At 61.8% G+C, this 57671-nt stretch carries 46 protein-coding genes (1 of these 46 only partly in view); 25 read left to right on the top strand and 21 right to left on the bottom strand.

All coding sequences use genetic code 11. The features are described from left to right. The 9 genes from ACUSIJ_RS05555 to ACUSIJ_RS05515 form a co-directional block, all read left to right on the top strand. Positions 1–1502, top strand: partial view of an amino acid adenylation domain-containing protein gene (locus ACUSIJ_RS05555; protein ID WP_449307387.1) — the final stretch only. Its footprint begins 5923 nt before the window's first position; only the last 1502 of its 7425 coding nucleotides appear in the window; its start codon lies off the left edge, out of view; it ends in the stop codon at positions 1500–1502. Positions 1503–1547: 45 nt separating this feature from the next. Then, entirely contained in the window at positions 1548–3200 is a 1653-nt protein-coding gene (locus ACUSIJ_RS05550) for a cyclic peptide export ABC transporter (RefSeq protein WP_449307386.1), read from the top strand. 80 nt (positions 3201–3280) lie between these two features. Further along, positions 3281–7243: a serine hydrolase gene (locus ACUSIJ_RS05545; RefSeq protein ID WP_449307385.1), complete on the top strand. Its 3963-nt coding sequence runs from the start codon at positions 3281–3283 to the stop codon at positions 7241–7243. A gap of 40 nt (positions 7244–7283) precedes the next feature. After that, positions 7284–8315, top strand: coding sequence for an amino acid ABC transporter substrate-binding protein (locus ACUSIJ_RS05540; RefSeq protein WP_449307384.1), 1032 nt, complete (start codon positions 7284–7286; stop codon positions 8313–8315). 363 nt (positions 8316–8678) lie between these two features. After that, entirely contained in the window at positions 8679–9344 is a 666-nt protein-coding gene (locus tag ACUSIJ_RS05535) for a YcjF family protein (protein WP_449307383.1), read from the top strand. Between the two features lie 63 nt (positions 9345–9407). Continuing rightward, complete coding sequence (locus ACUSIJ_RS05530; protein ID WP_449307382.1) at positions 9408–9596, top strand: hypothetical protein; 189 nt, start codon at positions 9408–9410, stop codon at positions 9594–9596. Between the two features lie 210 nt (positions 9597–9806). Continuing rightward, positions 9807–11258, top strand: a complete 1452-nt coding sequence (locus tag ACUSIJ_RS05525; protein WP_449307381.1) for a prohibitin family protein — start codon at positions 9807–9809, stop codon at positions 11256–11258. Beyond that, positions 11255–12535, top strand: coding sequence for an outer membrane beta-barrel protein (locus ACUSIJ_RS05520; protein WP_449307380.1), 1281 nt, complete (start codon positions 11255–11257; stop codon positions 12533–12535). Before ACUSIJ_RS05525 ends, ACUSIJ_RS05520 begins: the two co-directional genes overlap by 4 nt. Before the next feature lie 19 nt (positions 12536–12554). Further along, a complete protein-coding gene (locus ACUSIJ_RS05515; protein ID WP_449307379.1) occupies positions 12555–16559 on the top strand; it encodes a non-ribosomal peptide synthetase in 4005 nt (1334 codons plus the stop codon). A gap of 73 nt (positions 16560–16632) precedes the next feature. On the opposite strand, the gene ACUSIJ_RS05510 is transcribed toward ACUSIJ_RS05515, so the two are convergent. From ACUSIJ_RS05510 to ACUSIJ_RS05445, 14 genes are all read right to left on the bottom strand, one after another. Continuing rightward, positions 16633–17370, bottom strand: a complete 738-nt coding sequence (locus tag ACUSIJ_RS05510) for a 4'-phosphopantetheinyl transferase family protein (protein ID WP_449307378.1) — start codon at positions 17368–17370, stop codon at positions 16633–16635. 252 nt (positions 17371–17622) lie between these two features. Further along, on the bottom strand, positions 17623–19185 hold the full coding sequence (locus ACUSIJ_RS05505; protein ID WP_449307377.1) for a class I adenylate-forming enzyme family protein: 1563 nt from the start codon (positions 19183–19185) through the stop codon (positions 17623–17625). Further along, positions 19178–20017, bottom strand: a complete 840-nt coding sequence (locus tag ACUSIJ_RS05500) for an amidohydrolase family protein (RefSeq protein WP_449307376.1) — start codon at positions 20015–20017, stop codon at positions 19178–19180. The genes ACUSIJ_RS05505 and ACUSIJ_RS05500 overlap by 8 nt, the downstream gene beginning before the upstream one ends. After that, entirely contained in the window at positions 20014–20784 is a 771-nt protein-coding gene (locus ACUSIJ_RS05495; protein ID WP_449307375.1) for an enoyl-CoA hydratase/isomerase family protein, read from the bottom strand. Before ACUSIJ_RS05495 ends, ACUSIJ_RS05500 begins: the two co-directional genes overlap by 4 nt. 10 nt (positions 20785–20794) lie before the next feature. After that, positions 20795–21940, bottom strand: a complete 1146-nt coding sequence (locus ACUSIJ_RS05490; RefSeq protein WP_449307374.1) for an acyl-CoA dehydrogenase family protein — start codon at positions 21938–21940, stop codon at positions 20795–20797. Next, on the bottom strand, positions 21937–22473 hold the full coding sequence (locus tag ACUSIJ_RS05485) for a MarR family winged helix-turn-helix transcriptional regulator (protein ID WP_449307373.1): 537 nt from the start codon (positions 22471–22473) through the stop codon (positions 21937–21939). Before ACUSIJ_RS05485 ends, ACUSIJ_RS05490 begins: the two co-directional genes overlap by 4 nt. Then, complete coding sequence (locus ACUSIJ_RS05480) at positions 22470–23234, bottom strand: citryl-CoA lyase (RefSeq protein ID WP_449307372.1); 765 nt, start codon at positions 23232–23234, stop codon at positions 22470–22472. Before ACUSIJ_RS05480 ends, ACUSIJ_RS05485 begins: the two co-directional genes overlap by 4 nt. A gap of 1 nt (position 23235) precedes the next feature. Next, the gene (locus ACUSIJ_RS05475) at positions 23236–23955 is read right to left on the bottom strand and encodes an ABC transporter ATP-binding protein (protein WP_449307371.1); all 720 of its coding nucleotides are present in this window, start codon (positions 23953–23955) and stop codon (positions 23236–23238) included. Next, positions 23955–24707 (bottom strand): ABC transporter ATP-binding protein, encoded by a 753-nt coding sequence (locus ACUSIJ_RS05470; protein WP_449307370.1) that lies wholly within the window; start codon positions 24705–24707, stop codon positions 23955–23957. The genes ACUSIJ_RS05475 and ACUSIJ_RS05470 overlap by 1 nt, the downstream gene beginning before the upstream one ends. Beyond that, complete coding sequence (locus ACUSIJ_RS05465; RefSeq protein ID WP_449307369.1) at positions 24704–25579, bottom strand: branched-chain amino acid ABC transporter permease; 876 nt, start codon at positions 25577–25579, stop codon at positions 24704–24706. The genes ACUSIJ_RS05470 and ACUSIJ_RS05465 overlap by 4 nt, the downstream gene beginning before the upstream one ends. 10 nt (positions 25580–25589) lie before the next feature. Next, positions 25590–26459, bottom strand: a complete 870-nt coding sequence (locus ACUSIJ_RS05460; protein WP_449307368.1) for a branched-chain amino acid ABC transporter permease — start codon at positions 26457–26459, stop codon at positions 25590–25592. Between the two features lie 27 nt (positions 26460–26486). Continuing rightward, a complete protein-coding gene (locus ACUSIJ_RS05455) occupies positions 26487–27599 on the bottom strand; it encodes an ABC transporter substrate-binding protein (protein WP_449307367.1) in 1113 nt (370 codons plus the stop codon). A 138-nt stretch (positions 27600–27737) separates the two neighbouring features. Continuing rightward, positions 27738–28640, bottom strand: a complete 903-nt coding sequence (locus ACUSIJ_RS05450; protein WP_449307366.1) for a LysR family transcriptional regulator — start codon at positions 28638–28640, stop codon at positions 27738–27740. Beyond that, the gene (locus ACUSIJ_RS05445; RefSeq protein WP_449307365.1) at positions 28637–29578 is read right to left on the bottom strand and encodes a LysR substrate-binding domain-containing protein; all 942 of its coding nucleotides are present in this window, start codon (positions 29576–29578) and stop codon (positions 28637–28639) included. Before ACUSIJ_RS05445 ends, ACUSIJ_RS05450 begins: the two co-directional genes overlap by 4 nt. A gap of 112 nt (positions 29579–29690) precedes the next feature. Between ACUSIJ_RS05445 and ACUSIJ_RS05440 the strand changes: the two genes are divergently transcribed. The 7 genes from ACUSIJ_RS05440 to ACUSIJ_RS05410 all read left to right on the top strand — a co-directional run bounded on the left by ACUSIJ_RS05440 (position 29691) and on the right by ACUSIJ_RS05410 (position 39387). Continuing rightward, positions 29691–30800, top strand: coding sequence for a mandelate racemase/muconate lactonizing enzyme family protein (locus ACUSIJ_RS05440; protein WP_449307364.1), 1110 nt, complete (start codon positions 29691–29693; stop codon positions 30798–30800). 175 nt (positions 30801–30975) lie between these two features. Further along, on the top strand, positions 30976–32394 hold the full coding sequence (locus ACUSIJ_RS05435) for an ABC transporter substrate-binding protein (protein ID WP_449307363.1): 1419 nt from the start codon (positions 30976–30978) through the stop codon (positions 32392–32394). Positions 32395–32534: 140 nt separating this feature from the next. Continuing rightward, positions 32535–33620: a hypothetical protein gene (locus ACUSIJ_RS05430; RefSeq protein WP_449307362.1), complete on the top strand. Its 1086-nt coding sequence runs from the start codon at positions 32535–32537 to the stop codon at positions 33618–33620. Positions 33621–33702: 82 nt separating this feature from the next. Continuing rightward, positions 33703–34620, top strand: a complete 918-nt coding sequence (locus ACUSIJ_RS05425; RefSeq protein ID WP_449307361.1) for an ABC transporter permease — start codon at positions 33703–33705, stop codon at positions 34618–34620. 7 nt (positions 34621–34627) lie between these two features. Further along, on the top strand, positions 34628–35563 hold the full coding sequence (locus tag ACUSIJ_RS05420; protein WP_449307360.1) for an ABC transporter permease: 936 nt from the start codon (positions 34628–34630) through the stop codon (positions 35561–35563). Continuing rightward, positions 35556–37193: an ABC transporter ATP-binding protein gene (locus ACUSIJ_RS05415; RefSeq protein ID WP_449307359.1), complete on the top strand. Its 1638-nt coding sequence runs from the start codon at positions 35556–35558 to the stop codon at positions 37191–37193. Before ACUSIJ_RS05420 ends, ACUSIJ_RS05415 begins: the two co-directional genes overlap by 8 nt. A gap of 64 nt (positions 37194–37257) precedes the next feature. Next, positions 37258–39387 carry a beta-galactosidase trimerization domain-containing protein gene (locus tag ACUSIJ_RS05410; protein ID WP_449307358.1) on the top strand — a complete coding sequence of 710 codons (2130 nt, stop codon included), beginning with the start codon at positions 37258–37260 and terminating at the stop codon, positions 39385–39387. Between the two features lie 133 nt (positions 39388–39520). Here ACUSIJ_RS05410 and ACUSIJ_RS05405 read toward each other — a convergent pair whose 3' ends face one another. The 4 genes from ACUSIJ_RS05405 to ACUSIJ_RS05390 all read right to left on the bottom strand — a co-directional run bounded on the left by ACUSIJ_RS05405 (position 39521) and on the right by ACUSIJ_RS05390 (position 43916). Beyond that, a complete protein-coding gene (locus ACUSIJ_RS05405; RefSeq protein ID WP_449307357.1) occupies positions 39521–41920 on the bottom strand; it encodes a xanthine dehydrogenase family protein molybdopterin-binding subunit in 2400 nt (799 codons plus the stop codon). After that, positions 41917–42414 (bottom strand): (2Fe-2S)-binding protein, encoded by a 498-nt coding sequence (locus tag ACUSIJ_RS05400; protein ID WP_449307356.1) that lies wholly within the window; start codon positions 42412–42414, stop codon positions 41917–41919. The genes ACUSIJ_RS05405 and ACUSIJ_RS05400 overlap by 4 nt, the downstream gene beginning before the upstream one ends. Before the next feature lie 11 nt (positions 42415–42425). Next, the gene (locus tag ACUSIJ_RS05395) at positions 42426–43289 is read right to left on the bottom strand and encodes an FAD binding domain-containing protein (RefSeq protein WP_449307355.1); all 864 of its coding nucleotides are present in this window, start codon (positions 43287–43289) and stop codon (positions 42426–42428) included. 66 nt (positions 43290–43355) lie between these two features. Further along, a complete protein-coding gene (locus tag ACUSIJ_RS05390; protein WP_449307354.1) occupies positions 43356–43916 on the bottom strand; it encodes a cupin domain-containing protein in 561 nt (186 codons plus the stop codon). Between the two features lie 331 nt (positions 43917–44247). On the opposite strand from ACUSIJ_RS05390, the gene ACUSIJ_RS05385 reads away from it, so the two are divergent. From ACUSIJ_RS05385 to ACUSIJ_RS05360, 6 genes are all read left to right on the top strand, one after another. After that, on the top strand, positions 44248–45264 hold the full coding sequence (locus ACUSIJ_RS05385; RefSeq protein ID WP_449307353.1) for an ABC transporter substrate-binding protein: 1017 nt from the start codon (positions 44248–44250) through the stop codon (positions 45262–45264). Positions 45265–45333: 69 nt separating this feature from the next. Further along, positions 45334–46134, top strand: coding sequence for an ABC transporter ATP-binding protein (locus ACUSIJ_RS05380; RefSeq protein ID WP_449307352.1), 801 nt, complete (start codon positions 45334–45336; stop codon positions 46132–46134). Continuing rightward, a complete protein-coding gene (locus tag ACUSIJ_RS05375; RefSeq protein ID WP_449307351.1) occupies positions 46131–46994 on the top strand; it encodes an ABC transporter permease in 864 nt (287 codons plus the stop codon). Before ACUSIJ_RS05380 ends, ACUSIJ_RS05375 begins: the two co-directional genes overlap by 4 nt. 116 nt (positions 46995–47110) lie before the next feature. Continuing rightward, positions 47111–48541 (top strand): aldehyde dehydrogenase family protein, encoded by a 1431-nt coding sequence (locus tag ACUSIJ_RS05370; protein WP_449307350.1) that lies wholly within the window; start codon positions 47111–47113, stop codon positions 48539–48541. Next, entirely contained in the window at positions 48538–49926 is a 1389-nt protein-coding gene (locus tag ACUSIJ_RS05365) for a gamma-glutamyltransferase (RefSeq protein ID WP_449307349.1), read from the top strand. Before ACUSIJ_RS05370 ends, ACUSIJ_RS05365 begins: the two co-directional genes overlap by 4 nt. A gap of 12 nt (positions 49927–49938) precedes the next feature. After that, positions 49939–50736, top strand: coding sequence for an aspartate dehydrogenase (locus tag ACUSIJ_RS05360; protein ID WP_449307348.1), 798 nt, complete (start codon positions 49939–49941; stop codon positions 50734–50736). A gap of 147 nt (positions 50737–50883) precedes the next feature. Here the strand turns inward: ACUSIJ_RS05360 and ACUSIJ_RS05355 are convergent, their stop codons facing one another. Next, on the bottom strand, positions 50884–52257 hold the full coding sequence (locus ACUSIJ_RS05355; RefSeq protein WP_449307347.1) for an aldehyde dehydrogenase family protein: 1374 nt from the start codon (positions 52255–52257) through the stop codon (positions 50884–50886). Between the two features lie 187 nt (positions 52258–52444). On the opposite strand from ACUSIJ_RS05355, the gene ACUSIJ_RS05350 reads away from it, so the two are divergent. Further along, complete coding sequence (locus ACUSIJ_RS05350; protein WP_449307346.1) at positions 52445–54124, top strand: thiamine pyrophosphate-binding protein; 1680 nt, start codon at positions 52445–52447, stop codon at positions 54122–54124. Between the two features lie 20 nt (positions 54125–54144). Beyond that, positions 54145–55143, top strand: a complete 999-nt coding sequence (locus ACUSIJ_RS05345) for an ABC transporter substrate-binding protein (protein ID WP_449307345.1) — start codon at positions 54145–54147, stop codon at positions 55141–55143. A 1-nt stretch (position 55144) separates the two neighbouring features. On the opposite strand, the gene ACUSIJ_RS05340 is transcribed toward ACUSIJ_RS05345, so the two are convergent. Continuing rightward, positions 55145–55786 carry a TetR/AcrR family transcriptional regulator gene (locus ACUSIJ_RS05340; protein WP_449307344.1) on the bottom strand — a complete coding sequence of 214 codons (642 nt, stop codon included), beginning with the start codon at positions 55784–55786 and terminating at the stop codon, positions 55145–55147. A gap of 183 nt (positions 55787–55969) precedes the next feature. Between ACUSIJ_RS05340 and ACUSIJ_RS05335 the strand changes: the two genes are divergently transcribed. Then, entirely contained in the window at positions 55970–56578 is a 609-nt protein-coding gene (locus tag ACUSIJ_RS05335) for an SRPBCC family protein (protein WP_449307343.1), read from the top strand. Between the two features lie 145 nt (positions 56579–56723). On the opposite strand, the gene ACUSIJ_RS05330 is transcribed toward ACUSIJ_RS05335, so the two are convergent. Next, the gene (locus ACUSIJ_RS05330; RefSeq protein ID WP_449307342.1) at positions 56724–57641 is read right to left on the bottom strand and encodes an SMP-30/gluconolactonase/LRE family protein; all 918 of its coding nucleotides are present in this window, start codon (positions 57639–57641) and stop codon (positions 56724–56726) included. Between the last annotated feature and the right edge of the window lie 30 nt (positions 57642–57671).

Here is a 57671-nt window from a genome sequence, read left to right as displayed (position 1 = left end):
TCCAGATCGTCTCGCGCCTGCGGCAGGCGGGCTGGAAGGCGGAAATCCGCGACGTCTTCCAGAACCCGACCGTCGCCGCGCTGGCACGGGTCGTCAAGCCGCTGCGCGTGCAGCTCGATCAGGGGCCGGTGACCGGCGACCTGCCGCTGACGCCGATCCAGCGCTGGTTCTTCGAAACGGCGACCGCGCGCCACCACTTCAATCAGGGCGCACTGCTGCGGGCACAACGGATCGACCCGGAGGCGGCGCAGGCCGCCCTCGCCGCCCTGTGGCGCCACCACGACGCATTGCGCTCGACCTTCACGGCGGACGCCGTGCCGTCCGTCTCCATCCGCAGCGCCGACGCCCCGCCGGTGCTGACGCAGATCACGCTGGAGGGCGACGAGGCGAGCCGCCGCAAGGCGCTGGAGGACGCCGCCGACAGACTGCACGCCGGCTTCTCGCTGGAGGAGACGCCGCTGCTGGCGGCGCTGCTCGCCCGGGGGCCAGATGGCGACGCGCTGCTGCTGGTGGCCCATCACCTCGTCGTGGACGCGGTCTCATGGGGCATTCTGCTGGAGGATTTCGAAACGGCCTATGCCACCGCCGCCCGGGGCGGAGAGATCAGACTGCCGCACAAGACGAGCTCCTACCGCGATCACGCGGCGGCCCTGCAGAAGATCCTCTCCCGCGTCGACTGGGCCAACCGCACGGCCTTCTGGCGCGGGCTCGAGGGCGTTCCGCCGCTGCTGCCCGGCCGGTCGGCGCCGGGGAGCCTGGCGCGCACCCTCCATGCGGAAGGCCACCTCAGCCGGCAGGAGACCGCCGACCTGCTGGAGACGGCCAACCGCGCCCATGCCACCAACGTGCAGGATCTGCTGCTTTCCGCGCTGGGACTCACCCTGAAGCGGCACTTCGACCGTGACCGGGTGCTCGTCACCGTGGAAGGGCACGGGCGCGAATATCCCTTCGCCGATCTGTTCGGAGAGGATCTGCCCGACGTCAGCCGCACCGTCGGATGGTTCACCGTCTTCCATCCGCTGGAGGTGCGCGTGGAGGCGGACGACATCGCCGCGACCATCCGCGCGGTCAAGGAGAGCGTCCGCCGCACCCCCGATCAGGGCTGGACCTACGGCCTCATCCGGCAGCGCGGCGAGTTGGCCGAGCCGCGCCCGCAGGTGAGCTTCAATTATCTCGGCGCGCTGGGCGGCGGCGAACGGGCGGGAACCTTCGCCGTCGACTGGACCATACCCGGCCGCCCCCTGTCCCCGGACACCGCGCGCCAGCACGCCGTCGACGTTCTCGCATCGGTGGAGGACGGCCTCCTGCGCATCGGGCTTGACGTCGACGAGGGGCCGTTCGATGCGGCCGGGGCGGAACGCTTCCTCGCCGGCTTCCTGTCCGCGATACGAACGGTTCTCGCGCATTGCCTGAGCCATGGCGGCGGCAAGGCCGCCACGGCGAGCTTTACCTATGGCGACTTCAGTCAGGACGATCTCGACCGGCTGCTGCTCGTGGAATAAGCGACGGCGCCCCGGCAACACCAGAAACAGCGCAAAGACCAGATCATGAAGGTACTGAGACTATTCCAGAAAGAAGCGGGCGTCGGCGGCGCGCGCTTCCTGCTGTTCGCCACGCTGTCCGGCCTGTCGAACGCGGGTATTCTCGCCATCATCAACCTGGCGGCGAGCCAAGCGGGGAACCAGGAAGAGAGCTTCATCAACCTGGTGCTTTTCGGCATCGTCATCTCGGTCTTCGTCTATACCCAGAAACATCTGATGATAGACGTCTGCACCAAGGTGGAGCAGCTCATCGACCGGATGCGCGTGCGCCTCATCGCCCGTGCCCGCCGCGCGGAGTTTCTGGAGCTCGAGGCGGTCGGAAGGGCCGAGATCTATTCGTGCCTGACACGCGAAACGCTGGTGCTCGCCCAGGCGGCGCCGAATCTGGTCATCGGCATCCAGTCGGCGATCCTCGTCGTCTTCACCATGCTCTACATGGCCATTCTGTCGCCGACGGCCTTTCTGCTGTCGGCCGCATGCACGGCCATCGGCGCGGGTATTCATATGACGCGCAACAAGCAGGTGAAGCGCGAGCTGCGCGAGGCCTTCGAGCAGGAGAACCGGCTCATCGAAAGCATGAGCGACATGCTGGAGGGCTTCAAGGAGGTCAAGATGAGCGACGCGCGCTCATTGGCGATCGCCCGCAAGATCGCCGCCTACTCGCACCGGGTGACGGAACTGCGCATCCGCACCCAGAGCTCCTACTCGTCCGACTTCGTGCTGTCGCAGGTGACGTTCTTCCTGCTCACCGGCGTCATGGTGTTCGTGGTGCCGATGGTCAGCGAGGCCTACACCAAGGTCGTGGTGATGACGACGACGGCGAGCCTGTTCATGATCGGGCCGGTCTCCAACGTCGTCGGATCGATCCCGATCTTCACCAACGCCAATGCGGCCGCCGAGAACATCATGCGCCTGCAGGACAAGCTCGGCTTCGTCAACGGCGGCCCCGCGACCGGCGTATCGGTGCTGAACGGCTTCCACACCGTCGAACTGCGCGACGCCATGTTCTCGCACAGCCCGGTCGGCAGCGACACGCCCTTCACCGTGGGGCCGATCAACCTCACCATCGAACGGGGCAAAACCGTCTTCGTGACGGGCGGGAACGGCTCGGGCAAGACGACCTTCGTGCGCATGCTGATCGGCCTCTATCCGACGCATCAGGGATCGATCCGGGTCGATAATACGATCATCGGCGACTACAATATTCAGGATTACCGCAATCTTTACTCGGTCATCTTCTCCGACAACCACCTTTTCTCCGAGCTCTACGGTCTGCCCACCCCGGATCCCGAGGAGGTCGCGGCGCTGTTCGACCTGCTGGAAATGGCCCACAAATCCCGGCTGGAGAGGAACCGGTTCACGACGACGAAACTTTCCGGCGGGCAACGGAAACGTCTGGCGCTCATCGCGACACTTCTGGAGGAAAGGCCCATTTGTGTCTTCGACGAATGGGCCGCCGATCAGGACCCCTACTTCCGCGAAAAATTTTACAGGGTCATTCTGCCGATGCTGAGAAAAAAAGGCATAACTGTCATCGCGATTACGCACGATGATGCGTACTTTGACGCCGCCGATCTGCATGTGCACATGGATGCCGGCCGGTTGAGCGTTGTCCGTCGCGGCGGCGCGGAGACCGAAGAGCTTCAAACGCAGGAATGATGTCCTGTCCGCCGCCGGTCCTCGGCTCCTGTCACGGATTTTCTCAATAAAGACAAATAATTAAATCGAGAGGCGACATCATGAAGCGTAGTTCCCGTCTCGGACCCATGATGCGGACCATCGCCGGACTGTCTCTGGGAGCGGCGATGTGCGCCCTGGCGGCGGGCCACGCGCGCGCCCGGGAGTGGTCCGAGCTGACGTCGGTTCTGCAGGGCGTGCTCGACGCGGTCGCGTCTCAGGACAACGCGACGGGGGTTTCGATCGCCGTCGACCGCAACGGCGGCGCCGACACCTGGATCGGCAGCAGGGGATACGCGGATCTGGCGCAGACCCGGCCGATCACCCCCGACACCCAGTTCCGCATCGGCAGCGCATCCAAGACGATCACCGGCTCCGTGCTCCTCAGCCTGGCCGACAAGGGCATGGTCAATCTCGACGCGCCGATCAACGACTACGTCGCCGACCTGAACATCCCGAACGGCGACGTCATCACGGTGCGCAACGCGCTGAGCATGACGAGCGGCCTGCCCGAATATCTGGTGTCTCCCTCGCTCCACCATCCCCACATCAACATTCTTCAGGAATGGGCCAATTTCCATGCGCCGAACGGCCCGCACGGGATGGCTGGCTATACGCCCGAGCAGCTTATCGAAGCCGTGGTCAACGGCATCAACAGCGGCGCCCAGCCGCCGGGCGCGGTCGGCGAGATGTCCTATTCCAACACCAATTTCGTCCTGCTCGGCATCATCGCCCAGAGGCTGACGGGCCAGGACCTGGAGACGCTGGCGCACGAGATCATCTTCGGCCCGGCCGGCATGACCGACAGCGCCCTGCCCACCGACAACCAGTTCACCTCCGCCGACTATGCGGAATCCTACCAGAATCTGGTGACGATGGCGCCCTATACGGTGCCGGCGGGCAGCGTCTTCAACATGACCTTCCTCGATCCGCAGGTTCCCTGGGCCGCGGGCGCGATGTTGTCCTCGCCCGCCGACGAACTCAGGTGGATACGCGAGCTGGCGACGAACGATCGCGGCATTCTCTCGGAAGAGATGCAGGCTCAACGGCTGGACTTCCAATACCCGGGATCGATCGGCAGCGTGCCGGCATCCTATGGCCTCGCCATCAGCGAGATGCCGAGCATGGGATCGGGAAGCCAGCTGATCGGCCACAGCGGCCTGATCGCCGGCTACACCACCTCCCTGTTCTACAACCCCGACATCGATTTTTCATACGCCATCAACCTTCTGGGCTACCAGACCCAGGCGGCTTACTGGTTTCCCTATTTCGGCGCGCAGGAATGGTACGCCGCCTATGGCTATCAGACCGGCGACTATACGCCCGTGCCGATCCTGTGGGCGCTCGACCGCAACGTCAGCCTCGCGGTCAGCGCCCAGGGCACGTGCAGTTTCGGCGGCACCTTCTCGGCCAACGCCGACGGCGGCGTGACCTGCGCCGGCGACAATGTGCGGACTTCTCCGCTCACCGTGCGCGGCAAGGCGCTGACCATCGAACCGTCGAACCGCACGATCGACGCCTTCTACGTCGACGTGGACACGTACTACAGCGAGGGTGCGACGGCCTCGCTGAGCGAAATCACGCTGCCCCGGCCCAGCCTGGCGACCTTTGGCAGCAACATCGCCGCCATCGCGCTTGAGGGCGATGCATCGCTCGATATCGCCCAGGGCGCGACGGTGGAGCTGTGGGGCGAGAATTCGTCCGCCGTGTCGATGACCGGCTCGGGCAACAGGGCGACCATCAGCGGCGCCGTCAACACTTACGGCAACCGGTCATACGCGCTGCTGGCGCAGGGCCAGGGCAACGGCGCCGTCGTAGCGGCCACGGGTTCGGTTCTCGGGTCGATGCGGCTCGAGGGGCAGGGCAACACCCTGGCCGTTCACGGGGCAGTGGCGGGTGGCGTCGAGCTCGCCGGACGGGACGGCGATGCCACGGTGACGGGCAATGTCGCCGCGCCGGCGGTGGTGATGATCCCCTCGGCGGTGCAGACGTACCAGCTCGGCGCCAACCCGCTCGTCGTCAACACGGCAACCGATCAGGCCGCCGTCGTCGAGGGGGCGTCGAACCGCTTCCGGATCGACACGACCGGAACGGTCGACGGCCGCGTCTCCATCCGCGGACAGGGCAACGCGCTGGACATTGCGGGCGGGCTGACGTCCGCCGACGCCTATCTGCGCGACTACATCGCCGGGCAGCTCGCCAGCGGCGTTCCGACGCCGTCCTTCTCCATTCCCGCTGCGACCGCCGTCGCCATCGACATGTCCGGCAACGGCAACCGGGCAACCGTCGAGGCCTCCGGCAAGGTGCTGGGCACCGCGCATGTCGAGGGAAGCGGCAACGTGTTCCAGATGAACGGCCGCATGGCGGGCCTGCTCTCGCTGGCCGGCACGGGCAACGGCGCCAGCGTGGGCGGCAGCCTCGTGGCGGACGTCTCCCGTTCGAGCTTCGCCCTGCTCGGGTCGGGCACGGGGAACACCCTGACGGTCGAGGGCTCCGGCCAGGTGTTGGGCAATGCATCCGTCGTCGGGGCGAACCGCATCCACGTGGATGGCCTCGTCGTCGGCGCGGTCGAGGTGGCCGACGGCGCCCGCCTCACCGGCAACGGCGTGGTGGACGGCACCGTGGGCGGCCAGGGCGGCACCGTCTCGCCCGGCAGCAGCGTCGGATCGCTCACCGTCGGCAACTACGTGGCGCGGGGCAATACGCTGCAGATCGAGTCCGATCCCTTCGGGCGAAGCGACCATCTCCTCGTCTCCCACGTTGCCGATCTCGATCACGGCAGCCTGCTGGTGCAGCCACCCGCCGGTGCGACCAGCCGCGTCGACACGGTCCTGACCGCAGGCACCGTCCAGGGGCGTTTCGGCTCGGTTTCCTTCTTGTCGCCCGGCCACCGGGCCGGCGTGGGAACGCGCTATTCGCCGACCGCGGTTCAGGTGGCGACGGTGAGCCCCTTCCAGCAGGACGCGGCCACGCAGCTCGGCGCCGACGACACCCTGCGGTCGCTGGATATTCTGGAACGGCGCGCGGCGCGGTTGAGGGGCGCCGGTGCGCGGGCCCTGACGCCGACGGCCGTTCCGGCCGCAGACGCGGGCCGAAGCGGCGCCGGCGCGGGTGACGACGTCACGCAGTGGCTGTCGTCGATCCGCGCCCCCGCCCCCTCGGCGGACACGGACGGAGCGCTGTGGGTCCAGGCTTACGGCGGCCACAGCCGCATCTACGCGAACGACGGCGTGCCCTCCATCCGGTCGACGGTCGGCGGCGTGATGGCGGGCGTCGACGGCGAGATCGCCGACAGCCTGCTGCTCGGCATCGCCGGCGGCTACAGTCACGGCACCTCCGATACCGGCGCAGCTTTCAGCCCGTCCTACCGGTCGGACGCCTTCTCCGTGGGGCTTTACGGCTCCTATGGCCTGGGCCGGACGCTGCTGAGCGGGTCGTTCTTCATCGGCCGCGGAGACGACAAGCTCACGCAGACCTACTGGATGGACCACGGCGGCGGCGCCATCGCCACCGCCTCCACGGCCAAGTTCAACGATTTGCGGACAGCCGGGCGCCTGGCGGCATCAACCGTTTTCGACCTCGGCCCGTTCAACCTCACGCCGCGGGCGGCGATCACGCTGCTCAACGTCAGTGTCGACGACTATACGGAGCAAAGCGCGTTCCCCGGCATGTATGCGCGCTGGCGCGTCAGCGACTATACGCTGCTGCGTCCGGAACTGACCGTCATCCTGCAGAAGCAGCACGAATTTTCCTCCGGCGGCGTCTTGCGCCGGCTGAGCGGCGAGGTGGAGGTCGGCATTGCGCGGGACGCCGTGCTGGACAAGGCACGGGCGACGGTGCTGATGCCGGAGTTCTCGCCGATCACCGTGCAGGGCTTCGATGCGGACGCCTGGGCGCTGATCGTCGGCGCGCGCCTCGGCATCGAAGCGACGGACCAGGTGAACCTTTTCGCTTCCTATGACGGCAGCTTCTCGTCCAAGAAGAGCAGCCAGTCAGTGCGCGGCGGATTGGAAGTCCGCTTCTGAAGCGCCCGCCGACTTGCAAGGGGAGCCAGGGGAACAAGACATGGATGACGACAGGGTGGACCGCGACACGGGAAACGGCGGACTCGCGGAGGCCGGCAGTAGCGGTTCGTCGCGCCCGCACCGGGCGTCACCGTCCACCGGATCGGCGCGGCGCGCCGGAAGGGATGGCGCGATGAGCCGGATCCGGCGCATTTTCCGCCCTGGACGGATGTTGCTTCTCGCCGCCGCGCTCGTGACGCCCGCGGCGCCCGGGCGGGCGGAAACGACCCTCGACAAGATCGAGCGGACGGGCACATTGGTGGCCGGCACCCGCGACGGCGTGCCCCCGTTCGCCTTCAGGGACGGGGAAGGGACTTTCAGAGGATTCTCGGTCGATATCCTTTCGGCAATCCACGAGGCCCTCGAGAAACGCCTGGGCAAGCCCATCTCCCTCGACCTGCGGGAAACCACCGCCGGAGACCGCTTCTCCCGCATTCAGAGCGGCGAGCTCGCCATCGTTTGCGACATCACGACACCGACCTGGGAGCGGGAAGACATCGTCGATTTCTCGGTGACGATATTCTTTAACGGAACCCGTATCCTGGTGGACAGAGGTCACTCGATGGGCGACATCGGCAGTCTGAAATCCCCCGTCGTCGGCGTCGTTGCCAGCAGCTCCACGATCAAGGGGCTCAAGAACAAGGTGCCGAGCGCGCAACTCGTCCCCTTCCCGAGCGTGCAGGATGCCTTTGTCGCTCTCGAGATGGGAAAAGTAGATGCCGTTGCCCATACTGACGTCATCTTGCGCAGCCTGCAGCGACATGCGTCGCGCCCCGGCCGATACTCACTTCTGCCGATCAATGACTATCTGAGCACGGAAGCGATTGCCTGCATCCTGCCCGAAAACGATTCTCACTGGCGCGACTTCACCAACCGCGTCATCACCGACCTGCTACAGGGCGTGGACGCCTACCGCGGTGATTATTACGAAATACACAGAAAATGGTTCGGAGCGGCAAGCGGAATTCATCTTCCACTCAGTAAGGATGCAATAAATCATTTCAAGAATGTCATCGAGTTTTATGGAGATTGAAACGATGGACATGGCTGATAGCAGGGACATCTATCCGATACATGGGCATTTCACACTTTTCTTGCGGTATCCGGGCCGGATCGTGTCCGGTCCGCAGTGCACCGCCAAGCCTGACGGAAAGCGCATAGCCGGTAAGATTATCGATTGACTTTAATAATAGTGACATGCTTTAGTAATATAGGATTTCAACGATGCTGACGAGATATGTTTGTGCTCGGTGTTTTGCCGCATGACCTATCTGCGACCCTGACTTGATGCCTGCCAGTGAGTTTCGCTTCTCCTGACCAAGCATGTGCGAATCGTGACGGGTGCTCTGGTTGTCCTGTCCGTCTGATCTCAAATTAAAAGCTATGAGGATCAATCATGACTTCTGAAGTGCAGCAAGACGGTGTCCAGCCGGCGGAAACCGTCGAAGTGTCCGCTCCGGCCCCGACCAAGGCGGAGAGGGCTGACAAGCTCGTGCGCTCCCACGCCCTGTGGGCTGCGGGCATGGGCCTGATCCCGGTTCCGGTGCTCGACGTGGCTGGCGTCGCGGGCATCCAGTACGCGCTCATCGGCGAACTGGCGAAGGTCTACGACCTGCCCTTCTCCAAGGAGCGCGTGCGCGCTCTGGCCGCCGCGGTGCTCGGCGGCGGACTGCCGGCGGTCGTCGCAAGCGGCGGCGTCTCCAGCATCGCCAAGGCGGTGCCCTTCGTCGGCACCATCCTGGGCGCGGCGGTGATGCCGGCCCTTTCGGCCGCCTCGACCATCGCCCTCGGACGCGTTTTCACGCAGCATTTCGAGGCCGGCGGCACGCTTCTCGATTTCGACGCGGACAAGATGCGCGCCTACTTCGTGGAAGAGTTCGAGAAGGCGCGCGAGGAGACCTCCAACCTCGTGGATGCGGCGGCCAATGTCGTGCGCGACCGCAAGGCCGAGGGCAAGGCTGAGGTTGCCGCCAGCAAGGCCGAGGCTGCGGCCAGCAAGAGCGAGGCTGCCGCCGGTCGCGGCAGCGCGGCTTCGGCAGCGGCACCTTCCGCGGCGCGTTGATCAAGAGGCGCGCGGCGATGTCAAATCGCCGCGCGCCCTTAACGGGTATGGTCAGGTTGCATCATGGCTATCGTTGTCTATCTGCTGCTGAGCATTCTGGTGGGCGTTCTGGGTATCGGCCTGCGGGGTGGGTTCTTCCTTTATTTCATTCTGTCCATTGCCCTCTCCCCCCTGGTCGGATTGCTGATTCTCCTGATTGTCGGCTCCAGCAGGGACGGCAGGCGGCCGGACATGAAGCTGCCCCACTACTGATCGCGGAGCACCGGAGGTTGATGCGACCTCGAAGTCGCCTGGAAAGCGCTTCTGCGCGAGGCGGCGGGCCGTTGTGGCCCGGAGACGAGTGACCGAACGGGGGCCCGCAAGCGCTTCGGGAGGGGAACGCGGCGGCTTGCGTCGTTGGCCGCGATAAGGCGGCCGTTGGCTTTTTACAGTGCTGAGATCGTATATCTGATGAATGACAGAATGGAGCCGCCTTCCCAGGCGGGTGGCGAGCGACCGCTAGGGGAGGAGGCGGAAAGCTTTTTTGACAGCCGGCCCCGTACTGTCTCCCGCTGGGCGCGGATGCGGCGGCGGATCGCGGGCGTATTGCTGATCGTCACCATATTCGTGGCCTTTCTCGCGCCCTATGTGTTCGTCAACGTTCCCGTCGGTTCGGCGGGGGTTCTCTGGCGGCGTTTCGGGGGCACCGAGCACCGGTTCATCATTCCCACCGGCATGACGATGAAATGGCCGTGGGATATCGTCTACATCTACAATCTGCGCCTGCAGGCCGAGCATGTGGATATCGTGGCGCTGACGTCCGATGCGCTGAACATTTCCATCGGCATCACCTATCGCTGGTTCGCCAACCCCGAGTCGCTGCCCCGATTGCACGACATGATCGGCCCGAACTATTCGGAGACCCTGCTTCTGCCGGAGATCAACGCATCGACGCGGCGCAGCTTCTCGCTGTATTCGGTCAGTGATTTCTACGGTTCGGCGCGCCAGGACGTCATGAGAAGCGTCTATGACGCTGTCATCGTTCCCGACGCCGACAATCACATCTGTCCGGCGCGGTTCGAGCACTCGCAACTCGTCTCGGAAACGCCCGATTGCCTGCTCTTCCTGAGCGACGTGCTCATCCGCGACGTGGCGCTGCCGCCGCGCATCGTGGCGGCGATCCAGAGCAAGATCGAGCAGAAGCAGCTCGTCCAGGAAATGGAGTATCGCGTCGAGCGCGAGCGGATCGAGGCCGAGCGAAAGCTCATCGAGGCCGAAGGCATACGCATGTTCCAGGAGACGGTGCAGACGGGCATCTCCGAGACCTATCTGAAATGGCGCGGCATAGAGGCGACGGTGCTGCTGGCGACCTCCCCCAACGCCAAGACCGTCGTCATCGGCGGCAACGGCGGCCTGCCGCTGATCCTCAACACCGGCGATGCGGCGGCGCCGGTCACGGCGCAGGCCGCTGCCGGCACCGGCGAGGCGGCGGGGAGCGCTTCCGCGTTCGATCACGCCAGCTCGGTCATAGGCTCGCTGGATATTTCCCGTCCGGACATCAACCTGAAGTCGATGGGCTCCTCGGGCTCGGCGAGCATGGCGAGCGGCGCCTGGTCGAGCGACATGCTCAACCGCAACCCGATGGCGTCCCGGTATCCGCTGAATTTCTTCGGCACGAACATGGACACGATGTCCGACACCGTCATGCCGCTGGCCACGCTGGGAGCCCAGACCGCGGAGCCCGCCGTTCCGGCCGGCAGCGCGTCGGCGCCCGATATGCAGCAGTATGCGGATACGCTTGGCAGGCCCCATCTTTCCCAGCTCATCAACAACCAGTTCGGATTGGGCGGCGCGGTCGACCTGCTTTCTTCCCTGCCCAACGCCTACAGGACCTGGTGGTCTTCGGAGAACGCGGCCGCGCGGAGCGCGCCATGACCGGCGGATGGTCGCGCCGCCACCGGATCGTTGCGACACAATTTCCCGCCTGTCTGATCATGTGCCTGTCCGCGCAGGCCGACGACCGGACCCCGCGCCAGGACGATCCGGCAGCCGGCCGGCCCCCTCCCCTCACCGAGCCGCTCGACGTGCCCACGGTCACGCCGGTGACCGGATTCAGATATCTCGACGGCGCATTGACGCTCAGCCCGCAGCTCTCGTTCCAGTCGCTGTTTTCGTCTAATGTCCTGGAGGGCCCTCACCCCTTCCAGGCCGATGTCGGTATCGTCCTGGCGCCGGCCATCGACATCAGCTACCTGAAGAACGGCTTCAGCACGTCCCTGGTCGCGTCGGGTCGATACACGAACTATGTTCTGAACGACTCCCAGGATAAGAAGGAATACTTGCTCAAATCATCCACCAAGCAGAAGCTCGGCGACGTCTGGTCGCTGGGCCTCGACGCGACGGTGCGCGAGAACATCGTCTCCAGCGCCGCCCTCGGCGCCATTCCGCAGAAGTTGAACGTGCTCGATGCGCAGGAATACAAGGGCACGATCAGCTACAGCGAAGGCGCGATCTTCGCCGATATCGCGCTGCGGCTCAAGGAGGGGCGGCAGCGCACCCGTGACGGCAGCACGCAGGAGACGACCACGCGCTACGCCCGCTCCGTGCTCGACCAGATCAACAAGATCGGGTACCGCTTCGACACCGACCGTTCCGTATACGCGCTGCTCGCCATGGACCGATCGGAGTATTCGATAAGCGACGCTTACGATCGCGACTCGTATGGCTATCTGGCCGGCATCGGCTTCTCCTACGCGCTGTCGGAAACTCTGCTGCTGAAGGGCCAGCTCGGCCACCTGTGGCAGGATTTCGCCGATCCCCGCTTCAAGATCGTCTCGACCCTGACCGGCTTCATGAACCTGAACTGGCGGATGGACGAAAGCTGGCGGGCGGAACTGTCCTGGAGCCGCGAGGCGTCGGAGCTTATCTACGAGGGAACCCCGGGCATCACGGTGGATACTTACGGACTGGCGCTCTACAAGCAATTGCTCAGCCATCTCCTGGTAGAGGCGCGCGCCGAATGGACCGTCCAGAAGGCTATCCAGCTTCCCGTGACCTACGACCTCCTGATGCTGTCGATCGGCGCCCAGCACACGTTGAGCCCGCACACCTCCGTCGAATATGGCTACCGGTACAAATGGCAGAACACCAGCGACAACTCCGAGAACTTCGTGGATCACGTCGTCGGGATGGGGCTTACCTACAAATTTTGACTCCGGAGCCGCAAGCAAGATGATCAGCCGCGACAATATCAAGGACATCTATCCCCTGACGGCTTTTCAGGAAGGTGTCGCCTTTCACGATCTCATGGAGCAGGAGGGGCCGGACGGGTCGCAACGCGCGTATTTCCAGCAGATGCGGTTCACCCTGCGCGGCCCGCTCGATGCCGATGCGTTCGAGCGGGCGTTCGCGCTGCTGGTCGAGCGCCATGACATCTTCCGGACCGTGTTCCGGCTGACCGGGGCGGAGCGGCCGCTGCAGATCGTGCTCAAGTCACGGCACTTCGCCTGCGAGCGCGCCACCCTTTCCGGCCTCGATGCCGGCGCGCGCCGGCGCGAAGTGGAACTCTATGCGGAAGGCGACCGCAACCGGCCGTTCGACCTGAGATCGGATCTGCTGCTGCGCGTCGCGCTGCTCAAGGAAGACGCCGATCTGACCCATGTCGTGTTTTCCTTCCATCACATCCTGATGGACGGGGCCTGCATCGGCATCCTGCAGCACGAATTGACCCTCGCCTACCAGGCCTTTGCGCGCGGACAGAGGCCCGACCTGCCGCCCCCGGCGCCATTCAGCGCCTTCGTCGAGCTGTCGGTGGCGCGGCGGGAGGCGGCGGGCCTCGGCTATTGGCAGCGCTATCTCGCGGGCTACGAAACAGCCCTGGGCCTGCCCGCGGCGCGGCCCCATGCCCTGCGGGGCCGACGCGACACGCGGACCCACACCGTCACCCTGCCGGCAGCGCTCACGCACGCTCTCGCGGCGCTCGCGCGGCGCGCCGGCGCGACATTCAACTCTCTCGTTCAGGGATTGTGGGGCCTCCTGCTCGCCCGCATGCAGGACCGTGATGACGTGGTGTTCGGCGCAATGGCCTCGACCCGCCCGCAGGACATGCCGGAGGCCGAGGCAATCCTCGGGCCGTGCATCGGCATGCTCCCGCTGCGGATCAGTCTCGAGGAAGGCGAAACGGCGATCGGTTTTCTACGTCGGTTGCAACGGGAGCGGATGGACTGGCTGGACAATGTCCACTGCGCGCTCGGCGACATCCAGACGGTCACGCCTTTGCGGCAGGGACTGATCAACCATTACTTCGTCTTCGAAAACTATGCGCTCGAGGAGCGCTTCAAGGGCGAAGCGCAGGAACTGGGCATGGGCGTCACGATCGGTGACATCAGCATGTACCAGACGAACAACTATGATTTCGGCGTCGTCTCCCTGCCCGGCGAGGCGCTGCGGATCGATTTCACCTACAACGCAGATGCCGTCGACCCCGATGGCGTCGCCCTGATCGGCCGCCTGCTGCGCTCGCTGGCGGAGCAGATCGTGGCGCATCCGGACCGGCCCCTGTCGGGCATCGGCCTGCTGGATGAGGCGGAGCTGGAGCGCGTCGTCGCCCTGGGACGCGGCAGAGAGGCGGAGCCTGCAACCCACTCCCCGGCGCCGTGGGCGAACGATCTGCGCGCCCTGCGCGCGGCGATCGTGGAACGATCCGGCACGGAGCCGGCCCTGCGCCTGGGCGCACGTCTCGTCTCCCATGCCGACCTGGAGCGCAGGGCGCGCCGTCTCGCCGCCCGTCTCGTGCATGCACCCGGGCCGCCAGACCGGACACCGGTTGCGCTGCATGCCGACGCCGGCGAGGAACTGATGACCGCGATGCTGGCGTGTCTGCTGGCCGGCGTTCCCTATGTGCCGCTCGACATCCAGAGCCCCGGCGCCCGCCTCGCTCACATCGTGAACGATAGCGGCGCGCGGCTGGTGCTGTCCCACGCACCCGAACGCCTTGCGGGCGTCGTGGCAGAGCATGTGCAGGTGCTCGACATCGCATCGGTTCTCGCTGCGGCAGCGGGAAGCGGCGAGCCGCCGCCTCTGCCGGCGATGCCGCCCGATCCAACGGCCTACATCATCTACACCTCCGGCACCACCGGCGTCCCGAAGGGCGTGCGCGTCGGCCATGCCGCACTGCTCGCCTATGTTTCATGGCTGCGGCGCCGGTTCGGTTCCGCCCGCCCGCTGCGCACCGCCCTGCTGACGTCCCCGTGTTTCGACCTCGGCTATACCGCCGTCTATGGGGCGCTGCTCGGCGGCGGCTGCCTCAGCCTGTTCGACGAGGACGAGCGGCGCAATCCGGAGCTGGTGCTCGATGCGCTGTCCGGCCACCGCTGGACGATGCTCAAACTGACCCCGTCCTATCTGTCGATGCTGCTGCAGATTCCGCAGGCGGAGGAACGCTTCCGCCGGCCAAACGACCTCCAGCTGCTGCTGCTGGGCGGCGAGGCGCAGAACTTCGGCGATCTGCGGCGCCTGCGCGGATGGCTGCCGGGGCTCGACATCGCCAACCATTACGGACCGACCGAAACCACCATCGGCTGCATCAGCGGATCGCTGAACGATCTGGCGGAAGCCGGCGCGGGGCCGCAGCGCATCGGGCGGCCGATCACGGGGGCGCACGCCTTCGTCTGCGATCGTCGTCTCAGGCCTCTGCCGGAAGGGGTCGTGGGGGAACTCGTCGTCGGCGGACTTGGGCTGGCGCAGGGTTACGTCAATCCCTCGCCCGCCGATGCGGACCGTTTCACGCAGCTGCCATGGTGCGCCGACCTGCCCGTCTACTGCACCGGAGACCGGGCCTGCTGGCTCGCCGATGGGCAACTGGCGTTTCTCGGTCGCTCGGACGACCAGGTGAAGGTGCGCGGATATCGCGTCTCACTCAAGGAAGTGGAGGCCGCCATCCGCGACCTGCCCGGTGTGCGCGACGCGGCGCTGGTGACCGACACGCGCACAGGCGCGGCGGAGCTGGTGGCCTATGTCATTCTCGACGAGGAGAAACCGGCAGGCCCGGCGCAACTGCGGGCGGCGCTCGCCACCCGCTTGCCGGACGCGATGGTGCCCGGCCGGTTCATCCCGGTGTCCCGATTCCCCATGACCGCCAATGGCAAGATCGACCGCAAGGCAATGGCCGAGCACTGGCTGACGGCTGCCGCCGGCAGCGTCTCCGATCCGGACGACGGGCGCCCCGGCAGTGCGCTGGAAGAAACCCTGCGCGGCATCTGGCAGGACGTCCTGTTTCTGGAGCGCGTGGGTCTCGACGACGATTTCTTCGCGCTCGGCGGACACAGCCTCAAGGCGATCCTCATCATCTCCAAGGCCAGGGCGAAACTGGAGAGAGCGAAGCTGGAGCGTCCGCTTTCCCTGCGCAGCCTGTTCGACCACCCGACGATACGCCGTCTCGCGGCCCATCTCGAAAACCCGGCGCCGGCGGACGGCGCGCCGGTGCTGCTGAACCTGCGCCAGGGCTCACCGGGCGCGCCGCTCGCCTTCTTCTTCCCGCCCGCGCTCGGCACCTCGACCGTCTATCGGGAATTGACGGAGCGGCTCGACTGTGACGTCACCTGTTACGGGCTTCAGTCGCCGGGGTTCGACGCGGACGTGCCGTTCCTGCCGAGTCTTGCGGCGAGCGCGGACTATTTCGCCGCCCTGATCGGGCCGATGGCGAGCGCGCATCCCCTGCGTCTCGTGGGCTGGTCGCTCGGCGCGCTGTTCGCTTTCGAGACGGCGCGGCTGCTGGAGGCACGCGGCCGCGAAGTCTCGCTCGTGCTGCTCGACCCGTCCCCCCTCGCGCCGCGGCCGGACGGGCGATCCGCGGACGGATGCGGGACGCCGGCGCCCGAGCTGCGCTTTGCCGAACTCAGGACCCTTCCCTATTGGGGCCGTGTGCTGTCCATCATGGAGCAACTGCCGCCCGACGATTTTGCGCGGATCGAGCGCCTCGCGGCCCATCACCGCAGGATCGCCCATGCCGGTGCCATCGACGCGCCGGTGACGGCGGCGATCGACTGCCTGGAGGCCAGGGACGCCGGAGGCGGCGCGGCGGGCCTGCGCGCGCTCACCGGCGGCCGGTTCACGCTGCACGAGGTTGGCGGCGACCACTATTCAATGTTCCATCCGCCACATGTCCACGCTGTGCTGTCCCTGCTGCGGCGCCTGCTGGACGCGGGGGAAAGCCACGACGGGCGCCTCTCCGCATGAAGCCGTCTCGCGGATGATCGCTTCCGGAATGGCCCCGGAGCCGTGACCACCGGTCCAACGGCTTGCTGTCGCATCAGGTATCTTCCAGATGCGATACCCGTTCATCGGTTTGACATTCGAGGAGCCTTCTGCCCCTGTGGCAGCGGAGATCGGCCCGCTCATCGCCGCGGGCGGCGGCGGCGACACCGAGAAGGTGAGTGCCGCCGACCGGCATGGACCACAAGTGCCAGTCCCCCCCGAGGGGCTTCTCGAGCCGCGTGATCGAGAGGGGATCGAAGCGCAACTCGATCGACCGCGGCGGCGCGATGAGCCCGAAGCCCGTCGCCTTGAGCAGACTTTCCTTGAGGGTCCACAGGGCAAAGAACCGCTCCACGCGCCGCGTGCTCTCCTTCATGGCGGCCAGTTCGCGCATTTCCGCCTCCGTGCAGAAAGCGCCAGCCAGTTCGTCAGTCGCTATCGCCGGACTGACGGTCTCGACATCGACGCCGATCTGGGGGACATCCGCGACGGCGACAGCAACGAGGCCCCGCGTATGGGAGAGGCTGAAGTGACGCGCCTTTCCGTCCGGCGCAAGGGCAAGCGGCTTGCCATGCTCCTGCCGAACAAAGCGCCATGCCGGGGGCGGAACCGGTTCCCGGTCGCTCAGCGCAAGTCTCGCCAAACCATGGGCGGCGATGAAGGCCGACCGGTCATGCGCGAAGCGGAAGCCTCCGGCGCGGAGAAGCTCGGTTTCATCCAGCACGGCAGTCAGCCGTGCCTCATCCTCCGGCGTCATATCGTGAAGCGCCAGAAGGTGCACGTCGATGGACAAGACGCCTCTCACCCGCCCTCGCTTCCTTCCGGGGAACCGCCGCGCCGCTCGCCGGCCTAGGCCATGGAGCGAATGCCGCGCCATCGGCCGGCGTTTTCCTTCTATCCCCAATCCGGACGAGCAGCAACCGGCCCATCAGAGCGCTTCATCATTTCGCGGAAACGATGAAATGCTATAACTATTTGATTTTGAAATAATTTGTGTCCATCAGATGATTCCATCTGATCGGAACGCGCTCTAGCGAAGTGCGGCTTACCTGGCGGAATAGGTTTGCCGCAGGGCGATCTTGTTCACCTTCCCTGTATTGAGCTTGGGAATTTCTGCCGGAAAGACATACTTCTTCGGCTTCTTGTAGCTCGCAATCTGTTGCCGGCAGTGCGCTTCCAGAGCATCGGCGCCGACTTCGGCATCTGCGGCCGGAACAATGGCTGCGACGACGATTTCGCCCCAGGTGGGGTCCGGTAGGCCAAACACCGCCACCTCGGCGACGGAAGGGTGGGAGGCAAGTGCCTCCTCGACCTCGCGGCAATAGATGTTCTCGCCGCCGGAGATAATCATGTCCTTCTTGCGGTCTACGAGGTAGAGAAAATCTTCCTCGTCGAGATATCCGATGTCGCCGGTATAGTACCAGCCTTCTCGAACGGCATCGACCGTGGCGGCCGAGTTGTTCCAGTAGCCGGACATGCGGGTGGCAGTTCGGGTCACGACCTCTCCAGGCTGGCCTTTCGGCATGTCGCGGCCGTCGGCATCGACGATCCTGATCTGAACGCCGTTGGGCGCCTGGCCAACGGACGAAAGCCAGCGCCTCTCTCTTTCCGTACCATCGGGGCGGTGCTGGAGCTTGCCCAGCGTGGTTCCACCCCCCTCCGTCATGCCGTAAAGCTGAACGAAGACATTGCCCAGCATTTCAAGCCCACGCTTCAGGGTTGGCAGAGGCATGGGAGCCGCCGAATAGTAGATCGTGCGGAGGCTGGAGAGATCGGTCGTCTCGATGAGCGGATTGAGCAGCGTGCGCTGGACCAGGGTCGGGGCCATATGCGCCAGCGTCACCTTTTCGCGCTCGATCGTCGTGATGACCTCCTCTTCATCGTACCTGGGATGCACGATGACTTTGGCGGCACGCAGCTGGGCGCCGAGCTGGACCCAGCGCGCGCCCACGTGAAAGAGCGGCATGGTGATCTGGACGACATCATCGGGAAGCAGGCCGACTTCGGTCGTCATCATCTCCGCCATCTGGATTTCAGCGAAGTGCGAGCGCATGACGCCCTTCGGCCGACCCGTCGTACCGCTGGTATAGATGATGTGAATGAGATCCTCGGGAACGATCCTCCACGGAGCAGGCTGACCAGCCGGCACGCCATCGATGACGGCATCAAAGGAAAGAGCCCAGGACGGAGCGTTTCCAATGCAGATGAAATGCCGGATGCTCGGCATGCCTTCGCGAATGGAGGCGATCAGTTCCGCATAGGCCTCGTCGAAGATCAGAATGGACGGCGTGCAATCGGCCAGGATCTGGGAGACTTCCGGCGCCGCGAGGCGATAGTTCACCGTAGCAGCTACGAACCCCGCAAGCTCGCAGGCGGAAAAGGCGACGATCTGCTGATAGCTGTTCATGCACATGACGGCGATGCGCGACTGATGCCGCAGCCCGAGATCGCGCAAGGCAGTCGCGAGACGCAGCGCGGTCGAATGATGCTCGGCAAAGGAGATGCTTTGCCCGCCGAATACGTAAGCCGTGTCCGTGGGGTGGCATCGGGCATTCCGCCGAATGATGTCGCCGAGCGCCAGGAACGAGGCAGGGGCAAGGTCATGCATCGGCAAGCCCCAGCAGTTTACGGGCGTTTCCGCCGAGGATTTTTCTCAGCGTATCGGGCTTCAAATCGGAGTTGAGAAATTCGGTCACGGGGAACGGACTGTTGAAGAGCTGCGGCTGCGAGTAGTAGTTCGTGCCCAGGAGCAGCCGATCCTCGCCCGCAACGGAGATGAAGCTCTCGATCAAATGACCGACCGACACCATGACGCCGGTGTCGAACATGATGTTCGGATGGCGCGATGCGATGTAGGGCATCCATTGCGAATGGTCGGGGGATGAAAACGCATCGAGCGCAACGAAGGTAGCGTCGGGATGGCGGTCGGCCAATCTTTCGAGCCGCCACGGGCTCTCCAGCTTCGAATCCGCGATAACGTGGATGAAGACGGGCTTGCCGTGATCCTGGAGCCTGCGGACGAACTCATCCATCATGGGGTGATCGAGAACAACCCCCATGAACCGATGATGCCACATCATCGCGTGCATGCCGAGTTCATCGATGCAGCGGTCTATTTCCTTCAGCGCATCCAGCCCTTCCAGAGGGTTGACGGTGCCGTAGCATGCCGCGATCCTGTCCGGCCTGACCTGCTGATAGCGGCGAATGTAATCGTTCACACGCCGCGTATCTTCGATGCCTCGCGCGACCGGATATCCGTTTCCGGGCATGACGGATGCCTGGTGGATGCCGAATTTGTCCATGAAGGCCAGGCGCTGCTCGACATCGGCCCTGAGCGCGCGCTCATCGTCGAGGAACCACTCGCCGCCCGTCGTCAGGAGGCCGCTGAGCGGACCCACGTGCTGATGAAGGTCATAAATGTCGTAGCTGGAATCGCTCATTTCCGTCTCCAGAATCGCTCGTAATCAGGTTTCCGCTTCTGTGCGAAAGCCGCTGTCCCCTCACGCCATTCCTCGCCGTCCATCAGACCGAGAATGCCGTCGATCGCGCTCCAGTCGTCAGGACGAAGGGCGGACTTGACGCCGGCGATCGCGGTCGGCGGAGCGTTGCGGACAATTCCTCCCGCCAGCCTGACTGCCTGTTCGACCAACGTCTCCTTGGGGGCCAGCAAGGTCACGAAGCCGAAGCGCTCCGCCTCCTCCGCACTCCACACGCGCCGGCTGAGGATCAGATCCGCAGCTCTCCGGGCGCCGATGATCGCGGGAAGGCGGCTGAGCGCCGTATTCGGCAGAACGCCGAGGCCGATTTCAGGAAGCCGGAAGCTCGTTTGCGGATCCGCGACGACGAGATCGCAGACCGTCGCGAGTTCGACACCCCCGCCGAGGACAAGCCCCTTCACGGCCGCTATGACCGGCCGTGGATCACGATCGATCGTCCGGAAGAGATCGACCGGGGTTGGTGAGGAGTGGTCGGTTTCCGTTCGCTCAAGCCATCCGGTCGACAGCATATCCTTGATATCCGCCCCGGCGCAGAAGTCCTCGCCGCGTGTGGAGATCACAAGCGCACGAGCAGGATTATCGCCCTTGCGGCTTTCCGCGATCGCCTCCAGGGTTTCCTGGACCAGCCCCGTCGACAAGGCATTCTTCCGGTGAGGATCGTTGAGATAGAGAATGGCGACATCGCCGTTTCGCTCGGTTTCGATCAGCACGGTGGCCCCCTCAGTTGGACAGGAACGCGCGCGCGATCTGGATACGCTGCATTTCCGACGTGCCTTCGCCGATGCGGAAGGCCCTAGCGTCGCGATACATGCGCTCGATCGGCCAGTCGCACATGTACCCGGCGCCGCCGAAGATCTGCAGGACGCGATCGGCGACCCGGCCGACCATTTCGCTGGCGTACAGCTTCGACCGGGACCCGGCGATGCGGAAATCGGGATTGCCCTCGTCAGCCAACACTGCGGCGCGATAGGTCAGCAAGCGGGAGGCCTCCACCTCGCAGTCGCTGTCGGCGAGCATGAACTGGATCGCCTGATGATCGGCGAGCCTCGCCCCGAACGCGCGTCTTTCGTTGACGTATCCCCGGGCCAGCCTGAGAAGTTCGTCGGCCATTCCCACATAGCGCGCCGAATATTCGATCCGCGTGGTATTGATGGTGGCCATCATCGCGGCGAAGCCACCGCCAACCTCGCCGAGGATGTTTCCTTCGGGAACCTCGCACGCCTCCAGCGAAAAGGCCCCGAGCTGGTAGCCTCGCCACCCCATCTTCCGGAAGTTGCCGGTGTAGACGAAACCGGGGTTGCTTCGCGGCACGATGAACAAAGTGAAACGTGAGCGAAGCGGCGCATCGGGATCTGTAACCGCAAGGACGATGATGAAATCCGCATAATCGGCGCCGGATATGAACTGCTTGGCACCGTTGATGACCCAGCCGCCGTCGCTCTTTCGCGCCCGCATTTTCAGGCCGCCGAGGTCGGATCCGGCATCCGGCTCGGTCAGCGCATAGGCAACGGTGAGCTCGCCCGAAACGACGGGGTCGACGAACCATGGGCGCTGTGCCTCGTTCGCGAGGGTCAGTGACGCTGGGAGAAAGCCGATCGCGTCGGCGAGCGGCATGCATGTCTTTCCAATCTCCTCGCCGACGACCACCTGTCCGAGCATGCTGAGGCCGGCGCCGCCGATCGATTCGGGCAGATTGTGGCCGTACAGTCCCAACGCGACCGCTTCCCGCCGCAGCCGGCGGAATTCCTCATCGGAAAGAAAGTCCTCGGCCTCGACCTTCGCTTCCAGCGGGCGAAGATAATGGTCGACATATCCGCGTACGGTTTCCCGCAGCATGTTGAGTTCATCAGGGAAATCGAAGTTCATGTGGCGGCTCCTGCGGCCTTCTGCTTTGACTTCTCGGGCTTGCGCTCCGTGTAACCGCGCAGGACATCCAGAATGTTCAGGAGGTCATGCGCGCGCGCTTCGCCCATGAATGCGATGATGTCGGCCTCCATCTCGAGCGCGAGCTTCACCAGCTTCTTCCGCAGCGCGTTGCCCTTCTTCGTGAATGTCAGCCGCACGAGTCTTTGGTCGGCCGCATTCGCCTCGCGGGTCAAAATCCCTGCGGCCTCGAGGCGGCGTAGGGCGATGCTGACGCCGGATTTCGACAGCGTCGTCATCTGGCATATCTCCCGGGACGAAATGTCGGAGAAACGGGCCAGAACGTGGATGACGCGGCTTTCCGGAATGGTGATGCCGAGTTCGTTCTTGTAGCGCTTGTCGTAGATTTGCGTGATCTGGTTCGTGACATAGAGCAGGCGATAGGGAAGGTAATCGTCCAGGATGAGATAGTCCTCGCCCTTCACGCCGGCGGCTGCAGGCAGATCACGTCCGTCCGATGGATCGCGGCCGGTCATGCTTTCTCCTCATACGGCACGTTGTTTTCCACGTAGGACCAGATCTCCCGCGCGACATGGGTCTCCCTTTCCTCGCGAATGTGGGCGATCAGCCCTCCGGCCCGGGACACGACCGCAAGGCCGCGCATGGCGTCTACTGGGAATCCTATCTCCAACAGAAGCGCGGCTATCGCGCCGGTCGCATTGAGGGGGATGGCCTTGCCCGCCGCCGCATCCACCTCCCGAGAGAGCGTCAGCAGCATGTCGACATAGTCTCCATGGATGCCGCTCCTGTCAGCGAGCCCGATCAGTTTCGTTGTCCGCGGATCGGCCGGCTTGTGCAGCGGATGTCCGAAGCCTGGCAGCGGTTTGCGCATCTGGCGGTAGTTCGCCACGAGCTTTCGGCAGTAGACATCCGGCGCGTCATTCGATGCGACGCCCTCTACCAGCAGGCGGGCGCAGGCTTCCGAGGTTCCGGCAAAGATGTTGCCAAGCGACAGCAGCCCCGCCGCGATCGCCACCTGGCTGTCTTCGGGCAGGCTGTCGATCGTCAGCCGCGCGATCAGCGACGAGGGAGTCCAGCTATGCTCCATGAGCGTGACGAGGCACGCGTCGAGCACGATTCTCTGGCGCTCGTCGGGCAACCGGCCGGTGACGATCAGATGCAGCGTCTCGGTATACGATCTCTCGCCGATCAGATCGCCGGCGAGGTCCATGCCGCGGACCACGACACGGTCCTTTTCGGCATGAGCGATGCTGGTTGTTGGCTGAGTATGGGTCATTTCAATAGAGTTCCATAAGTTTCTCACGGTCCATGATTGCCGCAGGCGGCCCGGAATAGAGAATTTTCCCGGCTTTCAGCACCAGGGCGAGATCCGCGACACGCAGGACTGACTGCACGTTCTGCTCGACCAGGATGATCGAGAAGCGGAGGGTTTTCTGCACTTCGAGGATGGTCGACAGCAGGTCTTGAAACAGTTTTGGAGCAAGCCCGATGGACGGTTCGTCCAGGAGGAGACACTTCGGGTTGGCCGCCAGCGTCCTTGCAAGGGACAGCATCTGCTGCTGTCCGCCGGAGAGGAGGCCCGCGCGGCGATGGAAAAACTCGCGAAGGATCGGCAGCGGCTCGACCACACGATCGATACGCGCCTGCCCATCCGCCTTGCTTAACTTGAGGGCCGTGAGGCCGAGACGGAGATTGTCCTCGACCGTGATGTTCGGGAAAACGCCCTTGCCCTCGGGCATGTAGGAAATCCCGAACCGCATACGCTCGGCCGGCGGCGTTTCATCGAGCGCGACGCCACGGCAATGGACGGTGCCGCTGCTCTTCGGCAGCAGGCCGTAGAGGACTTTGAGCAGGGTCGACTTGCCGGCGCCGTTGTGGCCGATGAGCGCCATTGTCTGGCTTTCGCCGAGATCGAAGCTGATATCGTCCAGCACCAGCCGGTCGCCGTAGCCGGCGGAGACGTTTCTGACGGACCAGTCGAGAGGCTGAGAAGGCATCACACTGTCTCCCCGAAGTATATCGCTGTCAGCCGCTGGTCGCCCAGTATTCTCTCGGGCTCTCCCTGATCGAGCACAGTGCCGCGTTCGAGGAACGCTATTCGATCGGAAATCCCCCTGACGATGTCGAGATTGTGCTCGATCAGGCAGATGGCGACGCCCGCCTCCACGTGCTTGCGCAAGATCGCGAAGAACCGCTCGTATGAGCTGAGGTCGAGCCCCGAGGCGGGCTCGTCCAGCAGCCAGACCGTGGCCTGCATCGCCAGAATGCGTCCGAGCGACAGAAACTTCTGCTCGGCATAGGAGATGTCGACGGCAAGCTCGTTTCGTCGATGTGCCAGTCCAACCTGCTCCAGGATTTCTTCCGACCGTTCGAGCCGTGCGCGCTGTTCAGCGCCGGACGACAGAAACGACCAGGGGCTCTGCTCCGTGACCGTCAGGATATTCTCCTGCACCGTCATATGGTTGAACAGCCTCAGGGCCTGGAAGGAGCGTGCGATGCCGCGCAGCGAGATTGCTCGGGGCGACAGACCAACGATGGAAACGCCATCGTGGGTCACGCTCCCTTCATCCGGCCGGAGATGGCCGGTGATGAGATTGAACATCGTGGTCTTGCCGGCGCCGTTCGGGCCCACAAGCCCGGTAACAGCGCCATAAGGCAGTGACAGGTTGACCTTGTTGGCCGCAGCTATGCCACCGAAGTGCTTGCTGACGCCTGTCAGCTGGAGAGCGACTTTTCCATGAACGGTCATGCTTTCGCCCTCGCTTTGCCAAGCAATCCCGCAGGCCGATAAATCATCAGCAAGATCATGGTGATCCCATAGAGAATTTGCTGAAGGTATCCGATGTTGTGGCTCGGGAGGGGCAACCAGCTCAGCCCGGCCGGAAGGAACTGAATGATCGCAGCGCCCACGACGGGACCGATCGTCGTTCCTGCTCCGCCGATGATCACCATCGCCATCACCAGGACGGAAAGATTGAGCGTGAAGCTTTCCGGGTTCACGAACGCGATGTTGTAAGCATAGAGGACGCCGCCGAGAGAGCAGAGTGCGGCCGATACCGCCACGGCGATGGCCTTGATGGCGGTAACGTTCTTTCCAATGGCGCCTGCGGCAGTCTCATCGTCGCGGATCGTGCGGAGATCTCTGCCGAATGACGTCCGCAACAGGCAGGTCACCACCAGAGCAACGAGCACGACGCATGCAATCGTGACGACCATGAACGACGTCGGCGACGAGAGCTCGTATCCAAAAAGTTCCGCGACCGGAATTCCGGTCAGCCCGCTCAGACCGCCGGTGCCCGATTCCCACTGCTCGAAGATCGTCGTCGCAATCACCTGCAGGCCGAGCGATGCGGCGACAAAATATTCGCCGCGCACCCGGAGCGCCGGAATCGAGATCAGCAGCGACGCGCATGCTCCGGATACCATCGCAAGCGGAATGGCGATTGCGAGGTCTGCCGAATAATACAGCCCCAGCAAAGCTGCCACATAGGCGCCGACGCCATAGAACACGGCATGCGCCATGGAAAAAATCCCGGCGTAGCCTATGAGCAGGTTCAGGCTGAGAGCGAGGATCATGCTCGTGCCGGTCACAGTGACCAGGTTTGCGATATAGTTGAGCATGGCGACCCTCCTAGACCCGTGCTCTGAGGCCGAGCAGGCCCGATGGCTTCAACAGAATGAAGGCGAGCAGGATGAGGAAGGTAACGGCGTCGCTCCACCCCGTCGGCAACTTCCAGAATGAAAGGCTTTCGGCAATGCCGAGAAGCAGACCGCCCATTCCCGCACCACGGGGGCTCCCGATCCCGCCAATGATCGTGGCAGCAAGGCTGATCAGCATGACACGGTGGCCCGCCGAGGGGGTGAGGCCCGCGGTCATCGTCTGGAAGACGGCGGCGGGCACGATGAGCGCCGAACCCAGCATCAGAGCGATGAGACACAGACGGCGCGAGGAGAGACCGAACACCGCGACCAGTTCCGGATTGTCCGACAAGCCTCTCAGCGCCAGGCCGATCCGCGTTCGTTCGAAGAACGCATTCAGCAGGAAGAAGATCAAGGGCGCGACGACAATGGTGGTGAGGCCGAGTTTCGAGATATAGAGGCCCGCATATTGTTCCGCGCGGGAGAATGGCGACGTCACGGAGAGGAACCCGCTGCCGAAATACATCGCAATCAGGTTCTCCACGACGACGGCGACGCCGAACGAGGCCACGAAGATTGTGAAAAACGACCCTGCGTCCCGCTGAATTGGCCGATAGATCGCCAGCTGGACGAAGGCGCCGAAGGCCGTGGCGAGAACCATCGCCGCGAGGAATGAGACGAACCAGTTCTGCGCGAGGACCGAGACGCTGAAATAGAATGCATAACCTCCGATCAGGTAAGCTGCGCCATGCGAATAATGAAAGGCGCGGGTCGTGCCGAATATGATGGCGAAACCCACCGCCATGAGGGCATAGATGGCGCCGGACTGGAGGCCATCCAACAGTAACTGCAAGAGAAGCATTGCCAGATCCCGTCCTGAGGCAGCGCGTTATTGCACGACCTGAACCGACTTGTCGGTGATGAGGTTGACCTGACTGGGCACGGTCACCGTTCCGTCGTCATGAAAGGTCAGCTTCCCGCCCACCACATCGAAGGTCTTGATCTCGGCCAACTTGTCGCGAATTGCTTTGCCTGTGACGTCGGCTTTCGAGTTCTCCAATTCCTTGATGATCTTGGCGACGATCATCGTTGCGTTGTAGTAGTTCGCATCATAGGGCGTGGGCTCCTTGCCATACTCCTTGCGATACGCATCGACGAAGCGGCGCGTAAGCGGATCGCTGGAGCTCCAATCGGTCTTCTGGCTCACGTAAATGGTGCCGTCGCCTGCCGGGTCGGCGATGAAATTCGGATCGCCGATCGTCGAAATGCCGACGAACGGCGCAGCCACTCCGGCGTCGCGCAGCTGTTTCGCCAGCGAGATAAGCTGCTGGCCGAAGTAGGCCAGGAACACGGCATCGGCCCCGGTATCACGCACCTTGGCCGCAATGCTGGCGAATTGGGATGTCGAGCTCGAGATCGCGAATGCGCCGACCAGTTCCTGTTCATTCTTGACGGTGTCCGTCTCCAATGTCTTGACGACCGCCTGCCCGAGCGGATCGTCGACATAGACGAGGGCGATCTTCCTGACTCCCTTATTGGCCAGGTAGGGCAGAAGCGTCGTCACTTCGTCGTTTGCCAGCGGAATAACGTTGTAGAAATAAGGCGAAAGGCCCGCGAGATCCGGAGACGAAGCGCCGCCATTGAGGACCAGCACTTCGCCGCGACCGCCGATCGGAGCGATCGCCTTGGAAACTGCCGAAAAACCGGTGAATACAACCGGCACCTGTGTGACCCGCACAAGCTTGTTCATCGCGACGACAGCCGCCTGCGGCTGGGCCTGACTGTCTTCGAACGCTACTTTCAACGGCTTCTCAAGCAGCTTGTCATTGTTGATCTGTTCGACGGCAAGGTTCGTCGCCCGACGATACATCTCGCCGAAGGCCGCTGTGGGACCGCTAAGCGGATAGAGCGCGCCCAACGTATAGGCGTCCTGCGCCGTCGCCTGCCCCACGGATGCCGACGACACGATTGCTGCGAGTGAAAGCTGAATCAACAGTCTCATTTGTTCCTCCCCAGGGTCTCTCGTACCCGATAATGCAGATGTTTGTTTCGTTCGAAACGAAATGTCAAGCGGGCGCATCAACGGCAAAGCGTGCTGCCGTGACCTGTGCCATGCCCATGCCGGCGCGGTCGTGGGGTGTCATCCAGCCCAATAACCGGGCCGGGCATAGATTGCCTGCAGGTGCGCGATGAACAGCCGGGCAAGGCGGGACGGCCTGTTGCGTGGATAAACAGCCGTTATGTCGAAGCTCGGTAGCGCATATTCGTCAAGGACACTGATCAGTTTGCCGGTGGCAAGCTGGGCGTTGACCTCCCATGTCGAGCGCCAGGCGAGGCAATCGTCACTCAGCGACCATTGGAACAGCACTTCCCCGTCGCTGCAGTCGATATTGCCGTCCACCTTTACCGAGACCAGCTTGCCGTCCTCCTGAAACAGCCACTCACGTTGCCGGTTTGCCTGCAGATTGACTGCGAGACAATTGTGGTGCGCGAGATCCTCGAGCGTGCGCGGCACACCGTGTTTTGCGAAATACGCAGGAGTGGCGCAGACGACGCGTCGATTGGGGGCGAGTTTGGTCGTCACGAAATGAGGGTCGATGACGTCCCCGATCCGGATGCACAGGTCGTAATCTTCCTGAACCGGGTCGGGATAGTCGTTGCTCAGATTGAAGGAGAGCCGCACCGCCGGATGAGCGGCGGCGAAGGTGCCGGCATGGGCGGCGACGTGCTCACGCCCGAAATAAGGCGGAGCCAGCACCAGCATCTGCCCGCTCACTTCCGATGTGTCGGGAAATATCTCCGCCTCGCTGAGTTCGAGGTCGATCAGCAGATCTTCGCAATGCTTGAGGAATAACCGTCCCTGTTCAGTGAGGGTAAGCAGACGCGTGGTCCGGTGAAGCAGCCGCACACCGAGCCGCTTCTCCAATTCGTCGAGGCGTCGGCCGAGCATACCGGACGTGACCTTTTCCTTAATCGCGGCTTTGGCGATCGAACCCTCGGTGGCAACGGCAACGAAGGCGCGAATCTCCTTGTAGCGGTTCATGCCGAATCGTCTCCCCTCCCCCGGAGTGGACCGGCCGAAGCCCAATAGCCGGGCTGGGCATAAATCTGACGCAGCCAATCGATAAAGAGACGGATCTTGGCCGGCAGCGGACGTTGCGGCGGGTAGGTGGCGAAGATGTCCTGATCCGGCAGGGCGAAGTCGTCGAGCACCGTGACGACCTCACCTGCGGCCATCGCCTTCGCCATCTCCCATTGCGGACGCCACGCGATGCCGCGACCCTCCAGGGTCCAGCGTGTAAGCATGGTCCCGTCATTGCTCGCGAGGGTGCCGCCGGGCCGGACGACAATCGGCTGTCCCGCCTTCTGGAAGTGCCAACCACGTGCCTGACCGCCATGCTCGTTATAAGTGAGGCAATTGTGGTGAAGGAGGTCCTCGGGTGTCAGCGGCACACCGTGCCGATCGAAATAGGCCTGCGTGCCGCAGACCACCATGCGATTGGAGGCAAGACGTGTCGCCACCAGATGCGGATCCATAACGGGACCGGTGCGAATACCGATCGCATAACCCATCCGCACGATATCGACGACGCGGTCGCTCAGGTTGAGCGAGACATGAACATCCGGGTTGGCGTGCATGAATTCATGCAAATGCGGCGCGACATGCTGACGCCCGAAACTCGACGAGCAGGTCACGATGAGTTGACCCGTCGCATAGTCGCGCCCGTCGCTCACCAATCGCTCCGCCGTGCGCAGGCGCGCTATCATGTGAAGACCGTAGCGGTAATAGCGTTCCCCTTCCGCGGTCAGGGCAAGCCGTCGCGTGCTGCGCTCAAGGAGCGTGCCGCCAAGCCGTTGCTCGATTTGGGTAATACGCCGCCCGATCATGACCGGAGTCACACCGATGATCCCGGCAGCTTTCGCGAAGCTGCCGGCCTCGACCACGGCGATGAAGGTCTCAATATCGCGCAACTTGTCCATGGAAACACCATCCGATACTTTTCGTATATAATGAAAGGAATATTTGTCCAATTAACAATGAAAAAGTTTGGCTTTAGCATCCCTTGAAAATGGTCCGACAAACGGGCCGCGCATGACAGGGATGGAAATGCAGAAGATTGCGAGTGTGGAGACCTTCTCCACGGAGTTCGTCGGCGTCGTACGCATTACAACCGAGGACGGGCGGCAAGGCTACGGTCAGGTCGCGCCCTATAATGCGGATATCACCTCTGCCATTCTGCATCGCCAGATGGCCCCGGTCGTGCTCGGTGCCGAAGCTGACGACATCGACACCCTGGTCGAGCGCTGCTGGATCGGCGCGCACAAGTTTCCCGGCTCCTACACCTGCCGTGCCATTTCCGGCATCGACACGGCGCTCTGGGACCTCAAGGGAAAGCGCAAGGGCAAAAGCGTGGCGGCGCTGCTCGGCGGCACGAAGACGCGCCAGGCCGTCTACGGCTCCAGCATGCTCCGCGACATCACCCCCCAAAACGAGGCCGAGCGCCTGGTTCGGCTCCAGCAGGAGAAAGGCTTCCGGGCATTCAAGATCCGCATCGGCAACAATTTCGGCAATGACGTCGACCGCTGGCCCGGTCGAACCGAAACGATCGTTCCCACTGTACGCAAGGCCCTCAGTGACGGGACGGAACTGCTCTGCGATGCGAACAGCGGCTTCACCCCCAAGCATGCCATTGAAGTGGGGCGGATGCTCGAGGACTACAGGATCGGTCATTTCGAGGAGCCATGCCCCTACCCTGAACTCGAATGGACCGCCGAGGTCGCGGCGGCGCTGGCCATCCCGGTTTCGCAGGGCGAGCAGGAGGTGGACCTCGCCCAGTTCCGCCGGATGATCGGCATGGGAGCGGCGGATATCGTGCAACCCGATGTGTGTTATGTCGGCGGCATCAGCCGCGCGCTGCGTGTGGCGCGCATGGCGCAGGAGGCCGGCTTGCCGTGCACGCCCCACGCCGCCAATCGCTCGATGGTTTCTGTCTTCACCGTTCATCTGCAATCGGCCTTGCCGAACGCCGGGCATTTCATGGAACTCAGCATCGAAGATCCGCAGTGGATCGAGGGGATGTTCGCCTCCGATCCCTTCACCGTGATCGACGGCCATATCGAAGTGCCCGCGGGTCCCGGCTGGGGTGTCGAAATCAGCCCCGACTGGCTGGCCAGCGCCGATCACCGCGTCAGTTCGTTGTAAGCACGACGACAGCCGGACCCCGGCCACAGCCCGTTTCGGAACGAGAAAACAAAAATCACAGGGAGAAACATCAATGAAAACAAATATATACCTATCCATAAGCGCTGCGCTCTGCTCCGGCCTCCTCCTGTCGCCGGCCCTGGCACAGGACGGCAACAGGGATATACGGATCGTCATGGCCTCGGCCGTGGACGTAGTGGAGCCCTGCCACATGAATTCCACCAGCTATATCGGCCAGGTATTGAAGGAGAACGTGATCGAGACACTGCTCACACTCGATCCCGAGACCAGCCAGCCGCAACCCAACCTTGCCACGGAATGGACTCAGGTCGATCCCAATACCTGGCGCATCAAGCTGCGCGAGGGGGTCAAGTTCCACGATGGCGCGCCCTTCAACGCCGAAGCCGCGGTGACGGCACTCAAGCGACAGTTCGTCCCGGAAATCGCCTGCCGCGACAAGATCCGTTCCTTCGGGAGCATCACGCTCGAAACCAAGGTGATCGACGACCACACGCTGGACATCGTCACGAGCGAGCCGATGCCGCTCATGCCGCTCAGCCTCGCCCAGACCGCGATCACGGCGCCGAGCACGTCGATGACCGAGGCAACCCGTCATCCGGTCGGTACCGGTCCCTACGTCTTCACGAGCTGGGATCCGGCGCAGAGTCTCGTGCTGACCCGTTTCGCCGATTATTGGGGCGAAGCCCCGCAGGTCGCAAAGGCGACCTATGTCTGGCGCTCCGAGCCCGCGCTGCGCGCTTCCATGGTCGAGGTTGGCGAGGCGGATATTGCGCTGCAACTTGCTCCGCAGGACGCGACGAACGACGAGACGGATATCGGCTATCTCAACGCCGATACGAGCCGTATCCGCATCTTCATGGATAAGCCGCCGCTGAACGACAAACGCGTGCGCGAAGCCTTGAATCTCGCCATCGACCGCGACGCCTTCATCGGCACCATCGTCAGCCCGCTCTCGGTATCGGCGAGTCAATACATGCTGTCGAGCGTGAACGGCTACAATCCCGATCTCAAGCCGTGGCCCCATGACCCGGCCAAGGCGAAAGCCCTGGTCGAAGAAGCCCGACGTGACGGCGTTCCGGTCGACCAGGAGATTCTGCTCTACGGCAGCGAATTCATGGAGGCCAATCTCTCCGAGATGCTGGAAACGCTGGTTCAATATTGGGGGGAGGCCGGCCTCAATGTGAAGATCGTGATGGTCGACAAAATCCAGCACTCCGCCATCCGTCGGAAGCCCTATCCCGCCGACCGCCCGGCCTCCATGGTGCATGAGCTGCACGACAACGTGTCGGGGGACGCGTTCTACACCATGATCGTCTATTACACGTCAGACGGCGGGCTGAGTAACGTCTCCGACCCCGATCTCGACAAATTGCTGAACGAAGCCTCAGCGGCCACCGGAGACGAGCGCCGTCAACTGTTTCAGCAGGCGAACCGCATCGTACAGGAAGACATCATTCCCGACGTGCTGCTCTTCCACGTGGTGAGCTACATCCGGGTCGGCGAGCGTGTGTCCTACGAGCCCGATTTCACGACCCAAGGCAAACTCGAACTGAGCAGTATCACGTTCAAGTAGCCCGCACACCACAGCGACCCACAGGGTGGCGGCCGCGTGACGCAAGCGACGGCCGCCCCGCTCAGGGAGTGCGGGTCCCCAGACATCGCCCCTGAAACAAGCGAAACGAACCGCCGAGAGAGAGAGAGAGAGGAAAATCCATGCCCATCTACAAGTGGGACAATGCTCCCTACGAAGGCGAGCATATTCTCGACAACCCGCCGCCTTTCCATCAGAAACTGTGCAGCTACGGCGCGCGGCCATACTGGTCTCCGGACGGCAAGCGTATCGCCTTCGTGGAAAAAGCCTACGGCGACGTCCACGAGATCGATCTCGAGACACGGCAAATCCGCAATCTCACGGGCGATCTCGGCGCGCATCACGCCTTCCTCCGCGTGCTGTTTCTGCGCAACGGAGATTACCTGCTGATCGGCCCGAAAGAGTTCAAGGATCATCACGTCAGCCGCTATGTCGAATCCGAACTCTGGTACATGGACAAGGATGCCCGCCACCCGCCACGGCCGATGGGGCTCACTCTCTTCGAGGGGATCGGCGTCTCGTCGATCGCCGACCGCATCACCTATTCCCGCCACGGTGAACACGATCCGCGGCTCGGCACCATCAGCGATTTCGAATGCTATGTGACCGAGTTGGAATACGGCCCGAGGGGTGCGGAACTCGGTGCGACGCGCCCGATATACCGCACGCCCAGCGGCGAGCGCCGGCCCGAGCCGCAGGACTTCCGCAACAACGACACGGAAGTGATCATGGCTGAATATATCGGTCCGCGCGACCGCTCGACGACATGGAAGACGCAGACCCGCGGCATCGATCTGAAGACCCTGGATGTCCGCACCTATATCGACGAACCCCTCACCCATAATGAGCCGGAAGGCATTTTTCCCGACCACCAGCACATCTGTCTGGAATCCTCCTGCGACTTCGTCGATCAATTTCCGCCGATCGATCTGTGGAAGCTGAAGCTCGACGGCTCCGGACGACGCGTACGCATGACGCGGATGTTCGACCGCAAGCCATGGCGCGCGAGCAACTCCAATGTCAGTCCGGACGGAAAATGGCTCGCCTTCATGGTGAACACCTATACCAGCGAACCCGGATTCGGCATGGGCATCGGGCTGCTCGATCTCGAAGCCTGGGAACAGAGCGACTATGCCCAGCAGTGGGAAACCCCCGCCGAGCGCGAGATAGTGCGTCGACAAAACGGCGAATACGCCGACACCAAATGAGCCAGGTGGTGTCGATGAGCCAAGCGGTGCTGCCCTTGGCGGACTTGACGACACCTCGCGCGGACAACAGGGGAGAACGACCGTGAACGGCTACGTTGCGAAGCGCATGCTCCACAGCACCATTTCGATCATGGGGCTGATCATCCTCGTATTCTTTCTGGCACGGCTGACAGGCAATCCGACCGACCTCTATCTGCCGATCGACACGCCGGCCGATGTCCGTGCGGCTTTCTCCAAGGCAAACGGCTTCGACGATCCGCTGATCGTCCAGTTCCAGCGCTTCCTGGTCAATCTGGTGCAGCTTGACTTCGGCAATTCCGTGCGCCTCGAGCGTCCGGCGTTGGGGCTGGTGATGCAGGCCTTCCCCATATCGCTTATGCTCGCGGTCCTGGCGATGGCGCTCGCGCTGGTCGTTGCCATCGTCGCCGGCTCCATGGCCGCGCTTCGCCCGAACGGCGTGCTCGACCGCTTCGTCAACATCATTTCGCTCTGCGGAGCGAGCGTGCCGAATTTCTGGCTCGCTCTGGTGAGCGTTCTCGTGTTCGCGGTCTGGATGCGCTGGCTGCCGACCTCCGGCATAGGCGGCCCCGCCTATTGGGTGTTGCCGGTGATCGTGCTGGCCGTTCGGCCGTGCGGGCTGCTGGCGCAGGTTGTGCGCGGATCGATGATCACCGCGCTGTCCTCCGCCTATGTCAAAACAGCCCGCGCCAAGGGCGTGAAAAAACGCATTATCGTTTTCGTCCATGCCCTGCGCAATGCCATGTTGCCGATTATCACCGTAGCCAGCGATCAGGCCTCCGGCATGATCAACGGCGCGGTCGTGATCGAGGTGATTTTCGGCTTCCCCGGTGTGGGCCGCCTGATGATGGAGGCGATTCAGTACCGCGATTTTGCGGTCATACAGGCCGGCGTGATCGTCACGGCCTGCGCCATCTTCCTGCTCAACATCGTGGTCGATCTCGCCTATGCGCTGCTCGATCCACGCATCAAGCATACATGAGGGCAGGATGACCATGACGGCCCCCAACCTCGCCATGACGGAACCTTCAATCTGGCGCCAGTCGACCGGCCTGCTGTGGCGCGACAAATTTGCTTTTGCAGCCGTTCTGTTTCTCATCCTGATCGTTTTCCTCGCGATCTTCGGACCGTGGCTGTTCGGCGGCAGCGCCGGCAAGATAAACCTGATGGCCCGCAACGCCCCGCCCCTTTCGACCCATCTGGGCTGGCACTATGTCCTCGGCGCGGATTCGCTCGGCCGCTCCATCCTCGCCCGTATCGCCGTGGGGGCCCAGAACACCATGCTGGTGGCGACCGGCGCGGTATTGACGTCGCTGCTCATCGGCTCGCTGCTCGGTTTCATCGCGGGTTTCCGGAACGACTGGATAAGCGGCATCATCATGCGCGGCGCCGACGTGCTCATGAGCTTTCCCTCCCTGCTGCTCGCAATGATCGTGCTCTATGTGATGGGCGCGGGCGTCGGGAATATGATTCTCGTGCTCGCCATTACGCGCATACCGATCTATTTGCGCACCACGCGCGCCGAGGTGCTGGAAGTCCGCGAACGCGTGTTCGTGTTGGCTGCGAAGGCGATGGGTGCCTCGCCTTGGCGGCTGGTGTGGCGGCACATCCGCCCCACGGTAACGCCGACGCTTGTCACGATCGCCACGCTCGAATTCGCCTTCGTCATGCTTTCCGAATCGAGTCTGAGCTTCCTCGGACTGGGCATTCAGGCACCGGAATTCACCTGGGGCGCGATGGTGGCGCAGGGGCAGAGCTATCTCGCCACCGCCTGGTGGGTTGCGTTCTGGCCCGGCCTGGCGATCACGCTGACGACCATGTCCCTCAACCTTCTCGCCAACTGGATTCGCATCGTCACCGATCCGGTTCAGCGTTGGCGGCTTGAGGCCAGAAACAGCGGCAACGGGAGCGGCAGCAATGACTGAAACGGACAACCATCTCGTGGAGGTCCGCAACCTCTCCGTCGAGTTCCACACCAAGAACGGCGTCGTCTCCGCGGTACGCGATGTCTCCTGGTACATCGACCGCGGGGAAACGCTCGCCATTCTCGGCGAAAGCGGCTCGGGCAAGAGCGTATCCTCCTCCGCGCTGATGGGGCTGATCGACATCCCGCCGGGGCGTATCACCGCGGGCGAGGTGCTTTACAAGGGCGAGGACCTGCTGAAGGTCTCGCCCGGGCGGCAGCGCGAGATCAATGGCTCGCGCATCGCCATGGTGTTCCAGGACACGCTGGCGGCGCTCAACCCGGTCTATCCGATTGGCTGGCAGGTGGCGGAAACCTTCCGCTCGCACGGCGTGGCGCGCCATGAGGCGGACGCGAAGGCGCTGGAATTGCTGGAGCATGTCGGCCTCCCCAATGCGGCGGGGCGCTTCAGCGACTATCCGCATCAATTTTCCGGCGGCCAGCGGCAAAGGATCATGATCGCCATGGCGATCGCGCTGAACCCGGATCTCCTGATTGCCGACGAGCCGACCACGGCACTCGACGTCACCGTGCAGGCGCGCATCCTCAAGCTTCTGAAGGAGTTGCAACGCGAACGCGGCATGGGCCTTCTGATGATCACCCACGATCTCGGGATCGTCGCGGGCATGGCCGATCGCGTCGCCATCATGAATGGCGGGCGCATCGTCGAGACCGGGACGGTGAAAGAAGTGTTCGGGACACCTCAGCACCCCTACACGCGCACCTTGCTCGACTCCATTCCAGGCCGGCACGGCTTTCCCGAACCGCGCGTGCCGGCCGCGCAGAAAGAGGAGGCGCTGCTTCGCGTGGAGAAGCTTTCCAAGGAATATGCCAGCCGCGGCGGCCTGTTCCGCACGACGCGCCCGCCCGTCCTCGCGCTCGACGGCGTATCCTTCACACTGGCGCGCGGCGAGACGCTCGGTATCGTCGGGGAATCCGGATCGGGGAAGTCGACGCTGGTGCGCACGCTGATCGGGCTCGATGAGGCGACCGGAGGCGATGCCTTTTATCGCGACCAGAGCCTCATCCATGCCACGTCCGAGCTGAGGGATCTCGCCCGGCGGCAAATCCAGATGGTGTTCCAGGACCCGACGGCCTCGCTCAATCCGCGCATGAACGTGTTCGAGATCGTTTCCGAACCATGGGCAATTCACAGGGATGCGCTGCCCCACCCGCTGTGGCCCCAGCGGGTCGGCGATCTCCTGGAGGAGGTAGGGCTCAAGCGCGAGCATACCCTTCGCTATCCACACCAATTCTCCGGCGGCCAGCGGCAGCGCATTGCCATTGCCCGCGCCCTGGCGCTGAAGCCGGAGATCATCATCTGCGACGAGGCGGTATCTTCCCTCGACGTCTCGGTACAGGCGCAGGTGATCGCGCTGCTGAAGCGGCTGAAGGACGAGTTCGGCCTGTCCTACCTCTTCATCGCCCACGACTTGCCGGTGGTGCGCAGCTTCGCGGACCGCGTGCTCGTCCTGAAGAAGGGCATCATCGTCGAACAGGGGCCGACGCGGCAAATCTTCACCGACCCGCAGCATCCCTACACCCGTGAACTGCTGAACGCCGACCCGCTTCTAACCAGCCGCGCCGCCTGACGAAAGCCGATGTCGCCCCGGTGACCGGCCCATCGTTCGCGGTCGTATGACCATAGGGACCAAGATGACTTCAACGATCGACCATAGCTGGCTCAAGCGCTCGCTCGTCATGATCATGACATTGCGCGAGGGAGATGCGGGAAGCTGGGACGCCGAGAAGATGGCGGATTTCGCCCGATCCTTCTCGCTCGATGCGCTCGGCTTCTCGGTCGGCGGCATCGTCGCCTTCTATCCGACCCAGGTGAAGCATCATCCGCGTGCGGCGGGGCTCGGAGACCGCGACCTGCCAGCCGACATGATCGAAGCCCTCCGGAAACGGGGCATCCGCCCGATTGCCCGCATCGACCCCTCCATGGCCTCGCGTGCGCTCTACGAGGAACGGCCGGAATGGTTCGCCCAGGACAGGAACGGCAAGCCGATCGGCGTACACGGCCACTTCATCACCTGCCCGAATGGCGGCTACTACCGCGATTTCATGATGCGCGTCATCGAGGAGATGCTGATGCGCTATCCCTTCGACGCGCTTTGGGCCAATGCGGCGCAGTTTTCGCCCTGGCACACGCCTCAATGCCATTGCGGCGTGTGCCAGACGAAATTTCGCATACGCACAGGAAAGGCATTGCCTCAGGAGAACTGGGCCGATGAGACGTGGCGCCAATACAATGAATGGCGCTACGAATGCATCGCCGAGTGGAATGCCGAAGTACAGGCGCTGAAGAACCGCATTCGCCCGGAATGCGCCTGGATCCCGCTCAGCCAGGTGGCCGAGTCCTGGGACCATTCGCGCGTCGGGGGCTGGGATCTCGATTATACCGAGCCGCATCAGGACGGCATCGTGCTGGAGGCACAGCGACGCTACACCAACATGTTCTGGCCGGGGCTCGAGGCTCGGTACATGCGCGAACTCGCCCCTGAGAAAGGGGGCGGCATCACTGTCAGCTATTTCCTGCCGTGGTGGCGGTTCTACGGCGTGCCGGCAGCGGAGAACCGCATGTGGGCCGGCCAGATCATGGCGCAGGGCGTCATGCCGTGGATCCATGTCACTGGGTACCAGGAACGCTATTTCGACAAGCGCGGCCTCGACGCTCTGCGCGAGACGTTCGCCTGCTTCAAGGCCAATCGTGACACCTATCTCGGCAACCGTTCCGCCGCGGAGGTCGGGCTGGTCTATTCACGGCACAGTCTCGACAATATCGGTCATCAGGATCCGACCGGGCGCTATCTCGACCATTTTCGCGGTGCCTACAACGCGATGATGGATCAGCGCATCCCCTTCGACATTCTGTCGGGCAACCGGCTGACCCTCGACGCGCTGAGGCGCTACCGTGCCATCGTTCTTCCCAACGCGGCCTGCCTGTCCGACGCGGCCTGCGAAGCACTGGAAGCCTACGTCAGGGGAGGCGGTCATCTGGTCTCGACCTACCGCTCGGGCGACTTCGACGACCTCGGCAATCCGCGCGAGACACCGCTGCTGACGCGGCTGGCGGGTGTCGCCCAGACGGGCGTCACGTGGACCAATCTGCGTGCCGCCTATGCCGTGATCCGCACGCCGGCAGATCCGCTGATGGCGGGCTTCGACGGCACGGACCTGTTACCGGTTGCGGGCGACATCGTGTTCGTGCGGACGCCGAACGGCGAAACGACGGCCGCGCCGCTCACTCTCGTACCCCCGGTCGAGGGCGAGGTCGGCAGCGGCATCAGTGTGCCGGAATTCAATGTCATCGACCATGTCACCGATTATCCAATGGTGCTCGACCTCGCCGCCGGCCCCGGACGCGTCGTGCATTTCCCCTGGCAGCCGGATTTGATCGGCTTCCGCTACGGTCTGCGCGATCTGTTCCGTCTCCTGGCGAATGCGGTGAAAGCAGCAGCCGGTTTCCGGGACGTGCTGCGCGTCGAGGGGCCGGGCCTCATCGATCTGGCTTTGCTGGAGCGCGAGGATCGGCTTGTCCTGTCGCTCGTCAATTTCTCGTCGCCCGGCAGCTTCAACACCGGGCAGCGCCGCATCATCGAGGAGCTGGTGCCGCTTCATGGGCTGACCATCGCATTGCGCGCGCCCGCTGGCTTTACGGCAACAACCGCGCGGCTGGTCTTCGCCGGGCAGGAACTGCCCGTGGAGCGGGATGGCGACTACCTCCGTCTTACCCTGCCACGGCTCGATGCGATGGAGACGATCGAGATCATCCGGGCGTGAAGCTAGAGGCCGTTAGAACCTGTTGCGAGTACAGGGCGTGTTTGAGCATGAGACAGGCGAAAGTGACGATCTTCACGCGGCTGATGACGATCCCGGGTATCGACAGGGTGGTGGCGGCCAACCCGGACACAAGTCATTCGACGGCGGACAGATTCAACGCCCCATGCACATCACCCTCACTTGCAGAGGCGACACGCCGGGCGCTGTTGATCAATTGGAAAAGACGTGCCGGATTGATCGGGGTTTCTGAGATTGTCACACCGTAGTCACGAAGCGCATCTTCGATGCCGGAGATGATCGCAGGCGCTGCGGGCACCGTTCCAGACTCTCCGATTCCCTTCACCCCGAGCGGATTCTTGGGGCTTGGATACTCGACGAGATTGACATCGATGGGGGGGATTTCCGGCGCCGTCGGAAGCAGGTACTCCGCAAAAGTCATTGTGAACGGCTGAGCGTTGTCATCATAGCCCATCCATTCGAAAAGCGCGTTGCCAATCCCGTGCACGACCCCGCCGTGGATCTGCCCCTCGGCCGTCATCGGATTGATGACACGGCCACAATCGTTAACGACGACATAGTTCAGAAGCTTGACAGCACCGGTTCTTGCATCGACCTCCAGTTCCACAGCGTGGGCGCCGAGACCATACGTGAGTGCAGAGGTCTCGAAGTTGACCGCCGCCTCCAGCCCGGGCGCGAGGCCAACCGGGATCTTGTAACCTGGAGCCCCAGCGAGACTATCGGAGATATCGGCCAAGGATATGCGGCGATTCTTGCCCTTTTCCCCGATCATGCCGTCGATGATATCGAGATTCTCCTCCGGAACCTCCAGCATGATCGCAGCAGCCTGTAAGGCCTTCGCCCGGACGGCACACGCAGCAAGATGTACGGAGTTTCCTGCGGTCACGGTCTGCCGGCTGGCAAAGCCGCCAAGCCCCAGTTGGATAGTCGAGGTGTCGCCGCTTGTGACGACGATGTTCTCGGGCCGAACGCCGATCTGGTCCGCCGCGATCTGAGCGAGTATCGTCTTGAGGCCCTGGCCCATTGCCATCGCGCCCGTATAGATCGAGACGAGTCCGGATCGACCTACGCGCACGATCGCAGACTCGAAGGGGCCACGTCCGGATCCCTTCAATCCGGTCGCCATACCGAATCCGAGCAACCGGCCTTCACGCGCCGCCTCTTTGCGGCGCTGGGAAAAATTCGCATAATCAGCGCGTTCGAGAGCAAGGGCAAGACAGCCGGGAAAGTCACCGCTGTCATAGACAACCGCACTCTTCGAGCGGACTTTCATCGGCGTCTCGTACGGCATTGCGTCGGCGGGAATAAGATTGCGACGCCTGACTTCCGCCCGATCCAGGGAAAGCTCGCGTGCGATGGCGTCCATGACGCGTTCCATCGCGAAGCATCCCTCCGGATATCCCGCGCCTCGCACAGGTGCTGTTGCCACCTTATTGGTTTCTACGACGGAAACATGAAGGTGATAGTTCGGAAGTACGTACGGACCAGGGAAATTCGTCGATGAATTATACGGAAGGTTGATTCCCTGAAATGTATAGGATCCCGCGTCGCAGATCATTGTGCCTTGCGCGCCAATAAGCTTTCCATCGTCATCGAAACCGACTTCGATATCCCAATACTGATCTCTCTCCTGTATTGATGCCATTAAATGCTCGCGCCGGTCCTCAATCCATTTGATGGGGCGCTGCAGCAGGACGCTCGCGGCGGAAATCGCGACTTCCTCCGGATACAGGATGAATTTTGCGCCGAACCCGCCACCCACATCCGGCGTGACAACCCGGACATGGTCCTCGTCCATGCCGAGCATCTTCATGATAAAGAAGCGTGCTTCGTGCGCCAATTGAGTCGAGCTCCAGACGGTCAGCTTTCCGTCAGCAGGGTCGAAGCTCGATACAACACCCCGGCATTCGATGGGATGGGCGCCACCGCGATGCTGCTTCAAACTGAGAGAGACGCGTCGCGGCGCTGTCGCGACTGCCGAGCCCGCGTCGCCATAGCTCTGGATAAAATCGATCAGCAGATTCCCTGGGCGCGATACATGCGCAGGAGGCGAGGCGTCCAGGAGAGCATCGCGACAGTCGGAAACAGCGGGAAGAATGTCGATGTCGACATCGATCAACGCGAGCGCATCTTCGGCGATATAGCGATTCTCGGCGACCACCAAGGCGATCGCCTCGCCGACGAAACTGACTTCCTCGCCAGCAAGAATGAACGGCGAAATATCCTGCGGCAGCACGTCGCTTGGAAATTGAAGAGGGAGTCGATCCGCTTTCAATACCTTGCGTAGATCAGCCAGCGTGTAGACTGCATGAACGCCTGGCAGAGCACGCGCGACACTCACGTCGATGGACCGGATCAAGCCATGGGCAACCGGGCTCCGGAAGAATGCGGCTTCCATCAGATCATGCATGTGCAGATCATCGACGAAACGGCCCATACCTCGCACAAGATTTGGATCTTCGACCCGCTGATAGCGCTGGCCGATGAAGGAAGCCCGCTCACTTTCGAGCATCATCGAACTCCTTCAGAACGCATTTCGGCTGCCGCGGCCATCGCTGCCTTCACAATGTTTTGGTAGCCGGTGCAGCGGCAAAGATTGCCGGAAATCGCTTCACGGAGTTCCTCGTCGCTTGGCTCGGGCACATCGCGTAGAAACTCGACAAGCGTCATCAGTATGCCAGGGGTGCAATACCCGCACTGAAGGCCATGATGCTTCATGAAGGAACGTTGCAGAACATGGAGGCCCTTCGTGGTCTCAAGCCCCTCGACCGTGTCCACACGCCTTCCTTCGGCCTGGACCGCGAGCATGAGACAGCCTCTCACGGAAAGCCCGTCAACCAGAACCGTGCACGCGCCGCATACGCCGTGTTCGCAGCCCACATGCGATCCTGTCAGCTTCAGGTGGTGGCGCAGAAAATCGATGAGAGTTGTGCGCGCTTCGACGCTTGCGGAGCGCGGCTGCCCGTTGACGACTATTGAAACGGTGTGTGTGGAGGGAGCGGAAATCATTGACTTGCCGTTTACGAGAAAAGGTTGGAGGCTGCCTCCCTGAGTGCATCCTCGGCCATTGCCGCTGCAACGTGGCTTCGGTACTCAGCGCTGCAGTAATTGTCTTCAAGAGTTGCCAGCCCAAGACATAGGCGCGATGCTTCGACAATGAGCTCTCTGCTTAACTGCTGACCAATCAACAGACCCTCAGCCTGTACGGCGCGGACGGGTGCATCCGCTATTCCGAAAAGAGTGACGGAGGCTCGCTCGATCTTATCGGCATGCGATAGTCCGAGGGCCACCGCTGCACCGCCGATCGCAAAATCTCCATGCCGACGGGAAAACTCGCGAAATCCCGTAACGACATTCCCATTCCACGCTTTGAACCGCACCGATGTCAGGATCTCGTCGGCTTCAAGCGCCGGGGTCATATACATGACCGGAAACTCGGAAAACGGGATTGACCGTGTTCCGTTGGGGCCAGTGGCCTCGAGCATTGCGTCGCACGCCATCGCCGTGGCCGGCAGTTCGGCCGACGGATCGAGCTGACACAGACTGCCACCCAATGTGCCGCGGTTCCGTGTCTGAATATGACCGACGTAACGCAGCGCCTTAGGGATCAGTGGCAAATGTGATGCAACAAGATCGGACGTCATGAGCGTGCGCTGACGCGTCATGGCGCCAATCACGATATCCCCGCCATCTTGCCTAATATAGTCCAGCTCAGGAATCGTGTTCAGATCGATGATGCGATCGGGGAAGACGTAGCGCATGTTCAGCATTGCCATCAGGGACTGACCGCCCGCGAGAACACGCGCATTTTCGGACTGCCCCAGTAGAAACACCGCTTCGGAAAGAGTGCGCGGCGCGAAATACTCGAATGGCGGTGGTTTCATGGCCTAACCCAGAAACTGTGCGGGACGAACGCACCCGTCCGCCCCGCTGATCGCGACTAAAGTCCGTTACGCAGACTTTTGCTCATCGACCTTGTCCAAATCCTCCTGGGACAGGTGCGCGCCCCGACGCTGGAACAGCGACTCATCCTTGTAGCCCATAGTCTCGGGCATTCCACGACCGATCATAACCTGAAAATAGCAAGGTTCAAGGCTGGTATTGTCGTAACCGTGAATGACGCCCGCCGGACAGGAGATGCACTCCCATTTGCCGAGCCGCGTGGTCAGACGTTTGCCGGTCTCGTCTTCGACGAAAACGTCGAGGAAGCCATCGAGAACGAAGAAAACCTCTTCTGCCTCATGAGTATGGGGCGCATTTCCCTGCCCCGGCTCGACATACATAATACTCAGGGTAAATCCGCGCGGAGGGATGACGTTGACGTCAGCGAACTTGCCGGATCCGCCTGCCCCAATAAAGCGATGCTGCGCGCGCTTGTATCCTTCAATCTTGGCGTCCTCGAATGCTGCCCAATCCGCCTTACGCGTGCTGAAGCGCGCCACGTACCTATCCAAAATCTCTTCTAGTGACGCGTCCACCAGTTCAGGCGGGCGAGGATGGCGAGCTGCCATATTATTTCTCCTTTGCTCAGCAAAAAAACACGACGCGCAGCACGGCGTTCTACAGCACGACCTCCCTGGACGTGTCGCAAATGCGGTCAGCCGGTCGATTTCGGTTTCCACCTATGGTTACCTCCCATCCCACCGGCCGAACACAAAAAGTATGCAGGACTCGACATCTGCATCGCTCTCCGTCCGTGCCACTGCTCAACTAGGAACCGATTGTAAGCATGAGGAGCTTGACACAAATCTAACTAGTCAGTCAATATGCAATCATCCAGAGAGGGCGCACGCTAACGCCGCTCGACGCCGGCCAACTCCGAAGCATTAATGGAGGCGCAAAATGAAAAGTATTACAAATAGATTCCATCGCGGACTCTCCGCCTTGGCGAGGGACATATATGTCGGACTATTGTTATTTTCGACGATATTGGGTGGAGCCGCGCATGCTGAAACAGTAAGGATGGCATTCACAGGCTCCCCCACAACGCTCTCCCTACCCCTGTTTGTTGCGCAGAAGAAAGGATGGCTCGGAGATCTGCACATTGACGAAGTATATGTGACAGGCGACTCCAATGCGATGCGGGTACTTCTGTCGAAGGATGTCGATATCGCAACTATTGGGGCAGTGAACATATTTGCGGCAATTGAGGCGGGCGCCAAGATAAAGGCAATTAGTTCGTGGCAACCGATTGCTGATTACGAGTTTGTCATCGCAGAATCGAAGGGTAGCTCCCTTGCAGATCTGGCCGGAAGGATCATCGCGACGTCGGGTCCAGGAGGCATGCCAGATCAGCTCCCGCGCATGGTCATGCGTAAGCATAATGTCGATGAAAGCAAGTCGAGGTTCATCCAGGTGGGAGGGCACGCGGCCCGCCTTCAGGCGGTCATCGGCGGGCGCGCTGACGCGACCTTGATCAACTTCATTACAACCGCAAAGGGAGGGGACGCCGTCAAAGTACTGACGAATATATCCTCGGAGTTTCCTAAACTCGGATATGTCTGGAATGTCGTTCGCGAGGAGAGTTTGGACGATCCTCGTCTGGCAAAAATTTTCCAAACCCTTACGGAAGCAGGTATCCGGGGTTCGCGCTTGATCATGGAAAATCCGGAGGAAGCCGCTCAGATCCTTCACGAACGAATCCCTGATCTCGAACTCGAAATCTGCAGAGCTGCAGTGCTCGCTATGAACAAAAGCAATCTGTGGGGTGTGAACGGGGGACTGGATCCGGAAATTGCGGAGTTTACCGCAGAGCTTAACAAGAGTCTCGATATCCTGAAGACTGACATAGATCCACAGCAGCTACTCGAACCGCGGTTCGTGGATGCAGCACTTGAGTCACTTGGTACGGTCAAATAAATGGTGTGGCGCCCAATTGCAAAATTGGGCGTTCGATTGCAAATAATCCCCCCAATAACGAGGGAAACGATGTTGCAACAACACTCTGAGCCGATAATTGTATTCAACGACGTGAGTAAATTCTTTGTTGGCCGCGAGCGGCTCGGGAATCCACAGCTGTTGATGAATGTCGCGCTGGATCGCATCAGCGCGCAGGTGAACAAGGGCGAGTTCATATCCTTGCTGGGTCCAAGTGGCTGCGGCAAGACGACATTGCTTCGCATCGTTGCGGGCTTGATGCGCCCAGACGAAGGCCGCGTTACGTTCGCGGGCGACGAAGTCGTACAGCCCCGGAAGGATGCCTGCATGGTATTCCAGAACTTCGGGCTGCTGCCGTGGCGAACGGCCCTGCGGAATGTTGAATTTCCGCTGGAGATTGACGGAGCGGGTGAGAGCGAGCGCCGGGAGGCGGCTCGAGAGCTTCTGAAACTCGTAGGGCTGGAGCGTTTCGGTGAGCATTATCCACATGAGCTCTCCGGCGGCATGCAACAGCGTGTCGCCATCGCCCGCGCGCTGATACGAAAGCCCCTGCTCATCCTTATGGACGAGCCATTCGGAGCTCTCGATGCACAGACACGGGAACAGTTGCAGGATGATTTCCTGCAGATCTGGTCGCAAACCGGGGCTACCGTTCTGTTCGTTACACATAGTATCGACGAAGCGCTCCTTATGTCGGACAGAATCTTCGTCCTGGCGACGAACCCAGGCCGGATACATACAATATTCAAATCACCAATCGCCGACCTGCGTTTGGGATCCGACATGCGGAGCGATCCGCGTTTCGGCACGTACCGTGGTGAACTGCGTCAACTTTTGAAGGGAATGGAATGATGACTGTCATAGATGATATCCACCCCTCTGAAGGTGCAAAGCAGCACCGGCGGACGGTACCGCTGCGTCCGGTGCCCCTTTCCATTACGATCCGGAAATATGTTTTCAGTCCGAACGCTATTCGGGCGATATCGGTTATTATTTTCTTCATACTCTGGGAATATTTCGGACGCTATGCAAATCCGATCTTCATGGCATCACCAAGTGCGATATGGGCCGCGGCTATCGAGCTCTGGAACTCCGGTCAGATCCAGACGGCGACAATGCAAAGCGTTGGCCCATTTATGATGGGGCTTGTGCTTACTATCGTCATTGGCATTGGACTCGGTATCGCGATCGCCCAGTGGCCGATTGTTGAATATACGTTGGATCCCTTCATCAACGCGCTCTACGCGATACCGCGCGTGGCGTTGATTCCCCTCATCATTCTATGGGCAGGCCTGGGGTTCTGGGGGAAAGTCACGATTCTCACTTCGACAGCGGTCTTTCCGGTCATCATCAATACCTACTCCGGCATTCGAGACGTGCGTGGATCAATGCTGGAAATTGGCAAAGCTTACTGCGCGACGGAATCGCAGATCTTCTACAAGATCATCCTTCCAGCAGCTCTTCCGTTCATTATGGCGGGGGTCCGTCTGTCTGTCGGACTGTGCATCATCGGCATTATCGTTGCCGAATTCTTCACGGCTATATCCGGATTGGGCGGAATGATTGTCGAGTTCTCGAACGTATTCGCGACCGCGAAGCTTTTCGTTCCAATTATCATCATCGCCATTCTCGGCGTGGTGCTGACGCAGGTCGTGCAATGGCTGGAAGGACGTCTTTCCCGTTGGCGTCAACTCGAACGTGAGCGCGGCTGACGGCATCGCGATGCGAGATCAATTGCCCGCCACACCTGCCTGGTGCGCTCCATCAGAGACGGCGGGTGCAATACGCAATACAGAACACCCGATAGCGGGTGTGTCGGAGATAGAGAATGTCCGAAGTGAAGCGCCTCACTCCGTTCATCGGGGGCCAGCATAGTGATCAGCCGGGTCTGGAAAGAGACCTTCTTCGACCTCAGGACAACCAGAAGGGAGCGACGCTTGTCGAGACTGATGCCCAAGGTGTCGATGCAGCGGTCCGGAATGCGCGCGAAGCGTTTCGCAAACACAGGGCTTCGCCCTTACATCAGCGCGCCGGCTGGCTCAAATCTGCAGCGGACATATTGCATGACAACGCTGAACAGCTCGCACAGATAATCAGTCTTGATGTCGGCAAACCGATCCGTATAGCTCTCGTCGAGGTCAGGCGCGGCGTCGAATTCATGGAAGGATGCGCCGCGGTTCTGACCACAATGGGAGGCGACGTCATTCCGCTCGATGCAGTGCCGAACGGGGCCGGACACTTTGGCTTCACCAGATACGTGCCATACGGCGTGGTCGGCGCCATTACGCCATTCAACGCCCCTGTCAATTTGCTCATCCAGAAGCTGGCTCCCGCCATCGCCGCGGGGAATGCGGTCGTCGTGAAGCCGGCCCCTCCAGGCACAGACGTGGCTATTGCCCTGGCAGAGCTGTTCACGCGGAGTGGACTGCCGCCCGGGCTGTTCAATGTCATTACCGGTGATCGCGATGCCGCGATTGCTCTGGCATCTCATCCTGACGTCGCAGCGGTGAGCTTCACAGGGGGGACGGCGGCCGGCGAGGCCCTCGTTTGGGCCAGCGGCGTGAAGAAGTTCGTATCCGAACTTGGTTCCAATGCCGCTAACATCGTCCTCGCGGACGCCGATATTGATGATGCAGCGAGGAAGATTGCTTCGGCCGGATTTGAAGCGAGCGGGCAACAGTGCATCTCTGCGCAACGTGTCCTGGTGGATAGCAGCGTATTCGATGCGTTTCAGTCGAAATTCATCGCGGCGACGATCAGACTGAAGGTGGGGCCTGCCTCGGATCCTGAGACCGATATCGGCCCCATGGTCCATCAGGCCGCAGCCGATCGCGTGATGGCGATGTGCCGCGATGCGATCGCAGCGGGCGCAAGATATCTGCTTGAGCCAGCCCAGGTTGGCTGCACCGTCTCGCCCGGAATCCTTATCGATGTGCCCCGCACAGCGCGGCTGTGGTCCGAGGAGGTCTTCGGGCCGATCGTTCTTCTGCAAGCCTTCTCCAGCATAGATGAGGCGCTGGAGTTGGCAAATGATAGTCCGTTTGGCCTTCAAGGGGCGGTATTCACGTCCTCGTTGAAGAGCGCAATGCGGTTCTCGGATGATTTCGACGTGGGCTCGCTTTGGATCAATGAAGCAAGTCGCTTCCGGCTCGACATGTATCCGTTCGGCGGGATGAAGCTGAGCGGGACGGGTCGCGAAGGTATCCGCTACGCGATCGAGGAGCTGTCGCAAATAAAGTTTACGGGGATCAGGCCATGACCGCATTGGAACGTATTCGTGAGAACGTTGTGGTTGCCGGTCGAAAGGTCGTGACGGCCGGTCATCCGGCCGCTGCCTCAGCCGGCGTGCATGCCTTTTCCAATGGAGGAAATGCATTCGATGCCGCACTGGCTGCATGTTTCATGGAGCATATCGCGCTACCTATGAAATGCGGTCTGGCCGGCGACCTTGTTGCGCTATTTAGGACGGATGGAGGCCCATTCCAGTCTCTCGTCAGCATCGGCGCAGGTGCAGCGGCGCTTGCCCGGGGGGCGCGGATGGAGCATCTCGGTGCTGCATCCGTCGGGATTCCGGGCGCGCCCCACGGGTACGCAACCCTACACGCTATGGCGCGCTGTTCACTCGCGGATTTGACGGAACCTGCAATTCGGGCGGCGAGCGCAGGCATTCCATGGACGCGAGTAACCCGCAGTTACGTGGTCGAGGCACGGGATCTTCTGGCCCGCCATAGCCCGAACAATCCTTATGCTCCAAGGGGACGAATCCCCGAGATCGGTGAGATCAGGAGGCTCCCGGTGCTCGGAGAATTGCTTCGGACCTTCAATAAACGGCAAGAAGCCCTGTTCGAGGGCGAGCTCGGGGAAGAGGTTGTGCGCGTTATTGCAGCGGGTGGCGGCTTTATAGCGAAAGAAGATTTTCGGCAGCGGCCGGCACGCATCCAGCCCGCGATCGAGAGCCGTATCGGAGAGCACACATTTTCCGTTACCGGCGAGCCGACACATGGTTCTCAACTGATCCGCATCATCCGCCGCGTCATGGAAGGAGAAGACATTGTCGCTGCCGTAAGGGCGGAGCGTGACGCCGCGAAACGTGCCGGCAGAGCACGAGCCGATGGCGGCACGTCCGTCGTCGCGTCAGCAGATGACGAAGGAAACGCTGTCGTCGTGTTGCATAGCAACTCGTTTCCTCAGTTTGCGTCCGGGGTCGTTCTTGATAGCGGCCTCATACTCAACAACCGACCTGGCCGGGGATTTGACCTTGAGGCCCCATCGGATGCAGCCAACGCCCCGGCAGCGGGGCGCGTTCCCAAAACCACCTTGCACGCGTGGAGCCTCGAAAGTCCAGATCGCCATATCATTGGGGCGACTCCGGGTGGCGTGAACCAATTGCCCTGGAACGCCCAGATGATCGGTAATCTTCTCAGCGGGTGCGATCTTAACGATGTGATGATTGCGCCTCGATGGTCGCTGGATGCAAAGAACATCCTTGCCGCCGAGCCTGGCGCGCTACTCGCGCCAATGGAGCACGTAGCGATTGACGAGCTTAGTCTGCGATCGGCGCAGCAACTAATCAGCATTACACCTTCGCTACATAGGGCTGCCGCGGATCCACGGACCGGCGCCAGCGCTCAAGCTCTCTTCTGAGTAGGGGCAAACATGAAAATCGGACTTATAGGCTTTGGTGCTATTGGGTCGGCGCTGTATCGAGCACTCCAGCGGGAGTCGCAGGGTGCGGAGATCGTGGCGGTCCTGACGCTCCCCACCGGAGTCGCAACCGCCCAAGCCGCCCTCCCGTCTGCTCAGATCACGAGTAGTTGGGACGAATTCGATAAGTGCGATCTCGATATTGTTGTCGAGTGTGCTGGCCACGCTGCACTCCGCGCCTACGGACGCCGCATTCTGGAGGGCGGCGTCGACCTCGTTGCCTCTTCCGTCGGTGCGCTTGCCGATGATGTTCTGTTGCAGGAACTTAGGAACTCGGCATTGTCAGGCGGAGCACGGATTATGATCCCCGCGGGAGCGGCGGGAGGTCTCGATGCGCTTGCCGCTGCACGCCGATCGGGACTAACCGAGGTGCGGTACGCTTCACGAAAGCTTCCCCTTGCCTGGGTGGGCACCGCCGCCGAGGAAATGATCGACCTCCAGAAGGTGACAGAGGCATGCGCCTTCTTCACCGGCAATGCGCGCAGCGCCGCCCTGCGATTTCCTCAGAATGCAAATGTCGTTGCAGCGATCGCTCTGGCCGGAATCGGCTTCGACAAAACCGAGGTCACTCTCATGGCCGATCCCGAGACTCCGGGAAATCGTCATATCATCGAAGCCAGAGGCACCTTCGGTGAGATCAGTGTGTCCGTCATGGCCCACCCCCTGCAGGACAACCCTAAGACATCCATGCTCGCGCCGTTCAGCTTGGCGCGCACGATACTCAACCAGGCAGGGTGGCTGAATGTTTGATGGGCTGACGATAATCGATCCTCCGCAACTCGCTGCCAGCTGATATGATGCAGGTCATCAGGCAGCAATCGCGACAGTTGCCGAAGCGCAGGATCAGCGCCCTGCCCGGTCGGCAGCCATCTGGTCGCCAGACGCAGCCCATGACGGTTAGCTGCCCAGCTTAATGTTTATGTTCTTAACCTGCGTGCAGGCCAATAGCTCCTCAATGCCCTCTTCACGGCCGATGCCGGACAATTTATATCCGCCGAACGGAACGCCGATGAAATGCGGGCCTGCATGATTTACCCAAATGTAGCCCGCCTCCAGTTGGCTCGCTATCCGATGAGCGGTCGTCAGATCATGCGTGAAAATTGCGGCGGTCAATCCGTACTCGACGTCATTGACCATGCGAACGAGGTCCGCCTCATCCTTCCAGCGTAATACGCTGATTACCGGACCGAATATCTCCTCGCGTGCGATGCGCATAGTCATGTCGACGTCACGGAAAATCGTTGGCTCATAAAAGTTGCCATTGCTGCACGCTCGGCGCCCCCCAATAACGAGCTGGGCGCCGTCTTCAAGCGCCCAGGCAACATAGCGCTCCACCTTTTCCACGGACGCATCGTCAATAAGAGCACCCATCGTCGTTTTGAGGTCCGTCGGATCTCCCGGCACATAACGGCCCGCATATTCGACCATTGCTTCCAGTACTTTTTCGTAATGACTTTCATGCAAGAAAATGCGACTGGTCGATCCGCACGATTGTCCTGCCCAAGTGAGATTCATGCCTTGGATAGCGCCTGCTGCGATATCGGAGGGATCGGCATCCGGGAAAGCCAGCAGAGCGTTCTTGCCACCCAGTTCCAAACCAACGGACTTCATTGTATCGACAGCGGCGTGAAGAACGGCCTTTCCGGTCGGAATGCTACCAATAACGGCGACGCGTGCGACGTCCCGATGTGATGCGAGCGCGGCCCCGCTCTCCCGCGCCCCGGTAATGACATTGAAGACACCTGCCGGGAATATCCCCGCGTCATCAACGAGCTCAGCCAAGCGCAAGGCCGAGAGCGGTGTCTGAGCCGCCGGCTTTACAATCAGCGTATTACCTGCCGCCAGCGGGGCAGCGCAACGCATCGTCGCAAACATCAAAGGATGATTATAGGCGATAATTCGGGCGACAACGCCAAGTGGATCGCGAACAGTATAGTTGATGAAATTGGGTCCTAGTGGAATTGTCTCGCCTTTAATTTCGGTGACCAGACCCGCGTAGAAGTCGATGCCCCGCGCACCCATCTCGGCATCGCGCAGCATCTCCGAAATGGGGCTCCCGCAATCGATGGCATCGATCATTGCAAGCTCTTGCGCGTTCTCCCGTACGAGCTGCGAGAAAGCCTTGAGACACTCCGCACGCCGCGAGGGCGGGGTATTTCGCCACGTCTGAAAAGCCAGCTTGGCAGCAGCGACAGCTTTGTCGACAAGCTGTCCGTCCGCGTCCGTCGCCTCTCCAAGCGACACTCCACTCGCGGGTGCCGTGACTTTCATCACTCTGCTTCCTGAGTGCCAGTGGCCGCCAAAATAACAGCCACGGTTTCTGGGCAGTCGGACCGGGAGGCCTGCAATATCAAATAATTCGTTCATATCGTCCTCAGAATTTGCTTGCCAAAGGCGGATAAATTGACTAAAGAGTTAGTCTCATAGAAACGGACATTTTGCAAGCCGTGAGGGGACAATGTGGGGAAGCGATCTCATTGCAAAGGCGATAGTTGATCTTGGCTTCTCTTTCGCGGCAATAAATCCGGGCGCAAGCTTTCGCGGTCTGCACGACAGTCTCGTCAACGACTCAGATCAGGCGATTCCCTTTGTCGTTTGCTTGCACGAGGAGCATGCAATCGCTCTTGCGCACGGCTGGTCAAAGGTTACGGGAAAGCCGAGCCTGGCGATTGTTCACAGCAATGTCGGCCTGATGCATGCGACCATGGCAATCTACAATGCATGGGTCGATAGGGCTCCTGTGGTTGTCCTGAACGCATCTGGACCGCTCGACGCTGATCATCGGCGGCCCTGGATCGAGTGGATACACACGTCTCAGGACCACGGCGCCCTCGTGCGCAATTTCACCAAATGGGATGATGCGCCGGCATCGGCGCCGGCGTCGGTGGATGCATTGGCCGAAGCAGTCATGCTCTCTTCCGTCGCCCCGACGGGGCCGACCTTTGTCTGTCTTGATGTCGGCGTTCAGGAAGCTCTGCTTCCCTCCCCTTCGTATAAAGTTCCTGCACTGAAAGCGGGCAACACTGTGATTCCGGCCCCGGAGGCGGTGCAGCGCGTCGTCACGCGACTTGCGGAATGCCGCCGGATTGCCATGCTTGTCGGACGCACGGCCGTTGACACCGAGGCTTGGAGAGCTCGTATTCGTCTCGCTGAGACACTGAACGCTGCAGTCATCACAGACATCAAAACATCCGCCGGCTTCCCCCTCTCCCACCCCAACCACGTCGGGGCCCCGGGTTTCTCCCTTGATCAGGAACAAGTCGCGACGCTCAACAAAGCAGATGCGATCATTGCTCTCGACTGGATTGATCTCGACAATACCTTGCGCAGACTGGATAGTCGGCCTTTTGTCGCCGCGGCGTCTCTGGATCCGCTCGCGGCCAGGGGGTGGGTTAAAACCACGTTCAGGCCACCAGCCGTAGATGAGCTCTTTCTCGTCACCACCGACGCACTGGTCGGCGCCCTTCTAGACGCCTTGCCGCGGAATGGGGCCGATATGGCGCTTGAGTTGTGGTGGAAGGCGGCGGGCCCGGTCCAGGCCCCCGCACACGCGGAAGCCGCGTCGCTCTCGGATCCTGCCTATGCAAATATCGCATCAGGCATCGCCGCAATTCGAGAGGAGATGCCGGTATCGATAACCCGCTATCCGTTGGGTTGGCCGCCCGCGCTAACAAGCTTTGAAGAGCCGCTTGACTATGTTGGACGCGACGGCGGCGAGGGCCTCGCGTCCGGCCCCGGCATTGCGGTCGGTGTCGCATACGCCCTGAAAGAGAGTGGGCGGTTGACGGTCGCCGTGCTGGGAGATGGCGACTTTCTGATGGGTAACACATCGCTGTGGACTGCGGCGGCCGAGAATTTGCCGCTCCTCATCGTGGTCGCAGCGAATGGCGTTTACGGCAATGATGTCGTTCATCAGGAGCGTATCGCGAAGGACCGCGGCCGCCCCATCGAGAGAAAGTGGGTGGGGCAGCGTATCGATCATCCACGTATAGGCATCGCCGAACTCGCCGCCGCACTGGGGCTGCGATATACGAGGTGTGTGAGTGGCCAGGAGATAGAGCGGGCCATGCTCGAAGGCGCACGCTATGCCCGAAAGGGACGGCCAGCCTTGATCGAAGTGTCCATGACCGCGGCGTAATATTTACCGGAGGTAGATTCGTGAGCAATCGTCTTACGCTTAGTTTGGCATGTTGTGATTATGATCGATGCCGTTCACTGTTCGATGGCCGCACCAAAGCCGATGGCATCGATCTGGTCACGACCCCTCTCGAACCCGAGGAGGCATTCCATCGCGCGTTCCAGTATCAGGAATTTGACATAACCGAGCTATCGCTGAGCAGTTTCACAATGCTGACCTCGCGCGGTGACGCGCCTTATGTCGGGATTCCTGCGTTCGTATCGCGCCTTTTCCGCCATTCGGGTGTGTACATACGGACAGATCGGGGCATCGACCATCCGTCAAAGCTATCGAATATGCGAATCGGGCTTCCGGAATATCAGATCACAGCCGTTGTCTGGATCCGCGGAATTCTGGAAGAGGAATTCGGCGTCGACCTGCAAAGCATCGCCTGGCAGCAAGGCGGACTCGAGGATGCCGGCCGAGAGGAGCGGTCGCCGATCGATCTTCCGTCGTCCATCGACCTGAAACCGATTCCCCGCGATCGAACCCTGTCGGATATGCTCGAAAATGGGGAGATCGATGCCCTGATCAGCGCCCGTGCTCCCTCCTGCTTTCTGCGCGGAGCCCAGAATGTCGATCGGCTTTTTCCCGATTTCAAGACGACGGAGAAGGACTACTTCCGGCGTACCGGGATTTTCCCGATCATGCATCTGATCGGCGTCCGGCGATCGATCTATGATCAACATCCATGGGTAGCCGTGAACCTGATGAAGGCATTCATGGACGCGAAAGATCATGCAATGTACGAACTCAGCCAAATCGGCCATTTGTTCACGACACTGCCATGGTCCGTCTCCGAATTCCAGGAAACCGTAAATCTCATGGGTAAGGACTTTTGGTCATATGGAATAAATGATGAAAATCGTAAAGTAATAGAAAAATTTCTTGGGTATCACTATCGTCAGGGCCTGTCGAAACGGCTTGTCACCATCGACGAGCTTTTTGCGAAGTCGACGCACCATCTATCGAAGATCTGATTTATGGGCGGAGATAGCGGAGGATCATGTCACAAATGGTCTTCTTCTTTGCATTCGTCCTTGCCTTCGTCATTAGCTTTCGCTTGAATATGGCCTCAAACGTATAGCGATGGGCAACATAGTATGCGGACAGGGAGGTAATCGATATATACAGATCAATGGGATCAATGCCGGACCGGAAGACGCCTTCTCTTTCACCGCGGCCAAGTATGTCGCTCAGGCTTGCGACAAGCGGATGATACATGTTTTGAATCTTTGTAGATTTTTTGACATGTGCCGCCTTGTGGAGGTTCTCGCTGGCGAGGAGACGATTCAGTTCCGGAACTTCGATCCAGATGTCCGCCGTATGTTCAATGAGGGCCCGCATGGCCGATACAGGGTCGAGCTCTTTCAATGACAGGTCGTCCTGCCTCGAACGAACCGTCTCGTAGACGCTCTCCAACACTTCGACAAACAGGTTCTCCTTGCTGCCAAAGTAGTGATAAATCATGTTCTTATTGACGCCAGACGCCAGTGCAATTTCGTCGACTCGAGCACCGTCGATGCCCTTCATCGCGAATTCCTGCAGGGCCGCACTCAAAATCTTATCGCGCGAGCCGCCGTTTTGCCGAGCCCGTGTCGGCTTCGTTTTCCTATCGCTCATAGGGTACAACTAACCGGTTCGTTTTTGGAGGAAAAGACGTTTTTGATTCATTGAATCGGTATTCTGTTGAAAATCGGCAGTGTCGCAGAGCAGATTGGAACAACTCCAGCATGGATGGTGTCTCGGACACCTCCCAGGGAAGAAACCTATTGATAAAAATCTCAAACTCCATCAATGAGGTCAATGATGCAGATCAAGAATAGCTTCAACGTTCCGCTTGCGCCACCGGAGACGTGGGATCTGCTGATGGACATCCCCCGCATCGTACCGTGCATGCCTGGTGCGGAATTAACCGAGCAGGTTGGCGAGAAGGCCTACAAAGGCAAAGTCTCCGTCAAGCTCGGGCCGGTGGCTCTCGCATTTGCCGGGACGGCACGCTTCGAGCGCATTGATGAAGATAACCGGGAGGCGGTCGTCACGGCGCAGGGCGCGGACACGAAGGGTCGTGGCAATGCAAGCGGACAGGTGCATTTCTCGCTTCAACCCAGCGGCGCGGGAACCACCGTTAGCGTCATTACAGACCTCACGCTGACCGGAGCCGTTGCTCAATATGGCCGAGCTTCCGGCGTTATCCAGGGTGTTGCGACGCAGCTAATCAACGAGTTCGCGGGTGCGTTGAAGAAATCTCTTGCGCAGACTGATGCAGATCCGGCGGGAGCAGAGCAGGTGGCACAGTCGCCGGCGACACCGGTCCGTGAAACTCCCGTAGCCAAGCCGATTTCCGGTTTTTCCCTGATACTTAAGGTCATCTGGGAACGGATGAAGAGAATCTGGCCGCAGCCCCGTCACTGAAGGGTATGGCGAATTCTCGGCCCCTGCGTTCGAGGTGACGACCTGCATCGGCGTGCCGTTCGAGATCGAGCGCGAGGTCGACTGTCAATCGGCGTTGAACTGCGGCTCTGACGCAATTCTCCACGCCGAGACACCCATGATCCCGTCAAGTCCGGCCGCCGAACATCGGTTGGCCGGGCGTATCCACCCGCGCCATCATCACGCAGCCGCTCTCGGCCTCGGTCATGTAAAGACTGCGGCCGTCGGGGCCGCCATAAGCGACATTGGTCGGCGAGCGCCCCTCGGGCATGTTGATCCGCAGCACCGGCTCGCCGACCGCGTTGAACACCCAGACCGCGCCGAGGCCGATGTGGGCCACGGCGAGGCCATCGGCCGAATCGAGGGCGATGCCGTCCGGACCGACGCCGCCGCTCATGCGGATAAAGGGGCCGACTTTCGACACGGAGCCGTCCAGGAGACGTGGCAGCCGCCAGATGGCGTTGTCGCGGGTCACCGCGATATAAAGGCAGGATTCCTCCCGGTTCATGACAAGACCATTGGGGCTGGGGATCCGGTCCATGACGAGCTTCAGCGCCCCCGAGGCCTCAAGGCAAAAGACCCGGCCGGAAGGATCCTGCTGGCCGGTTTGGCCTTGATCGGTAAAGTAAAGATCGCCGTTCGAGGCGAAGAACAGGTCGTTCAGGCCCTTGAACGGCCCGTCGGGAGCTTCCTCGACGAGCGGCGTGACATGTCCCGTGCCGGGATCGAGCAACATCAGCCCGCGCTTGTGATCGGCCAGGAAGATCCGGCCGTCCCGATGGATCTTCAGGCCGTTGGGCTGGCCATCATATTCCGTGATGACCGTGAACTCCCCCTCCGGCGATACCCGAAACACACGGCCGAAGGGAACGTCCACGAGATACAGCCGGCCGGCGGCGTCGAACGACGGGCCTTCCAGAAGCGAATGGCGCTTCGCGCCGCGCAGGTGCAGGTCGAGCCAGGCGGAAGGCCGGCCCGCCAGACGCAAGCGGTCGGGAAGGCGCGCGAAAGGCTCGGCGACGACGGTCGGGGGTGGAGCGAACATCGGAACTCCTCAGTGCTGCGCCCTGGGGGC

The organism is Pseudochelatococcus sp. B33 (assembly GCF_053570585.1).
Note: the sequence above shows the minus strand (reverse complement) of the source record. Positions and strands in the feature narration are given on the sequence as shown.

Coding starts and splice junctions, on each gene's coding strand:
- ACUSIJ_RS05505 (WP_449307377.1), bottom strand. CDS start 19,185: ATGCATGACCTTGCCCCTGCCTCGTTCCTGGCGCTCGGCGACATCATT.
- ACUSIJ_RS05515 (WP_449307379.1), top strand. CDS start 12,555: ATGATCAGCCGCGACAATATCAAGGACATCTATCCCCTGACGGCTTTT.
- ACUSIJ_RS05360 (WP_449307348.1), top strand. CDS start 49,939: ATGAAAATCGGACTTATAGGCTTTGGTGCTATTGGGTCGGCGCTGTAT.
- ACUSIJ_RS05470 (WP_449307370.1), bottom strand. CDS start 24,707: ATGACCGTTCATGGAAAAGTCGCTCTCCAGCTGACAGGCGTCAGCAAG.
- ACUSIJ_RS05520 (WP_449307380.1), top strand. CDS start 11,255: ATGACCGGCGGATGGTCGCGCCGCCACCGGATCGTTGCGACACAATTT.
- ACUSIJ_RS05475 (WP_449307371.1), bottom strand. CDS start 23,955: ATGCCTTCTCAGCCTCTCGACTGGTCCGTCAGAAACGTCTCCGCCGGC.
- ACUSIJ_RS05500 (WP_449307376.1), bottom strand. CDS start 20,017: ATGAGCGATTCCAGCTACGACATTTATGACCTTCATCAGCACGTGGGT.
- ACUSIJ_RS05445 (WP_449307365.1), bottom strand. CDS start 29,578: ATGGACAAGTTGCGCGATATTGAGACCTTCATCGCCGTGGTCGAGGCC.
- ACUSIJ_RS05460 (WP_449307368.1), bottom strand. CDS start 26,459: ATGCTTCTCTTGCAGTTACTGTTGGATGGCCTCCAGTCCGGCGCCATC.
- ACUSIJ_RS05410 (WP_449307358.1), top strand. CDS start 37,258: ATGACTTCAACGATCGACCATAGCTGGCTCAAGCGCTCGCTCGTCATG.
- ACUSIJ_RS05455 (WP_449307367.1), bottom strand. CDS start 27,599: ATGAGACTGTTGATTCAGCTTTCACTCGCAGCAATCGTGTCGTCGGCA.
- ACUSIJ_RS05545 (WP_449307385.1), top strand. CDS start 3,281: ATGAAGCGTAGTTCCCGTCTCGGACCCATGATGCGGACCATCGCCGGA.
- ACUSIJ_RS05435 (WP_449307363.1), top strand. CDS start 30,976: ATGGCCTCGGCCGTGGACGTAGTGGAGCCCTGCCACATGAATTCCACC.
- ACUSIJ_RS05335 (WP_449307343.1), top strand. CDS start 55,970: ATGATGCAGATCAAGAATAGCTTCAACGTTCCGCTTGCGCCACCGGAG.
- ACUSIJ_RS05440 (WP_449307364.1), top strand. CDS start 29,691: ATGACAGGGATGGAAATGCAGAAGATTGCGAGTGTGGAGACCTTCTCC.
- ACUSIJ_RS05480 (WP_449307372.1), bottom strand. CDS start 23,234: ATGACCCATACTCAGCCAACAACCAGCATCGCTCATGCCGAAAAGGAC.
- ACUSIJ_RS05450 (WP_449307366.1), bottom strand. CDS start 28,640: ATGAACCGCTACAAGGAGATTCGCGCCTTCGTTGCCGTTGCCACCGAG.
- ACUSIJ_RS05385 (WP_449307353.1), top strand. CDS start 44,248: ATGAAAAGTATTACAAATAGATTCCATCGCGGACTCTCCGCCTTGGCG.
- ACUSIJ_RS05465 (WP_449307369.1), bottom strand. CDS start 25,579: ATGCTCAACTATATCGCAAACCTGGTCACTGTGACCGGCACGAGCATG.
- ACUSIJ_RS05340 (WP_449307344.1), bottom strand. CDS start 55,786: ATGAGCGATAGGAAAACGAAGCCGACACGGGCTCGGCAAAACGGCGGC.
- ACUSIJ_RS05390 (WP_449307354.1), bottom strand. CDS start 43,916: ATGGCAGCTCGCCATCCTCGCCCGCCTGAACTGGTGGACGCGTCACTA.
- ACUSIJ_RS05400 (WP_449307356.1), bottom strand. CDS start 42,414: ATGATTTCCGCTCCCTCCACACACACCGTTTCAATAGTCGTCAACGGG.
- ACUSIJ_RS05485 (WP_449307373.1), bottom strand. CDS start 22,473: ATGACCGGCCGCGATCCATCGGACGGACGTGATCTGCCTGCAGCCGCC.
- ACUSIJ_RS05405 (WP_449307357.1), bottom strand. CDS start 41,920: ATGATGCTCGAAAGTGAGCGGGCTTCCTTCATCGGCCAGCGCTATCAG.
- ACUSIJ_RS05525 (WP_449307381.1), top strand. CDS start 9,807: ATGGAGCCGCCTTCCCAGGCGGGTGGCGAGCGACCGCTAGGGGAGGAG.
- ACUSIJ_RS05355 (WP_449307347.1), bottom strand. CDS start 52,257: ATGAAAGTCACGGCACCCGCGAGTGGAGTGTCGCTTGGAGAGGCGACG.
- ACUSIJ_RS05380 (WP_449307352.1), top strand. CDS start 45,334: ATGTTGCAACAACACTCTGAGCCGATAATTGTATTCAACGACGTGAGT.
- ACUSIJ_RS05365 (WP_449307349.1), top strand. CDS start 48,538: ATGACCGCATTGGAACGTATTCGTGAGAACGTTGTGGTTGCCGGTCGA.
- ACUSIJ_RS05530 (WP_449307382.1), top strand. CDS start 9,408: ATGGCTATCGTTGTCTATCTGCTGCTGAGCATTCTGGTGGGCGTTCTG.
- ACUSIJ_RS05540 (WP_449307384.1), top strand. CDS start 7,284: ATGGATGACGACAGGGTGGACCGCGACACGGGAAACGGCGGACTCGCG.
- ACUSIJ_RS05330 (WP_449307342.1), bottom strand. CDS start 57,641: ATGTTCGCTCCACCCCCGACCGTCGTCGCCGAGCCTTTCGCGCGCCTT.
- ACUSIJ_RS05430 (WP_449307362.1), top strand. CDS start 32,535: ATGCCCATCTACAAGTGGGACAATGCTCCCTACGAAGGCGAGCATATT.
- ACUSIJ_RS05415 (WP_449307359.1), top strand. CDS start 35,556: ATGACTGAAACGGACAACCATCTCGTGGAGGTCCGCAACCTCTCCGTC.
- ACUSIJ_RS05375 (WP_449307351.1), top strand. CDS start 46,131: ATGATGACTGTCATAGATGATATCCACCCCTCTGAAGGTGCAAAGCAG.
- ACUSIJ_RS05370 (WP_449307350.1), top strand. CDS start 47,111: ATGTCCGAAGTGAAGCGCCTCACTCCGTTCATCGGGGGCCAGCATAGT.
- ACUSIJ_RS05350 (WP_449307346.1), top strand. CDS start 52,445: ATGTGGGGAAGCGATCTCATTGCAAAGGCGATAGTTGATCTTGGCTTC.
- ACUSIJ_RS05535 (WP_449307383.1), top strand. CDS start 8,679: ATGACTTCTGAAGTGCAGCAAGACGGTGTCCAGCCGGCGGAAACCGTC.
- ACUSIJ_RS05490 (WP_449307374.1), bottom strand. CDS start 21,940: ATGAACTTCGATTTCCCTGATGAACTCAACATGCTGCGGGAAACCGTA.
- ACUSIJ_RS05420 (WP_449307360.1), top strand. CDS start 34,628: ATGACCATGACGGCCCCCAACCTCGCCATGACGGAACCTTCAATCTGG.
- ACUSIJ_RS05395 (WP_449307355.1), bottom strand. CDS start 43,289: ATGAAACCACCGCCATTCGAGTATTTCGCGCCGCGCACTCTTTCCGAA.
- ACUSIJ_RS05550 (WP_449307386.1), top strand. CDS start 1,548: ATGAAGGTACTGAGACTATTCCAGAAAGAAGCGGGCGTCGGCGGCGCG.